The organism is Paenibacillus protaetiae, assembly GCF_004135365.1.
Taxonomy (GTDB): domain Bacteria; phylum Bacillota; class Bacilli; order Paenibacillales; family Paenibacillaceae; genus Paenibacillus_AP; species Paenibacillus_AP protaetiae.
On sequence record NZ_CP035492.1, the window covers coordinates 980,413 to 1,037,948 of the forward strand.

Annotated in this window: 58 protein-coding genes and 1 other annotated feature (2 of these 59 only partly in view); of the genes, 46 read left to right on the forward strand and 12 right to left on the reverse strand. The window is 51.2% G+C overall.

What is annotated here, in order from left to right:
* Together ET464_RS04340 and ET464_RS04345 are read left to right on the forward strand one after the other, a co-directional pair.
* Positions 1-69, forward strand: the end of a protein-coding gene (locus tag ET464_RS04340; RefSeq protein WP_165279892.1) for an HPr family phosphocarrier protein. Its footprint begins 192 nt before the window's first position; only the last 69 of its 261 coding nucleotides appear in the window; its start codon lies off the left edge, out of view; it ends in the stop codon at positions 67-69.
* 196 nt (positions 70-265) lie between these two features.
* Entirely contained in the window at positions 266-904 is a 639-nt protein-coding gene (locus tag ET464_RS04345; RefSeq protein WP_244226659.1) for an SDR family NAD(P)-dependent oxidoreductase, read from the forward strand.
* Positions 905-1,115: 211 nt separating this feature from the next.
* On the opposite strand, the gene ET464_RS04350 is transcribed toward ET464_RS04345, so the two are convergent.
* Positions 1,116-3,434, reverse strand: coding sequence for a heavy metal translocating P-type ATPase (locus tag ET464_RS04350; RefSeq protein WP_129438560.1), 2,319 nt, complete (start codon positions 3,432-3,434; stop codon positions 1,116-1,118).
* Positions 3,435-3,634: 200 nt separating this feature from the next.
* On the opposite strand from ET464_RS04350, the gene ET464_RS04355 reads away from it, so the two are divergent.
* Both ET464_RS04355 and ET464_RS04360 read left to right on the forward strand, forming a co-directional pair.
* The gene (locus tag ET464_RS04355; protein ID WP_129438562.1) at positions 3,635-4,990 is read left to right on the forward strand and encodes an Nramp family divalent metal transporter; all 1,356 of its coding nucleotides are present in this window, start codon (positions 3,635-3,637) and stop codon (positions 4,988-4,990) included.
* Positions 4,991-5,108: 118 nt separating this feature from the next.
* Positions 5,109-5,432: an ArsR/SmtB family transcription factor gene (locus tag ET464_RS04360; RefSeq protein ID WP_129444072.1), complete on the forward strand. Its 324-nt coding sequence runs from the start codon at positions 5,109-5,111 to the stop codon at positions 5,430-5,432.
* A gap of 122 nt (positions 5,433-5,554) precedes the next feature.
* Here the strand turns inward: ET464_RS04360 and ET464_RS04365 are convergent, their stop codons facing one another.
* Positions 5,555-6,163, reverse strand: coding sequence for an acyl-CoA thioesterase (locus ET464_RS04365; protein ID WP_129438564.1), 609 nt, complete (start codon positions 6,161-6,163; stop codon positions 5,555-5,557).
* 158 nt (positions 6,164-6,321) lie between these two features.
* On the opposite strand from ET464_RS04365, the gene ET464_RS04370 reads away from it, so the two are divergent.
* Positions 6,322-7,230, forward strand: a complete 909-nt coding sequence (locus tag ET464_RS04370; RefSeq protein ID WP_129438566.1) for a LysR family transcriptional regulator — start codon at positions 6,322-6,324, stop codon at positions 7,228-7,230.
* A gap of 5 nt (positions 7,231-7,235) precedes the next feature.
* On the opposite strand, the gene ET464_RS04375 is transcribed toward ET464_RS04370, so the two are convergent.
* Complete coding sequence (locus ET464_RS04375) at positions 7,236-7,664, reverse strand: GNAT family N-acetyltransferase (protein ID WP_129438568.1); 429 nt, start codon at positions 7,662-7,664, stop codon at positions 7,236-7,238.
* 207 nt (positions 7,665-7,871) lie between these two features.
* Here ET464_RS04375 and ET464_RS04380 point away from each other — a divergent pair, with 207 nt between their 5' ends.
* From ET464_RS04380 to ET464_RS20815, 7 genes are all read left to right on the forward strand, one after another.
* A complete protein-coding gene (locus tag ET464_RS04380; protein ID WP_129438570.1) occupies positions 7,872-8,849 on the forward strand; it encodes an ABC transporter ATP-binding protein in 978 nt (325 codons plus the stop codon).
* Positions 8,846-9,649, forward strand: a complete 804-nt coding sequence (locus ET464_RS04385; protein ID WP_129438572.1) for an ABC transporter permease — start codon at positions 8,846-8,848, stop codon at positions 9,647-9,649. Before ET464_RS04380 ends, ET464_RS04385 begins: the two co-directional genes overlap by 4 nt.
* 4 nt (positions 9,650-9,653) lie before the next feature.
* Positions 9,654-10,436 (forward strand): ABC transporter permease, encoded by a 783-nt coding sequence (locus ET464_RS04390; RefSeq protein ID WP_208543894.1) that lies wholly within the window; start codon positions 9,654-9,656, stop codon positions 10,434-10,436.
* Between the two features lie 106 nt (positions 10,437-10,542).
* A complete protein-coding gene (locus ET464_RS04395; RefSeq protein WP_129438574.1) occupies positions 10,543-11,565 on the forward strand; it encodes a TIR domain-containing protein in 1,023 nt (340 codons plus the stop codon).
* Positions 11,562-11,732: a hypothetical protein gene (locus tag ET464_RS19730; RefSeq protein ID WP_165279893.1), complete on the forward strand. Its 171-nt coding sequence runs from the start codon at positions 11,562-11,564 to the stop codon at positions 11,730-11,732. The genes ET464_RS04395 and ET464_RS19730 overlap by 4 nt, the downstream gene beginning before the upstream one ends.
* 111 nt (positions 11,733-11,843) lie before the next feature.
* A complete protein-coding gene (locus ET464_RS20810; RefSeq protein WP_425271743.1) occupies positions 11,844-12,791 on the forward strand; it encodes a metallophosphoesterase in 948 nt (315 codons plus the stop codon).
* The gene (locus ET464_RS20815; RefSeq protein WP_425271744.1) at positions 12,751-12,921 is read left to right on the forward strand and encodes a YqkE family protein; all 171 of its coding nucleotides are present in this window, start codon (positions 12,751-12,753) and stop codon (positions 12,919-12,921) included. The genes ET464_RS20810 and ET464_RS20815 overlap by 41 nt, the downstream gene beginning before the upstream one ends.
* A gap of 144 nt (positions 12,922-13,065) precedes the next feature.
* Here the strand turns inward: ET464_RS20815 and uraA are convergent, their stop codons facing one another.
* Complete coding sequence (uraA, locus tag ET464_RS04410) at positions 13,066-14,358, reverse strand: uracil permease (RefSeq protein ID WP_129438578.1); 1,293 nt, start codon at positions 14,356-14,358, stop codon at positions 13,066-13,068.
* Between the two features lie 148 nt (positions 14,359-14,506).
* Here uraA and ET464_RS04415 point away from each other — a divergent pair, with 148 nt between their 5' ends.
* Both ET464_RS04415 and ET464_RS04420 read left to right on the forward strand, forming a co-directional pair.
* A complete protein-coding gene (locus ET464_RS04415) occupies positions 14,507-15,013 on the forward strand; it encodes a metallophosphoesterase family protein (RefSeq protein WP_129444076.1) in 507 nt (168 codons plus the stop codon).
* 87 nt (positions 15,014-15,100) lie between these two features.
* Complete coding sequence (locus ET464_RS04420) at positions 15,101-15,694, forward strand: thiol-disulfide oxidoreductase DCC family protein (protein WP_341869775.1); 594 nt, start codon at positions 15,101-15,103, stop codon at positions 15,692-15,694.
* A gap of 13 nt (positions 15,695-15,707) precedes the next feature.
* Here ET464_RS04420 and ET464_RS04425 read toward each other — a convergent pair whose 3' ends face one another.
* Positions 15,708-16,046, reverse strand: coding sequence for a L,D-transpeptidase (locus tag ET464_RS04425; protein WP_129438582.1), 339 nt, complete (start codon positions 16,044-16,046; stop codon positions 15,708-15,710).
* A 29-nt stretch (positions 16,047-16,075) separates the two neighbouring features.
* Positions 16,076-16,837, reverse strand: coding sequence for a YheC/YheD family protein (locus ET464_RS04430; RefSeq protein WP_129438584.1), 762 nt, complete (start codon positions 16,835-16,837; stop codon positions 16,076-16,078).
* A gap of 168 nt (positions 16,838-17,005) precedes the next feature.
* On the opposite strand from ET464_RS04430, the gene ET464_RS04435 reads away from it, so the two are divergent.
* Positions 17,006-17,755 (forward strand): SDR family NAD(P)-dependent oxidoreductase, encoded by a 750-nt coding sequence (locus ET464_RS04435; protein WP_129438586.1) that lies wholly within the window; start codon positions 17,006-17,008, stop codon positions 17,753-17,755.
* Positions 17,756-17,947: 192 nt separating this feature from the next.
* Here the strand turns inward: ET464_RS04435 and ET464_RS04440 are convergent, their stop codons facing one another.
* Positions 17,948-19,852 carry an LTA synthase family protein gene (locus tag ET464_RS04440; protein WP_129438588.1) on the reverse strand — a complete coding sequence of 635 codons (1,905 nt, stop codon included), beginning with the start codon at positions 19,850-19,852 and terminating at the stop codon, positions 17,948-17,950.
* 271 nt (positions 19,853-20,123) lie between these two features.
* Between ET464_RS04440 and ET464_RS04445 the strand changes: the two genes are divergently transcribed.
* From ET464_RS04445 to ET464_RS04460, 4 genes are all read left to right on the forward strand, one after another.
* The gene (locus tag ET464_RS04445; protein ID WP_129438590.1) at positions 20,124-21,056 is read left to right on the forward strand and encodes a manganese-dependent inorganic pyrophosphatase; all 933 of its coding nucleotides are present in this window, start codon (positions 20,124-20,126) and stop codon (positions 21,054-21,056) included.
* 517 nt (positions 21,057-21,573) lie between these two features.
* Positions 21,574-22,830 (forward strand): MFS transporter, encoded by a 1,257-nt coding sequence (locus tag ET464_RS04450; protein ID WP_244226660.1) that lies wholly within the window; start codon positions 21,574-21,576, stop codon positions 22,828-22,830.
* Between the two features lie 29 nt (positions 22,831-22,859).
* Complete coding sequence (locus ET464_RS04455) at positions 22,860-23,792, forward strand: tyrosine-type recombinase/integrase (RefSeq protein ID WP_244226661.1); 933 nt, start codon at positions 22,860-22,862, stop codon at positions 23,790-23,792.
* A gap of 235 nt (positions 23,793-24,027) precedes the next feature.
* Positions 24,028-24,525: a cysteine hydrolase family protein gene (locus tag ET464_RS04460; RefSeq protein WP_129438592.1), complete on the forward strand. Its 498-nt coding sequence runs from the start codon at positions 24,028-24,030 to the stop codon at positions 24,523-24,525.
* 58 nt (positions 24,526-24,583) lie between these two features.
* On the opposite strand, the gene gntK is transcribed toward ET464_RS04460, so the two are convergent.
* The 3 genes from gntK to ET464_RS04475 all read right to left on the reverse strand — a co-directional run bounded on the left by gntK (position 24,584) and on the right by ET464_RS04475 (position 28,289).
* Positions 24,584-26,134 (reverse strand): gluconokinase, encoded by a 1,551-nt coding sequence (gene gntK, locus ET464_RS04465; protein ID WP_129438594.1) that lies wholly within the window; start codon positions 26,132-26,134, stop codon positions 24,584-24,586.
* 25 nt (positions 26,135-26,159) lie between these two features.
* The gene (locus ET464_RS04470) at positions 26,160-27,521 is read right to left on the reverse strand and encodes a GntP family permease (protein WP_129438596.1); all 1,362 of its coding nucleotides are present in this window, start codon (positions 27,519-27,521) and stop codon (positions 26,160-26,162) included.
* Positions 27,522-27,605: 84 nt separating this feature from the next.
* Positions 27,606-28,289 carry a GntR family transcriptional regulator gene (locus ET464_RS04475; protein ID WP_244226662.1) on the reverse strand — a complete coding sequence of 228 codons (684 nt, stop codon included), beginning with the start codon at positions 28,287-28,289 and terminating at the stop codon, positions 27,606-27,608.
* Between the two features lie 221 nt (positions 28,290-28,510).
* On the opposite strand from ET464_RS04475, the gene ET464_RS04480 reads away from it, so the two are divergent.
* From ET464_RS04480 to asd, 21 genes are all read left to right on the forward strand, one after another.
* On the forward strand, positions 28,511-29,569 hold the full coding sequence (locus tag ET464_RS04480; RefSeq protein WP_129438598.1) for a M42 family metallopeptidase: 1,059 nt from the start codon (positions 28,511-28,513) through the stop codon (positions 29,567-29,569).
* A gap of 51 nt (positions 29,570-29,620) precedes the next feature.
* Complete coding sequence (locus tag ET464_RS04485; RefSeq protein WP_129444084.1) at positions 29,621-31,000, forward strand: aldehyde dehydrogenase; 1,380 nt, start codon at positions 29,621-29,623, stop codon at positions 30,998-31,000.
* A 127-nt stretch (positions 31,001-31,127) separates the two neighbouring features.
* The gene (locus ET464_RS04490) at positions 31,128-31,610 is read left to right on the forward strand and encodes a hypothetical protein (protein WP_129438600.1); all 483 of its coding nucleotides are present in this window, start codon (positions 31,128-31,130) and stop codon (positions 31,608-31,610) included.
* Positions 31,611-31,643: 33 nt separating this feature from the next.
* Positions 31,644-32,300: a hypothetical protein gene (locus ET464_RS04495; protein WP_129438602.1), complete on the forward strand. Its 657-nt coding sequence runs from the start codon at positions 31,644-31,646 to the stop codon at positions 32,298-32,300.
* Positions 32,301-32,401: 101 nt separating this feature from the next.
* On the forward strand, positions 32,402-33,286 hold the full coding sequence (locus ET464_RS04500; RefSeq protein WP_129438604.1) for a radical SAM/SPASM domain-containing protein: 885 nt from the start codon (positions 32,402-32,404) through the stop codon (positions 33,284-33,286).
* 170 nt (positions 33,287-33,456) lie between these two features.
* Positions 33,457-34,665: an MFS transporter gene (locus ET464_RS04505; protein WP_129438605.1), complete on the forward strand. Its 1,209-nt coding sequence runs from the start codon at positions 33,457-33,459 to the stop codon at positions 34,663-34,665.
* Positions 34,662-35,630 (forward strand): 2-hydroxyacid dehydrogenase, encoded by a 969-nt coding sequence (locus ET464_RS04510; protein ID WP_129438607.1) that lies wholly within the window; start codon positions 34,662-34,664, stop codon positions 35,628-35,630. Before ET464_RS04505 ends, ET464_RS04510 begins: the two co-directional genes overlap by 4 nt.
* Before the next feature lie 6 nt (positions 35,631-35,636).
* Positions 35,637-36,623 (forward strand): Gfo/Idh/MocA family protein, encoded by a 987-nt coding sequence (locus ET464_RS04515; protein ID WP_129438609.1) that lies wholly within the window; start codon positions 35,637-35,639, stop codon positions 36,621-36,623.
* Between the two features lie 239 nt (positions 36,624-36,862).
* On the forward strand, positions 36,863-37,036 hold the full coding sequence (locus ET464_RS19735; RefSeq protein ID WP_165279895.1) for a hypothetical protein: 174 nt from the start codon (positions 36,863-36,865) through the stop codon (positions 37,034-37,036).
* 115 nt (positions 37,037-37,151) lie between these two features.
* Complete coding sequence (locus ET464_RS04520; protein ID WP_129438611.1) at positions 37,152-37,331, forward strand: hypothetical protein; 180 nt, start codon at positions 37,152-37,154, stop codon at positions 37,329-37,331.
* Between the two features lie 84 nt (positions 37,332-37,415).
* Positions 37,416-38,231 carry a bifunctional hydroxymethylpyrimidine kinase/phosphomethylpyrimidine kinase gene (gene thiD, locus ET464_RS04525; protein ID WP_129438613.1) on the forward strand — a complete coding sequence of 272 codons (816 nt, stop codon included), beginning with the start codon at positions 37,416-37,418 and terminating at the stop codon, positions 38,229-38,231.
* 123 nt (positions 38,232-38,354) lie between these two features.
* Positions 38,355-38,552, forward strand: coding sequence for a cysteine-rich CWC family protein (locus ET464_RS04530; RefSeq protein ID WP_129438615.1), 198 nt, complete (start codon positions 38,355-38,357; stop codon positions 38,550-38,552).
* Positions 38,553-38,716: 164 nt separating this feature from the next.
* A complete protein-coding gene (locus ET464_RS04535) occupies positions 38,717-39,598 on the forward strand; it encodes a 3-hydroxyacyl-CoA dehydrogenase (RefSeq protein WP_129438617.1) in 882 nt (293 codons plus the stop codon).
* Entirely contained in the window at positions 39,598-40,197 is a 600-nt protein-coding gene (locus ET464_RS04540; protein WP_129438619.1) for a TetR/AcrR family transcriptional regulator, read from the forward strand. The genes ET464_RS04535 and ET464_RS04540 overlap by 1 nt, the downstream gene beginning before the upstream one ends.
* A 290-nt stretch (positions 40,198-40,487) precedes the next feature.
* The gene (locus ET464_RS04545) at positions 40,488-41,969 is read left to right on the forward strand and encodes a DHA2 family efflux MFS transporter permease subunit (RefSeq protein ID WP_129438621.1); all 1,482 of its coding nucleotides are present in this window, start codon (positions 40,488-40,490) and stop codon (positions 41,967-41,969) included.
* 157 nt (positions 41,970-42,126) lie between these two features.
* Positions 42,127-43,089 carry a D-2-hydroxyacid dehydrogenase family protein gene (locus tag ET464_RS04550; protein WP_129438623.1) on the forward strand — a complete coding sequence of 321 codons (963 nt, stop codon included), beginning with the start codon at positions 42,127-42,129 and terminating at the stop codon, positions 43,087-43,089.
* Between the two features lie 270 nt (positions 43,090-43,359).
* Positions 43,360-43,905: an OsmC family protein gene (locus ET464_RS04555; protein ID WP_129438625.1), complete on the forward strand. Its 546-nt coding sequence runs from the start codon at positions 43,360-43,362 to the stop codon at positions 43,903-43,905.
* A 51-nt stretch (positions 43,906-43,956) separates the two neighbouring features.
* Positions 43,957-45,201, forward strand: coding sequence for an MFS transporter (locus tag ET464_RS04560; RefSeq protein ID WP_129438627.1), 1,245 nt, complete (start codon positions 43,957-43,959; stop codon positions 45,199-45,201).
* Between the two features lie 17 nt (positions 45,202-45,218).
* On the forward strand, positions 45,219-46,544 hold the full coding sequence (locus ET464_RS04565) for an LLM class flavin-dependent oxidoreductase (RefSeq protein WP_129438629.1): 1,326 nt from the start codon (positions 45,219-45,221) through the stop codon (positions 46,542-46,544).
* A gap of 145 nt (positions 46,545-46,689) precedes the next feature.
* Positions 46,690-47,649, forward strand: a complete 960-nt coding sequence (locus tag ET464_RS04570; RefSeq protein WP_129438631.1) for an acetylxylan esterase — start codon at positions 46,690-46,692, stop codon at positions 47,647-47,649.
* A gap of 100 nt (positions 47,650-47,749) precedes the next feature.
* Positions 47,750-48,019, forward strand: a binding site (T-box leader).
* A 116-nt stretch (positions 48,020-48,135) separates the two neighbouring features.
* Positions 48,136-49,221, forward strand: coding sequence for an aspartate-semialdehyde dehydrogenase (gene asd / locus ET464_RS04575; protein WP_129438633.1), 1,086 nt, complete (start codon positions 48,136-48,138; stop codon positions 49,219-49,221).
* Positions 49,222-49,282: 61 nt separating this feature from the next.
* Here asd and gap read toward each other — a convergent pair whose 3' ends face one another.
* Positions 49,283-50,287 carry a type I glyceraldehyde-3-phosphate dehydrogenase gene (gene gap, locus ET464_RS04580; protein WP_129438635.1) on the reverse strand — a complete coding sequence of 335 codons (1,005 nt, stop codon included), beginning with the start codon at positions 50,285-50,287 and terminating at the stop codon, positions 49,283-49,285.
* Positions 50,288-50,397: 110 nt separating this feature from the next.
* Between gap and ET464_RS04585 the strand changes: the two genes are divergently transcribed.
* The 4 genes from ET464_RS04585 to ET464_RS04600 all read left to right on the forward strand — a co-directional run bounded on the left by ET464_RS04585 (position 50,398) and on the right by ET464_RS04600 (position 54,359).
* Complete coding sequence (locus tag ET464_RS04585) at positions 50,398-50,832, forward strand: DUF1284 domain-containing protein (protein WP_244226663.1); 435 nt, start codon at positions 50,398-50,400, stop codon at positions 50,830-50,832.
* 156 nt (positions 50,833-50,988) lie between these two features.
* A complete protein-coding gene (locus ET464_RS04590) occupies positions 50,989-51,291 on the forward strand; it encodes a hypothetical protein (protein ID WP_129438637.1) in 303 nt (100 codons plus the stop codon).
* Positions 51,292-51,375: 84 nt separating this feature from the next.
* Complete coding sequence (locus ET464_RS04595) at positions 51,376-52,581, forward strand: winged helix-turn-helix domain-containing protein (RefSeq protein ID WP_129438639.1); 1,206 nt, start codon at positions 51,376-51,378, stop codon at positions 52,579-52,581.
* A gap of 290 nt (positions 52,582-52,871) precedes the next feature.
* Positions 52,872-54,359 (forward strand): Lsa family ABC-F type ribosomal protection protein, encoded by a 1,488-nt coding sequence (locus ET464_RS04600; RefSeq protein WP_129438641.1) that lies wholly within the window; start codon positions 52,872-52,874, stop codon positions 54,357-54,359.
* A gap of 148 nt (positions 54,360-54,507) precedes the next feature.
* Here the strand turns inward: ET464_RS04600 and ET464_RS04605 are convergent, their stop codons facing one another.
* Positions 54,508-55,638 (reverse strand): glycoside hydrolase family 88/105 protein, encoded by a 1,131-nt coding sequence (locus tag ET464_RS04605; RefSeq protein WP_129438643.1) that lies wholly within the window; start codon positions 55,636-55,638, stop codon positions 54,508-54,510.
* 141 nt (positions 55,639-55,779) lie between these two features.
* Here ET464_RS04605 and ET464_RS04610 point away from each other — a divergent pair, with 141 nt between their 5' ends.
* Together ET464_RS04610 and ET464_RS04615 are read left to right on the forward strand one after the other, a co-directional pair.
* Entirely contained in the window at positions 55,780-56,643 is an 864-nt protein-coding gene (locus ET464_RS04610; protein WP_129438645.1) for a helix-turn-helix transcriptional regulator, read from the forward strand.
* A gap of 22 nt (positions 56,644-56,665) precedes the next feature.
* Positions 56,666-57,536 carry the 5' portion of an NAD(P)/FAD-dependent oxidoreductase gene (locus tag ET464_RS04615; RefSeq protein ID WP_129438647.1) on the forward strand. It continues 269 nt past the right edge of the window, so only the first 871 of its 1,140 coding nucleotides appear in the window; the start codon lies at positions 56,666-56,668; the stop codon falls past the right edge of the window.

Here is a 57,536-nt window from a genome sequence, read left to right on the forward strand (position 1 = left end):
CTGGAGACGAAGGGGAAAGATGAGCTGGAAGCATTGGAATTTGTATTGCCTCTTTTGGAGAAACGTTAACGCGGGCAGCCAGATCTGATCGGCGGTGTGGAGCATTCCGGGCAGCCGGCACAATTGCCGGACAGCTGCCGCAGCACGTTCTGGCGCATACACAACGACGAATGTTTACATCATTTATATTATGTAAACAAGAGGGCGATGTATGTATGTTGCACATCCGTTCATTTACAAATGCAAACAGGGAGGGTATGGAATAATGAATATTTTAATTACCGGGGCCGGACGAGGATTAGGCCTGCATTTGGCTGCCGAAGCGCTTAGACGGGGGCATTCTGTGATTGCAGCAGTCCGCAATGCGGCGGCAGACGGCGCATTGGCAAAGCTTGAACAGCAGTATAAAGGGCGGGTTGCCTATGCCGCATTTGATGTGACTGACGAGCAGGCGATCGCGCAGTTTGCCGCCGATGCTTCGGAAGCAGGGATTACAGTAGACGCGGTCATAAACAATGCCGCCATATTAACAGAGCGCAGTGCTTCTATCGAAACGCTGAACATGGATGAGGTGGCGCGTTCATTCGAGATTAATGTGTTTGGCCCGATGAAAGTGGTCAAGCATGTACTGCCGCTTATGAATGGGACATCCGGCGCTATCGTTAATATATCTTCGGAAGCCGGCAGCCTGCACAATGCTTATGGCGGCGACTATCCGTATGCCATGACCAAAACGGCTCTGAACATGTTTACGGAACAGCTAAGGCATGCTGTAAAAGAACGGGGCATTGCGGTTTACAGCGTACATCCCGGATGGATCCGGACCGATATGGGGGCGAGCAAGCACCCGGGGACCCGCAAAACAGCGCGTCAGGCATTCTCGATATTGCAGAGGGGAAAATAAAGCCGGAAAGCCGGTTCGCCTTTATTTCTTACGCCGGAGAGCCGATGCAGATTTGACCGTATTGAAAGCGGGACGGGTATCAATTCATGAGATTAATGGCATTAAATAAAACAAAACCAGCTTGGCTGATCCGTCATACGGTTCGCATGGAGAACGAACGATTCTCATAGCGAAGCTGTACGGGGCAGCCAGGCTGTTTTTATTAATGGCGTTAAATATCAATCTTTGCTTCGCGGCGCGCTTTAGGGGACAGCAATATCGTCAAACTTGCCAAGGTTACAAATACAGTAGCGCCCATGTCGGACAATATGGCGATCCAGAGTGTCAGCCAGCCTGGAATGGTGAGCAGCAGCGCAATAAGCTTAAGCCCCAATGCGACGCTAAGGTTAAAGCGGATCAGCCAGTTCACTCGTTTGGAAAGCGATATGGCCGCCGGCAGCTTGCCTATGTGGTCCTGCATCAATACGATGTCCGCTGTTTCGATCGCGCTGTCGGTGCCTTTCCCCATAGCGATGCCGAGGCTGGCGGATGCCAGAGCGGGAGCGTCATTGATGCCGTCGCCGATCATGGCTACACGCCCTTGTGCGGACAACTCTCTGATTTTGGCCGCTTTTTCATCCGGCAGAAGGCCGGCGTAATATTCGGTTACGCCTACGGCATCCGCTACGTTGGCCGCCGTTACGCCATGGTCGCCGGTCAGCATGACCGTCCGTTTGATGCCGCTGCGGTGCAGGGATGCCATCATCGCACGGCTTTCGCTGCGGATTTCATCGGCAATCCCGAACATGCCGAGCAGTTCCGTTTTGCTTGCCGCCAGGACAAGCGTCAGCCCTTGGCTTTTCCATTCGGCGGCGCAGCTTTGCTGAGGTTCGGGAATGGCGATGCCCAGGCTGCGGATAACCGCTTCATTACCAATCCAATATTCAGCGCCTTCGACGACGGCTTTCATGCCGCTTCCCGGCAAAGCGGTGACTTGCTCCGCAGCGGGATAATCCATTTGCAGCCGGTCCAGCTCCTTCATGACCGCTTTTGCCAGCGGATGAGAGGAGGTTCTTTCGATTGCGCCCGCCACCCGGTAGAAAAGTTCCGCATTGTACATAGTTGTTGCGACGACATGAGGTTCGCCTTTGGTTAAAGTACCGGTTTTGTCAAAAGCCATAATATCGACATGGCCAAGCTGCTCCAAATATACGCCGCCTTTGACCAATATACCGTTTCTTGCGTTCCGGGCAATGCCGGAAACGATCGCAATCGGCGAAGACAATATCAAGGCGCAAGGGCAGCCGACGATCAGAACCGACAGCCCCTGATAAAGCCAGTCATGCCATGGCTTGCCGATAAACAGCGGGGGGATAACCATGACAAGCGCGGCGACCAGCATAATAAAAGGGGTGTAATATTGGGCAAAACGGTTAATAAACAGCTCGGTTGGCGTTTTGGTATCTTGCGCTTCCTCGACGAGATGAAGAATACGGGCGAGAGAAGAATCCTCGTATGCTTTTTCAATTCGCACCCGCAGTGCGCCTTCATTGTTGACACTCCCGCCAAATACGCGATCTCCCGCCTGCTTGTCGACAGGCAAAGACTCTCCTGTAATAGCGGCTTCGTTCACAGAACTTGCCCCTTGCTCGATGACGCCGTCGGAAGGGATCTTCGATCCCGGCTTAATGATTACGATATCCCCGATTTGCAGCTGGCGGACAGGTATGACAGCTTCGCGGCCGTCCTGAAGCCGTATCGCGGTGCTCGGCGCCGTATTCAGCAGCGATTCCATCGAACGGCGCGTCGTTTCCATGCCGTAGCCTTCCAGAAGCTCATTCAGCCCGAATAAAATGGCAACAAGCGATGCTTCTTTCCATTCGCCGATTGCAGCCGCGCCAACAAGCGCAATCGTCATCAGCGTATCAATATTAAAACGGAAGCGGAGCAGGTTTTTGACGCCGCGCGCGAAGGTTGAATAACCGCTAAGTCCGGCAGCAACAATATAAATAGCGATGAGAGCGGGCTTCGGCAGCGTACCATCCAACAACAGGGCTGTCCCGTATAATATGGCAGACACAATGAGCAGCGTTAAAACAGTGCGGCCATGCCCATCGGCATGGGAATGGCCTTGCGCATCATCGGCTCCATAGGCGTGACCGTGCGCATCGTGCGTATCAGCCCCGCCATAGGCGATGGAGCCGTGCCTGTCATCGCCCTGGGCATGGCGATGCGCGTCTGCGCCGCTATGCAAGCGCACGCGGCTTTGCATGCCGCCGTCAGGCGCTGCAGCAGCTGCGCTGCCCTTGTGGCGCTGTTCCGCCGGCGGCGGGGAAGTGTGGCTCTCCGCTGCTTCCGGACGCGCCAGAGAGGCGCCGTCGCTTCTTAAAATACGTTCTACCGCTTCCAGCGATATTTGCGGATCCAATTTAAGCTTTCCCGAATTGTAGCTAAGTACGGCGCTGCCGCCATGCTCCAGCTTTTTGATTTGGCGTTCGAGTTCTGCTGCGCAGTTGCTGCAGGACAGCCCTTTAACGCGATATTCGTTCATAGCGGAGACCTCATTTCATCGTTTGAACAATATATGAATACTTGCTCATATAATATTCAGTGCGAGTAGCAATTGTCAAACTATTTTCATAATATGATTTACATTTTTGCGGTTTAGGCATATAGTAGTTCCATAAAGAAAAGTTGCACTAGGGCAAAACATTCCCCTATGCACAACTTATTTGGGAGAGGTGAAAAACTATGGCTGATGAATCCATGACCGTAGAGAGCGGCTGGAAAACATCCGAGAAACCTGCAAGCCTGCCAGAAGTTCATCGATCAATGAAAGTGCCCAAAACCGGTTCGGTTTTTCGTAAATTTCTTGCATTTGCAGGACCAGGCTACCTTGTAGCGGTAGGCTACATGGACCCGGGCAACTGGGCGACGGACATTGCCGGCGGTTCGATGTTCGGCTATTCGCTGCTTTCCGTTATTTTGCTGTCCAATCTGATGGCCATCGTGCTGCAGGCGTTAGCCGGCAAGCTTGGCATTGCGACAGGGCGCGATCTCGCTCAAGCGTGCCGTGAGCATTATAGCAAACCGGTATCCATTGTATTATGGGTACTATGCGAACTGGCGATTGCAGCGTGCGATCTCGCTGAAGTCATCGGGACCGCCATTGCTTTGAATTTGCTGTTTGGCATACCGGTTCTCTATGGTGTTATTATTACAGTCGTGGACGTTTTTATTATATTGCTGCTTCAGCACAAAGGGTTTCGGTACATTGAGGCGTTTGTCATCACACTGATCGGGACGATTGCGGTTTGCTTCGGCTTGGAGCTGTTCTGGTCAAAACCAGAATTCGCAGCCGTCATGAATGGATTTATTCCGCGTACGGAATCGGTGACGAATCCGGCAAGCTTGTATCTCGCTATTGGCATTTTGGGCGCGACTGTGATGCCGCATAACCTGTATTTGCATTCCTCCATCGTACAAACGAGGCAGTTCGACCGTACGCCGCAAGGAAAAAGGCAGGCTATCCGTTATTCAACATGGGATTCGACCATTGCGCTCTTTTTCGCTTTGCTGATTAATGCTGCGATTCTTATCATTGCAGCCGCGACATTCCATAAAGCCGGCATGACCGAGGTGGCGGAAATCGGGGATGCTTACCATCTGCTGGCGCCGATGCTGGGCACTACGCTCGCATCCATTATGTTTGGGGTTGCTTTGTTAGCTTCGGGGCAAAATTCTACACTGACCGGCACTCTGGCCGGCCAGATCGTCATGGAGGGCTTCCTGAACATCAGGCTGCCGCAATGGCTCCGACGCCTTGTTACCCGGCTCATTGCCGTTATACCGGCCGTTATCGTAACCGCGATGTACGGGGAGAAGGGCACCAATGATTTGCTTATTTTGAGCCAGGTAATATTGTCCTTCCAGCTTTCCTTTGCAGTTGTGCCGCTTATTACCTTTACAAGCAGCCGCAAAATGATGGGCGAATTCGCCAACCGGCTGTGGCTAAAGGTGACGGCTTGGGCAATTGCCGTTATTATTATCGTATTAAACGTGATTTTGCTGCTGCAAACTTTCTTCGGCCAATCCTTGTTCGGCTAATGCGAATGATGCCGCCGAAGGATTGGCGCGCAGGCAGCAGGTCCAATGAAGTGGGTGGTTTCGTTTGACGGAGAAAATAATCGAAGAGCAATGTGAAACTTCCTGTGACGGGGTGCAAATGACGGCGGATTCCGCATCGTCTTTCCGGGCTGATGAACGGACTGCAGCCGAGCTGGCTGAACTGTTTAAGGCGCTGGGCGATCCGACAAGGGTCAAAATCATTTATGCGCTTATGAAGCAGGAACTGTGTGTCCATGAGTTGTGCATTGTGCTCGAGATGGCGCAGTCCGCCGTATCGCATCAGCTGAGGTATTTGCGCAATGTACGGATTGTAAAAAGAAGAAAAGCCGGCAAAACCGTCTATTACTCGCTGGACGATGAACATGTCAGCGAAATATTCCGGCTCACCTTGCAGCATCTTGAGCATTTGCAAGAAGACTAAAAGCAAAAAAAAACCGCCGCCCGGCCGTTTGAAGGCATTAACCCTTTCCGTAAATTTAGGAAAGGAATAATGCCGATTCGGCAAAAGGGAGGCGGTTTTTGCTTCAAGCGCCGGACAGCCGGTTACCAAGGCACGTCCCAAGCGTTAGCGAAAGCATCGGATGTTTGTGCATCCAGATCCGCTGTTTTTCTTTCATTGCGGCTGAGCTTGTAGTCTACGCCGAGATATTGGGCAAACATTTTGCTTTCCTGGCGTCTGATTTTACGGGCTTCCTTCCGCTCATGCGCCGTTTCGAACAGCTTGATTTCTTCCGGCGTTCCCGGAATGACAGCCGGCACTTCTGTCGGACGGTCGTCTTCGCCAAGCGCAACGAACGTCAGGAAGGAAGTGGCGCATACTTTGCGTTCTCCGGTCAGCAGGTCTTCTGTAATAACGCGGACAAATACTTCCATTGAAGTTTTGTGCGTCCATGTGACAAAAGCGGATAAGCAAATGGCGTCGCCTTTGCGCACAGGGTGCAGGAAGTCAACCGAGTCGGTCGAAGCGGTAACGACCGGACGGCGCGCATGGCGCGTAGCTGCGATAGTTGCCACATCGTCAATATAAGACATGAGCTTGCCGCCAAAAATCGTGCCGTGATGGTTCGTATCCGGAGGCAATACAATCGAAGCCTTTATCGTATAAGATTCACTTGCCGGTTTGGCAGTGCGTTTAAAGTTTAAACTATCCATAACAAATCCTTCTCTCATTAAAACGTCAGCAGTATTGTAGTTTGTTTTGTTTTTCATAATGGCTAATTTACACCTAATCGAACGATAGGTAAAATACATATATTGAATAGTTTACATTCCTTTTCTCTATATACGATATGTAAGGGGTTGCATCAAAAATGGACATCCGCCATCTCAAATATTTTACCGCCGTTGCGCAAAACGGCAGCTTTACGCGAGCCGCCGAAGAGCTCCATATTTCCCAGCCTACCTTGTCCAAAATGGTCCGCTTGCTCGAGCAGGAGCTGGAGGTGGAGCTGTTCGACCGTTCAGCGAAACAAATTGAATTAACCGACGCCGGAAAAACGATATTGCGTTCATCGCTTCATATTATGAACGCGATGGAAAACATGCAGCTGGAGCTTCAGGATGTTGTCCATCTTGAACGGGGCACACTTCGGCTTGGCATGCCGCCGATGATCGGGGGCAAATTTTTTGCCACTATTATCGAGAAATTCCATCTCCGTTATCCGAAGGTCGACATCAAGGTGGAGGAAAAGGGCGGCAAATCCATTGAAACCCATGTGGAAAGCGGGGAACTGGACGCCGGGATCGTCATATTGCCGGTCGAGACGGCCAGCTTGTTCTACATGCAGCCTTTGCTGGAGGAACGCCTGATGGTAGTAACAGACCGCGACCATCGCTTGGCCGGAGAGAAGCGGGTGACGTTAACCGAATTGGAGGAAGAGCCTTTTATCTTGTTTGTCCAGGATTTCCGGCTGCATCATTTGGTCAAGGAGGCCTGCCTGAAAACCGGCTACACGCCTAAAATCGTATTTGAAAGCTCGCAGTGGGATTTTATGACGGAGATGGTAGCCGCCCGTTTGGGCATTACGCTGCTGCCGGAGACGGTATGCCATTCGCTCGATACGAAACGGTTTGCCGTCATCGAACTGGATCATACCGATCTGCGCTGGCGCCTTGCCATGATCTGGAACAAAGAGAAGTACATGTCTTTTGTCGGCAGGGAATGGGTAAAATTTGTGCAGGAGCATTTTGATCGTCAGGAGGAGAGGGCAGAGGGATAAGCCGCTTAAAGCCGGCCAATCCCTTTGTCCAGCACATGCTGCGACTTGTTCAGCTCAAATCCGACCCGCGTATAAAACTTCAGGGCATCCGTCCGGATTTGGTTCGTGCGGACCCTTATCTTCGTATAACCGGATTCCGCCGCCCATTGCTCGCATGCTTGCACAAGCTGCCTGCCGATCCCGCTTCCGCGCCGGGTCTGATCAACGACCAGCCCGCAAATTTCAACAAAAGGGGCGGATTCGATTAAAAACCTCGTATTGGCATGAACCCAGCCAAGCAGATGATCCCCTTCGTCCATGACGTAAACGGCATGGTCAGCACCTTTTGTTTGAATAAGCCTTTCTTCGATTTGTGAGGAGGATACCGGATATCCAAGCTGCCCGGAGAGCCGGGCGATTTCGGCAGCATCGTTTAAAACGGCGGGTCTGATCATCAGTATTCACCTTCTATGCAGGATGTGGAATAAAGCCGCCTTGCCATTCATCCGATTGTACAATACTGAAACCATTCTAGATAGAGCGGCTTGAATATCCCTTTTGCAGCTCCCGCCTGCCCCCTCCAAAATAATGGTTGCCACTACAATAGATGGCTGATATAATATCCTTCCCTGTCTAATTTCCAATAGGAGGAAAAATAGAACATGATCGTTGTGGAAGGTTTATCAAAGTCGTTCAAAGTGGCGAAGCGCCCGCCCGGGCTTAAGCACGCTTTGAAAGCGCTGCTCCGGCCCGAATATACGATGGTACAGGCGCTGAAGGATGTCAGCTTTACGATTCAGCCGGGCGAAATTGTCGGCTACATCGGCCCGAATGGGGCAGGCAAATCGACCTCAATCAAAATGATGAGCGGCATTCTCGTTCCGGACAGCGGAACCTGTACCATTATGGGCTATACGCCATGGAAGGAGCGGACTGCCTTCGTGAAACATATCGGGGTCGTCTTCGGCCAGCGGTCGCAGCTGTGGTGGGATGTTCCCGTTATCGACTCGTTTGAGCTCCTCAAAGATATTTACAAAATTTCACCCGAGACATACAAAGCCAACGTAACGCTTCTCACCGAAACGCTTGATTTGCAAGCCATTCTGAACACGCCTGTCCGCCAGCTCAGCCTCGGCCAGCGCATGCGCTGCGAAATTGCCGCCTCTTTATTGCATGACCCGCAAGTTTTATTTTTGGATGAACCGACCATCGGTCTAGATGCCGTCTCCAAAATAGCCGTCCGCAATTTCATTCAGACCATTAACCGCGAAAAAGGCGTCACCGTCATTCTGACGACGCATGATATGAGCGATATCGAAGCGCTTGCCGACCGGCTGCTTCTGATCGGCAACGGCACCTTGCTTTATGACGGCACGGTACAGAAACTGCGCGCCCGGTTCGGCCAGCGCAAAACGATTACGGCCGATTATGCGCCATGTGCGCAGCCGTTTAACGTGCCGGGAGCCAAGCTTGTGTCGTGGACGCCGGAGCGGGCCGTTCTGCAGGTAAATACGGCCGAGACGCCGGTATCGGGCATTATTGCGCAGCTGTCTTCGATGGTGGAGCTTGCCGATGTGGCGGTGGAAGCGCAGCCGGTGGAGGAAATGATTGTGGAGCTGTACAAGGAGTACCGCATATGAGAGCTTATTATGCCGTATGCAAGCTCCGCCTCTTGAATGGCCTGCAATACCGCGCAGCTGCGCTAGCCGGCCTTGCCACCCAGTTTTTCTGGGGATTCATGTACATCATGATTTATCAGGCGTTTTATTCCAATGCGGTGCACAGCCAGCCGATGTCGCTGCAGGAGCTGGTCGCTTACTTGTGGCTGCAGCAGTCTTTTCTGGCGTTCGTCATGTTGTGGTTCCGTGATCCGGAGCTGTTCCAGCTCATTACAACCGGCAATATCGCTTATGAGCTATGCCGGCCGACCGGGCTGTACGGCTTCTGGTACGCCAAGCTGCTAGCGCAGCGGATTGCTAGCGCCTTGCTCCGCTGTTTCCCGATCATGCTCGCCGCGATGTGCCTGCCGAAGCCGTACCGGCTGCCGCTGCCGCCGGATTTCGCCTCATTAATGCTGTTTATCATCGCGCTGCTTCTCGGTTTGCTGGTCGTCGTAGCGGTATCCATGTTCATTTACATATCCGTCTTCATCACGATGTCGCCAACCGGCTCAATTCTGCTTATCGGGGTATTCGGCGAGTTTTTCGCCGGAGTTATTGTGCCTGTACCGCTCATGCCGGAGTGGCTGCAGCATATCGTCTATGCGCTTCCTTTCCGCTGGACGGCCGATTTCCCGTTCCGGGTTTATTCCGGCAATATCGGGGTGCATGAAGCGGCGGTCGGCATCGGCGTCCAGCTTGGCTGGCTGGTGCTGCTGACGGTGCTTGGCAAGCTTGCGCTGGATAAAGCGCTGCAAAAAGTGGTTGTGCAGGGAGGGTAATAAGGTGAAATTATACTGGAAATATATTGGCATCCTGTTCAAGTCGCAGATGCAGTACCGGACCAGCTTCCTGCTGCTCTCGTTCGGGCAGTTTTTTGTGCCGTTTACCGTATTTGCCGGATTGTATATGCTGTTTGACCGCTTTGGCGAGCTGAAAGGATGGAGCTTCTACGAGGTTGCGTTGTGCTTTGGCGTCATTCATATGGCTTTTTCGATCAGTGAATGTTTTGCGCGCGGCTTCGACAGCTTCTCGTCGCTTGTATCCGCCGGAGAATTCGACCGGCTGCTCGTCCGGCCGCGCAGCACGGTCGTACAGGTGCTTGGCTCGAAGTTCGAGTTCACCCGTGCGGGCAGGCTGGCGCAAAGCGCAGCTGTGCTCATATGGGCGCTTATTGCGCTGCCGGTAGACTGGACGATTGCCAAGGCGGTAACACTGGCGCTGATGATTATTAGCGGCATCTTTATTTTTGCAGGCATTTATATTTTGGCGGCTACGATGTGCTTCTGGACGATCCAGACGATGGAGCTGGCGAATATCTTTACCGACGGCGGCCGGGAAATGTCCCAATATCCGCTCGATATATACAAAAAAGCCGTCACCCGCTTCTTTACGTTTATTATCCCGTTTGGCTGCGTCAATTACTTGCCGCTGCAATATATTACAGGAAGAGCGGATGGTTCGGCATTGGGGTATATGCTGCTGCCGGCTGCCGGCGCGTTATTTATCGTGCCCTGCCTGTTTATATGGCATTTTGGCGTCCGGCACTACCGCTCAACCGGCTCCTAACTTGGACGATTCTCCCTGTATAAGCCGTCTTGACTATTCTCCCGGCAGGAAGAGGCTGGTATACTGATAGAGAACATACAATCGCATTTAAAGGGGAAGCCGGACATTGCAAAAGCCGAAATTGTTTATCGGTTCCGCCAGCGAGTCCATCCGTTATGTGAATGCCGTCCACCAGGCGCTGTCGAGAGTGGCTGAAGTTACGCCTTGGCACGCCGGCGCCTTCCGTGCGGGCGACTATACGATGGAGGCGCTTGAGCGCCAGCTGGAGCGAAGCGATTTTGCCGTATTTATTTTATCGGCGGACGATATGGCCGTGATGCGCGGCAGCACGGTCCTTGTGCCAAGGGACAATACGGTATTTGAACTTGGCTTGTTCTGGGGCAAGCTGCGCAAGGAACGCGTGTTTTTCCTTGTGCCTGACCGGATTGAGGATGGGAATAAAGAGCGGGAGGGGCTGACCGCACAAACGTTCCATCTGCCGTCCGATTTGCTTGGCCTCACAGTACTTACGCTGGAGAGCCGCACCGACGGCAATATGGAAGCGGCGGTTAACATCGCTTGCGCCGAGATTGCGGGGCAGATCGCAAAGCTGGGCATCCATCCGGATAACCGGCAAAGCAAGGAACAGCTGCAGGCGGCGCTCCGCCAAAGTCAAAATTTGCTTCATTTTTTTATGGAGTTTACGCGTAAAGCGTTCCGCGACGATTTCGAGCCGTATGAGCGGCTGTACGAGGCGATCCGGAACGGATACGACCCGTCGGTACTTGGCAGCTTCCGGGTCACGGGAGCGGCCGTCTGGCGGGCGAAAGAAAGCGGACTTGCGCAAATGGCCGGCAACGTGGGGCAACATCGCTTTTTCCCTTTTAACGTTAACGAAGGGAAGCGGGAAGGCGAATCGAGGGTGCTGGTGGTGGATGCGTATCTGAACAGCACGATGCGTATTTTACGCCTCGACAAGCCTGTTGCGGCCAGTTATTTGCTATGTTATCCTGTTGGTAAGGAATTTGTTGTCACCATTCATTTGTCCGGCTCGTCGGACGCGGACGATTTGCCGCTGCGCGAGCTTGTGGAACAAAATGAAGAATTAATGGGCACCGTCCATTATTTGCTTGGAGGGGATTCGATATGAGCAGACTTCGCCCCGGAAAGCTAGGAACAGCGTCCGGCAAAAGAAACAGCCTGGCGGCATTAAAGCCCGGCGCGGTATTTACGTCTCCGTCTACAGACGGCAGAGACCGGGAATACGTCGTTGTATTTGAACGTAAAGCGACTTATAAAAAGCCCTCATTCCTTTAATGTGGTTAGCTTGCAGCGGTCCGCGCCAGCGGGCCAATCCGGATTCAGCCGCTCTCTTGCAGGGCGGCTGTTTTGTTCACCGGCTGAATGAGGACGGAAGGAGATGTGCGATTGGTTTATTTGCTCGTCGTGGCGGCACTGGCCATTATTTTTTATGTCTTTCTTATTTTTCCCACGCAATGGCTGAAAGTCGTACGGGTAAAAGCGCCGACGGGGCTGGGCATTAAAGCGGTGCAGCTGAGTGACATTCACATCGAGCATTTGCGCATTGGCGCCAGCCGTTTCCGCAAGCTGATCGAGCGGGAGCAGCCCGATTACATTTTGATAACGGGCGATTTTACGCAGATCGAAAGCAAGCTGCCGGATGTGGAGCGTTTTTTGCAGCAGGTGCTCGTGCCGGGCATTCCCGCTTACGCCGTATTTGGCAATCACGATTACCGGCTGGATTCGGAAGGCCGGAAGAAGATGATTGCAAGCATAGAAGGCGCGGGCGTTAAGCTGCTGCTGAACCGTTCTGTTAAGCTGGACCGGTTCCAGCTGGTAGGCATCGACGACTTTGGCACCAGACACAGCGACGTACAGAAGGCGTTTCGGGAAGTAGACGGTTCGCTTCCGGTAGTTGTTATTACGCATGACCCGAATGTGATTGATGCGATCCCGCACCATTACGATTATTTGATGGCGGGGCATTTTCACGGGATGCAGTTCTATATCCCGTTCCTGTTCCGGTTTATCGACAAAGGTCCGGTCGCGAAGCGGGGCATCATTCAGGGGCTTCATCACGAGAATGGCCGTGTTCTCTACATATCGGCCGGCATGGGGCAAACCTCCCCAATGCGCGGGTGTTTATCCGCAGCGAGGTTACGGTACATGAGCTATAACGCAATATTTACAGCATTAGAGAAGGAGTATGATGGATATGGCAGCCAAAAAACGCCAGCAGCAGCCGCAGCGTCAGCAAGCGCAAGCGGCACAAGACAAACCGGCGACACTCAAAGATTTGCTAAGTCCAGAAGTGATGGACAAATTAAAAAAACAGTCCGAGCAGCTGAAAGCTGAAGAGGCGGATCGTGTGGAAAAGCAGCGGCAGGAGAAGGAGGCCGCCCGCAAAGCGGAGGAAAAGCGGCGGAACAACGACTTCGAATACTTGCTGAATAACACCAAGCAGAACTGGCGCGAGTTCAAATAAGCGCGGCGAGCAAGCGCAAACGCATATAGCTTAGACCAACAAAAAAACTCTCGATCCCGGCGGACTTATGGACAAAGCCCGCTCGCTGGTTCGAGAGTTTTTTAATTGTGCTCGGATCGTTAGCCGCGGCAAGCCGCCAGCCGGTTAATCCGGCGTTTTCTCCGTCAGCTCTTCATCGTCGTTGGAGAGGCGAAGCACTTCAAACAGCTTGAACAGCAGGCTGAGCAAGATGCCGACGATGGTTGCCAGCGCCATTCCTTTCAGCTCCACGTTGCCGAACGTAAGTTTTACGCCGCTGATGCCCGTTACAAGAACGAGCGTTGCGAGCAGCATGTTTTTCGGGCGGGCGAAATCCACCTTCTGCTCCACGAATATACGCAGCCCGGAGGATGCGATGACGCCAAACAACAGCAGCGATACGCCGCCCATGACAGCGGGAGGGATATTCGCAACTACAGCCGAGAACGTGCCGAAGAACGACAGCAGAATTGCGATTACAGCCGCACCGCCGATTACAAAAATAGAGTAGACCTTCGTTAACGCCATAACCCCGATATTTTCACCGTAAGTCGTATTTGGCGTCGAGCCGACAAAGCCGGATAATACGGTAGAGATGCCGTTGCTCAGTAGCGAGCGGTGCAGGCCGGGATCTTTGGACAAATCTTTGCCTACGATGCTGCTTGTTACAAGCAGATGGCCGATATGTTCCACGATCACGACGAGTGCAACTGGCAAAATCGTAAATACGATGGACCAGTCCAGGCTTGGCGTAGTTACAACGGGATGCGACAACAGCTTTGCGTCATGTATCGCGTCTGTATTGACCATACCCATGAAATAAGCAACGATATAGCCTACCACGATGCCGAACAGGATATGGATAATTTTCATAAAACCGCGGAACAAAACAGCCCCAAGCACGGTTACGCCAAGCGTAATCATGGAGAGCGTGACGGTCTTCCATACCGGAAACGCAGTGTCCGGGTTAATTAAGCCGGCCATTTGTGCGGCAACCGGCACCAGCTCGAGACCGATCAGGGCGACGACGGAACCCATAACCGCCGGCGGGAAAACAACGGAGATCCAGCTCGTTCCGGCCAGTTTGACAATCAGGCCAACAAGCGCAAATAGAATCCCGGCGACAATAAATGCGCCAAGCGCCGCCGAGTAGCCGTTATCCGGATATTTCTCCAGTACAAGCGTGACCGGAGCGATAAACGCAAAGCTGGAGCCGAGATAAGCAGGGATTTTTCCTTTACAGATGAAAATATAAAGCAGTGTGCCGATGCCGTTCATCAGCAGAATCATGCCTGGATCGACATGAAACAGGTTAGGTACAAGCACCGTACTGCCAAACATGGCAAACAGATGCTGGATGCTGAGCAAGACTCCTTGTCCTAACGGTACTTTTTCATGGACTTGAATTTCTCGTTGCAAATGCTATTCACTCCCGGCGTATAATGTAAAGATAGTCCAATCCTGATGAAATCTTGACGGGCTTTGGCTCGATTAATCCTATTGTTTCCTGTAGTACACTTCTATAAACCGGAGCAAAGGGAACCCGATGATGAAGGGAGAGGAAGCGATGAAGATCGTTATCGTGTCTGACACCCATATGCCTCGTATGGCGAAATCATTGCCCGCAGCGCTTGTACAACAGCTGGAAGGGGCGGACCTGATTCTTCATGCAGGCGATTGGACAACTTTACTAGTATATCACGAACTAGCCCGGTATGCGCCAGTAAAAGGAGTAGCCGGGAATAATGACGGTGAAGCGCTTGTTGCGAAATTCGGTTTGAAACGGATTGTGAATGCGGGAGGCAAGCGGTTCGGCCTGGTGCATGGCCATGGACCTGTCCGGAGCCGGACAGCCTTGCAGACCGCCTTGGCCGCATTTGACGGGGAACAGGTGGATGCCGTTATATTCGGGCATTCCCATGTGCCGTATATGAAACGGCATGAAGGCGTATTGCTGTTTAATCCGGGTTCGCCGACCGCCAAGCGGAAGCAGCCGCTTTATTCATTTGGCGTATGGCAGCTGAATGGCGGGGAGCTGCGCGCCCGGCATGTTTTTTTCGCGGACAAAAGCTGAAGCGGAAACTAAAAGCAGACAAAACCTAAACGCGCAGAACGGTTGGGCGAGTTGATGTGATAAGGGAGGGGAGCTGCTGTGGAGCAGATGCAACAACGGCCGGAGCGGCCGCGGTCGGGAGATCAACGGGGAGAAGGGGAGCTGCACGTGCAGATACCGGCTGAACGACAACCAATGAAACAAGAACAGAACGGCCCGTCACAGACGGAGCCGCTGTTGGCAGGACAACAACAAGCGCCAGTGTCAGCAGGAGCAGTCTTGCTAATAGACGGGGAATGCAACCTTTGCAACGGAATCGTTCAATTTATTATTAAACGCGACCATAAGCGCTGCTTCCGGTTTGCTTCCCTGCAATCGCCGGCGGGACAACGGCTTCTTCAAGAAGCGGGTTTGCCGGCAGGCGAGATAGACACGGTTGTCCTGCTGGAGCAGGGGGCTGTTTATACAAGATCAACGGCAGCGCTGCGCATACTGTTGCGGCTTGGCCGCGGCTGGAAGCTTATGTACGTGCTGGCGGCATGCCCTCCTGCCTGGCGGGACTGGCTGTACAATCAGGTTGCACGCAACCGGTACCGGCTATTCGGCAGGAGAGATACATGCCTTGTTCCAACGGCGTCCATCCAGGAGCGATTTTTGCCAGACGAGGAAACGCACGCCGGGGCACAAGGGACTTCGGGGTAGCGCCTGGCATAGGCTACGGTCTTATGGTCACTCGTGTACCGACCGGGACAAGACGCGACAATGCCACCACATCTTCATTGTACATCCGAATACAGCCATGCGACACTTCATGACCGATGGATGAAGGGTCATTCGTCCCGTGAATGCCGTAATGCGGCTTCGACAACCCCATCCATAACACGCCGAAAGGCCCTCCGGGATTTAACTGTTTATTAATAATGGTAAACTCGCCTTGCGGCGTCTGAGTGAGCATTTTGCCGATTCCTACGGGATAACCCCGGACGACGACATTACCATCCAGCAGATACAGCATCCGATCGGATAAATCAACGATAATACGGTAAGCAGGCATAGGCTTCTACCTCTCCTTCTTGGCAGCGTTTAATCGTCATAACGCCCGTAGCTCCGGGCAAAACGAGCCATCCGCTTATATTCCGAGGGATTAATGCGCTTTAAAGGATGAAATTGCGGATGGTTGGAGTTTACTTCAAGAACCCACAGCTTTTTGTTCTGGTCAATTGCAAAATCGATCCCCATCTCCTGCATGCCTGAACGTTTGGAGCTGAGCACGCGCGCGATATTCAAAGAGGCATGCTTTAACCGCTCAATTTCCCCGCTGCGCTCCTCTTCGGGAATATTCAATTTGCGCAGCAGCTTGTCGATAGACCAGATCCGGCCGCCTTGATGATAATTGGTTACGATTTTGTTGGGAGAGCCTACTTTGACCAAAAAGCCGGTACACGTCCATTTGCCTTTTGGTTTGCGCTGTACCATGCTGCGTATGTCATAAGGCTTGTTAAGAACGCGGCCGAGGTCAATCGGGGCTTGAATAATCATCCGGTAAGGCGTCAGCGACTTCAAATATCGAAGCAAGCTTTTGGACGTGCGAAAATGTTTGCGGATCTGCCGCTTTTTCCGGGTGGTATCCAGTGTGAACCCTTCTTCGTCTTTTTGAACCTTGCAGACGCCAATGCCTTGTGAACCAATATTAGGTTTGACATATGCAGCTCCGTAATCGGCCAGCATACGCAGAAGGCGGGATGGGGTAAGAAAAGCGGTATGGGGGATATACGCTTTCGTCCGCTGGTCGGCCTGCAGATAGCGGTAGACCTTCAGTTTGCCCGTATGTTGCGGCTGGCGTATGTTTTTTTATAGTTAAGTTTCAGCAATGGAGATTTCACCTCGCCTTACTGTATGTGGTTATTTGTACATTGACTTGTACCCTCGTCTACCGGGCTATAAAATGGGTGCAAATATCCGCAGGACATCCGTTTGGGGTAAAATGGTTATGTATTCATAAGAAAGAAGGGGATAAAGGTGTACAAAGGCAAAGTTGTGGTCATAACGGGAGCTGGCGGCGGAATCGGGCGGGAGCTGGCCATCGCCTACGCTGCACAGGACGCTTATGTTGTCCCGCTCGATATAAATGGGGAGGGGCTTCGGGAGACGGAGGCTTTGATTGCCCGGCAAGGAGGTTTAGCGGCGGGGTATGTGCTGGATGTGAAGCAGCCGGAAGCAATTGTCGAAGTGTTTAATGACGTTAAAGAAAAGTTCGGGCGGGTAGATGTTCTCCTCAATAACGCGGGTATCGGAAAGTGGAAATCGCCGTATGAGCTGACGGTTGAGGAATGGGATACGGTGATCCATACGAACCTGCGGGGCACTTTTCTTTGCGCAAGGGAAGCAGCTGCCCTAATGCGCCGGAACGGAGGAGGGGCTATCGTTAATATTGCTTCGACACGCGCTTTAATGTCCGAGCCTCATTCAGAAGCGTATGCCGCAACCAAAGGCGGCATTGTGGCGCTGACCCATGCGCTTGCCGTATCTTTTGCGCCGGACCGCATTACGGTTAATGCAATCAGCCCTGGCTGGATTGAAACGGGCGATTATAGCGCTCTGAAGCCGTCTGATCATGAGCAGCATCCAGCAGGGAGAGTGGGGACTCCGGCGGATATCGCCAGAGCATGCCTCTATTTGACGAACCCGGATAATGATTTTGTGACCGGAATTAATTTGGTTGTGGATGGCGGCATGACCCGGAAAATGATTTACGAGGAATAAGTTTACTTCAATATAATTATGTAAACTTTCACGTGAGCTAACAGGATTACCTGCCTAATGATTGGGTAGGATGAGTTCGCAAGTTTACGTTAATAATATTATGTAAACTTGTAGCGGAGCAGAAGATACATAGATGCAAAAGGCCATACAAAAGCCGTTTCTGATGGATGATCAGAAACGGCTTTTGTACACTTATTTACTTTCGTCCGGAACCGGTACGGCAGATTGCGTTTTGTTTTCCGTACGGTCCGGCAGCTGGCCTACATAGCTATGTGACAGCAGGCGCAGCTCATTGACGCGGTTGAACTCATCTTCGGTCGTTACCGGCGTGGTAGACGGCAATTCCGTGGAGTACGAATATTGAGTACCGTCATCGTATTTCGTCCCCGGAATAAACCATCCGTTGTTGTTGAAGAACGAACCGGTAGGGAGGTAGTAGCTGATTGGCACAAGATTATATTTATCCTGGTTCAGCAAATCCTGCCCGAAATGAATATGATCTTTCATCGATACGCCCAGCAGGTTGGCCACTGTAGGGAAAATATCGGTTTGTCCGCCAAGCTGTTTCATCACTGCAGGGTGGGTAACACCCGGGGAAGAAATGATCAGCGGAATGTTCAGCATTTTTTTATCCGAATAATTGCCCATGCCCAGTTCATTCAGGAGATCCATATCTTTATCCTGCAAAGAGAACAGCGGCATGCCGCGATGATCGCCGTACACTACAAGCAGGCTGTCATCCCATAAGCCTTTGGCTTTCAATTCGTCAATCAGCTGACCGAAGCAGTAGTCGGCATAGTTTTGCGCCGTCAAATAGTTGCCTACATACGTATCTTTATAACGGTCCGGCAGCTTGATGGTTTGCCAATCTTCCGGAATCGTGAACGGATGGTGGCCGCTCATCGAGATCAGCTGCGCATAAAATGGCTTGTCGGATTGATCCATTTTTTGCAGCTCGTCGGTCGTTTTCGCATACAAAATATCGTCGGTAGAGCCAAAGTACAGCGAATGGTCTTCGCCAAAGAAGTTTTTGTCGTAATAACGGTTAAAGCCAAGCGCCTGATAAAGATCGTCGCGGTTCCAGAAATGAACTTCGTTCGTATGGAACGTAGCCGTGTCGTAGCCGTTCGCTTCCAGCAGCTTCGGCATGCTCGGCAAATCTTTGTTCGCATACACTTGCGAAGCCGTTCCTACCGCCGGCACATAAAACGAAGTGTTTACAGCGTACTCGGCGTCGGAAGTGTTGCCTTGCCCTGCCGCTTGATAAAAGTTCGTAAAATGGAAGCCTTCGTTAGCCAAGCGGTTCAGGTTTGGCGTAATTTCCTGGCCGTCTACCTTTAAGTTGATCAAAAAGTCCTGGAATGATTCCATTTGCACGATAATCAGGTTTTTGCCTTTGGCAGCGCCGAACATAACCGGGTTGGCTGTTTCGGTAATGCCTTTCAGCTTGTCGATGCCTTCCTGCGTAATAATATCGAAAGGAACCGGATCCGGCTGCTTGTCAGCGAGCAGGGTATACGCTTCATAGCTGAGCAAGCCCATTTGCTCGGCTTTGACCGTTTCGTTCATGCTTGCCGAGTTCGGAAAAATGTTGAGCGCGCACAAAATGATCGAAACGCTGAACACGCCCAAGATAAGCTTGCGGCTTGAAGGCGCGTTGAACACCTGCAGCCATTTTTTCGCCGTTTGCTTCCGGATGAACATAAAAGCAAGAACGATAAAGTCAATGAACAAAATGAAGTAAACCGGATGAATGAGCGAGAATATGCTCTTTTGCACGGCATGAGCCTGATCCATCTGGCCAAGGACATGGAATGTCGCGATAATGCCGTAATGCTCGTAGTACATAATAAGCGACAGGTACAAGATCGAGATGACCAAGTTGACGATTAAATAATAAAGCAGCTTTCTGCGGGTAGCAAACCATTCGATAGCACAGAAGATTACGAGAATAATCGGAATCTCTCTAATAATTGTTTCTAGCGAAGGGCCATCCTCAAACAATACGTGCCACGCGAAGTAGCATTTCAGCAGCATACTGACCGAAAAAAACAAAATGGTGCCTGCACTGAATTTGGATTGTCTTGAGCCAAACATAGCTTACGAAGCCTTCTTTCTGTCGGTTAATGTGAAAAAAAGTACAAAGTTTTGAAAACGAGCATTCCAAACTACTAAAACACAATAGAAACATTTTAATCCATAGAGTAGAAGAAAAGCAATAAGAAAAGAATGACCATAATCCCATTAATGTAATGGGAAAAATGAATCTTTTCCGCTTTATTGTATTGATTGTACCTTTCTAATTAAGGTATACTTTTCTCGGTATTACGGATAGAACCTTCTAATTTTGCAAATAAGGAGCATGAAGATGGAAAAAGTACTTATTTTCGGCCATAAAAACCCTGATACGGACACCATTTGTTCGGCTATCGCCTATGCCGACCTGAAGACAAAGCTGGGACAAAATGTTGAAGCGGTTCGTCTTGGTGCTATTAATGGAGAAACGCAATATGCGCTCGATACGTTTAAAGCGGCGGCGCCTCGTCTCGTTGAGACGGTTGCGAACGAAACGAAAACAGTTATTCTTGTGGACCATAATGAACGCCAGCAAAGCGTTTCCGATATCGGCGAGGTTCGCGTTGCGGAAGTTATCGACCATCACCGCATTGCGAATTTTGAGACAAGCGGTCCTTTATATTACCGCGCTGAGCCGGTTGGCTGCACCGCCACGATCCTGAACAAGCTGTACAAGGAAAACGGCGTTGCGATCTCGCCTGAAATTGCCGGCCTGATGCTGTCGGCGATCATCTCCGACTCGCTGCTGTTCAAATCGCCTACCTGCACGGAGCAGGACGTGGCTGCTGCACGCGAGCTTGCTGAAATCGCAGGCGTTAATGCGGAATCCTACGGCCTTGAAATGCTGAAAGCCGGTGCTGACTTGAGCGACAAAACGATCAGCCAGCTCATTTCGCTCGACTCCAAAGAATTCCAAATGGGCAGCGCGAAAGTGGAAATTGCACAAGTGAACGCGGTTGACGTGAACGATGTGCTCTCCCGTCAATCCGAGCTGGAAGATGCCCTTTCCGCAATTGTAGCGGACAAAGGCCTTGATCTGTTCCTGTTTGTCGTAACGGACATCCTGAACAACGATTCCGTTGGCCTGGCGCTCGGCAAAGCCGCCGATGCAGTAGAAGCGGCATACAACGTGAAGCTTGAGAACAACACGGCTCCGCTGAAAGGCGTTGTATCGCGCAAATCGCAAATCGTACCTGTACTGACTGAAATCTTTAACAAACGCTAATATAATTAACAGTTAACGTTATTAAATAGCTTCCTATTATATAGGAACACAACAACCGCTCCATTTGGGATGCTACGGAAACGTATCATTTCGGATGGGGCGGTTGTTGTGTTATTTTAAGCCCGAAGAGAGAAGTGACGCAAATGAAACTTTGCTCATAATCCACGATGAGGCGGAAGGGCGGAAAGCGGCGGCTCTCTAATTAACCATACAACGATTATTTCCGTTTTATTCGCATTACCTGTCAAATGACCGGGCAGTTACACAAGTGAATATCCAAAATGGGACTTATATCGCCAATTTCAGCCTAAAAACACGCCGAAAAAATGGCGTGAAATACATATTTCACGCAGTTTACGATATAAGCTGTCGAATCTGTGCGGGACGAACAGAAATACATTCAATGGCTTGTCTGTTTGCCCCAATATTTGAGGGTCTGCCCTGAGGAATGAACATGAAACGGAGGCTCATACTATAAAAGTTGTTCACCATCCGTAAACGAAAAGAGGGTTCTTGCTTGAGCCAGCAAAATAACAAAGCAGCATTATGGGCGCTAAGCTCGATTCCGCTTATTATGACGCTTGGGAATTCAATGCTCATACCGGTGTTGCCTGCAATACGCAAACAGCTGTCCATTACCTCATTCCAGAGCAGCTTGCTTATAACCGTCTATTCGGTTATGGCCATTATTCTCATTCCGCTTGCCGGTTACTTGTCCGACCGGTTTGGCCGTAAAAAAATTATAATTCCGGCTCTGATTGTTACGGCGGTTGGCGGCGCAATCTGCGGCGCCGCATCAATGCTGATGGCACACCCGTATGGCTTGCTGGTCGGCGGAAGGATCGTTCAAGGTATCGGTGCAGCCGGAGCGATGCCGATTGTCATTCCGCTGGTCGGCGACTTGTTTAAAAGCGAGGAGCAGGTCAGCGGCGGTCTCGGCCTTATTGAAACGTCTAATACATTTGGCAAAGTGCTCAGCCCGATTTTAGGCTCGCTTATTGCATGGCTGTCCTGGTATGCGCCTTTTTTGTCGATTCCGGTCTTTTGCGCGATTTCGATTTTGTTAGTGGCTGTTCAGGTAAAGCCGCCGCGCAAGGAAGAGACGCCGGTTCCGTTTCACGAATTCGTCCATACATTAGGCAAGCTGTTCCGCAAGCAGGGCAGATGGCTGTATGTCGTTTTTGCTTCCGGCGGCCTTGCGATGTTTATGTTATTTGCATTTCTTATCTATTTGTCGGATACGCTGGAGGAGCAGTTCCATCTGAAAGGGATCGGTAAAGGGTTTGTATTGGCTGTTCCATTGGCTTTATTGTGCACAGCGTCTTATTTGACAGGTAAAATAATCGGTGAAAGCAAAGCCCGGATGAAGTGGATGATAACGGGCGGTTTCGTATTGTCTGCTATTGCGCTTTTCTTTACGATGACTGCACAGGGGCTGGTGTTCCGTATCGCGCTGTTAAGCGTATCAGGCGTCGGCATTGGCGCTGCGTTGCCTGCTCTCGATGCGCTTATTACGGAAGGCGTGGAGAAGGAGGAGCGCGGCACTGTCACTTCGCTCTACAGCAGCTTGCGCTTTGTAGGCGTTGCGCTTGGACCGCCTGTTGCTTCTTTGCTGGCTGCACGCGGGAGCGAACAATTGTTCTGGACGCTTGCAGGCGCTTCTTTACTGTCGGCTGTGCTTGTTTTATTCGGCATACAGTCAGGGGCGAAGCCTGCGCCGCGCAATCGGAGAAACAGACAGGTTGTGCAACGCGCCGGCAAAGCTTTACAATAGAAGCATCCTATTCATGGGAGGCTTAACCATTGCCTGTAACACAACATGATTTAACCGAACAATACGGAATCGAACTTGAAATCTTTAGCATATGGCTTAAAAACAACGGGATGACAGCGGAAACCCAGCGCGCTTATTTGAATGATACGAAGCGCTATCTGGAACTGGTATACCCGGAATCGATCGAGCGCACCGGCAAGATGCATATTATGCGTTATCTTTCGGCGGCGCGTGAACGGGGAGCTGGAGATGAAGCCCGGAACCGGAAGCTGTCGGCTCTCCGCGCCTTTTATAAAGCGCTGATCGAGATGGAAAGGGTGAGCAATAATCCTGCAGCATTAACGGCTAAATCCAAGATGCAAAAAAACAAGCTGCCGGTTTATTTGGAGGAGGAGCAGCTGGAAGAGCTGCTGTCTTGCGTAAAAGGCAAATACAGGCACCGCAATCTGGCGATCCTGCTTCTTATGTCGTACGCCGGGCTCCGAGTTGGAGAAGTACACCGTCTCAATATCGAAGACTTGCACCGGGACGGTTCTATACATATTTTAGGAAAAGGGCGCAAGTGGCGTGTAATCCCGCTGCCCGAGCCGATACATAAGGTGCTTGCTGGCGCGCTTGATCAGCGCATGACGGCAAAGCAGGGCAGGGAACAGCCGTTTTTTGTATCGCAATTTGGAAGAAGGTTGTCCATCCGGATGATTCAGACGATTGCGGATGAAACATTCGCCCGCTTGAAAGAGAAGCAGCCGGAGCTCGCACGGCAGCGCTTGTCCAGCCATAAGCTGCGGCATTCCTTTGCCACGATGCAAATTCGCAGCGGAACGGATATACGGACGCTGCAGGAACTGTTGGGACATGCAAGCATCGAAACAACTCAAATTTATACGCATGTAGACAACAAGCAGCTGAAGCTTGCAATGGGCAATATTGCAGGCAAAATTCCGGATTTGGACATAGACTAGGGTTTTGATTAACATAAACAAAATTATGTAAACATAATTATAAAAATGGAGTTTTGTTGAACATATTTTAAAATGATCGACCTGAAAAGGAATATTGTGGTAAATTAGTATAGTAGAGCTTGTCCGCCAGGAGTGGTGATTGCAGCGTTGATTGTGCTTACTGGCCGTATATAGCCAACATCATGACATTCTTCCATCATTGTAAGAATTATGATTTGAAGGAGAGATCGTTGTTATGAGGATTGCGCTGCTAATTGTAGATATGCAAAAAAAGTTTATCTGCAATGAAGACATAGACCGGGCTGCTTTAATTCAAACTTCGGAGTACATCAATCAAATCGCAGATTCGCTGCGCGCTAACGGCCATTATGTCGTTCATATTCGTGATGTGGAGGATTGGACGGAGGAAACGGCCGATTCTTATGAAATGATAGCTGAAGTCAAAACAGAAGAGTCCGATCTTCATATCAGCAAGCTTTATTCCAATGCTTTTTGGCATACGGAACTGGAGCTTACGCTGAGAGAGCGCAATGTTCAATTTGTAATTGTTGCGGGATATGCTTCGGAATACAGCGTTTTATTTACGTATAACGGAGCAAGGGAACAAGGGTTCAAATCCGTTATTTTGCAGGATGGAATCATATGCAGGAAGGACAATCGCCCGCATTATACGGTACGGGAACAACCTGTCATTTATTCGGCCAAACCTTTCTTAGCCGAGGCTATCGGCTGAACAGCGGAATAAATAATTAAAAAACGACAGCCGGCATTCGCCGGCTGTCGTTTTTTAATTATTTATGCTCCAGCAGCTGCGCTTGGAATTTGGCGATACTTTCGTATTCGTCCTCCAGCTTCCTAGCCAGGCTGATATAGATGCCCATCAGTTGATGATAGACGGATGCATTTGCTTTGTTTGGCTGATGCTCATGCGTAGAACCAACCATTCCGGACACGATGTTCAAGTTGTCCGTGCGGCCGGTTGCATAAAGACCAAGCACAACGGCGCCGAGGGAGGAGCTTTCAAAGCTTTCCGGCACGACGACGTTTTGGTCGAAAATATCCGCCATCATTTGCCGCCAAAGCTGGGAACGGGCAAAGCCGCCGGTCGCTTTAATTTGTTTCGGCCGGCCAATTGCCTCTTCGAGTGCGAGCAGAACCGAATACAAGTTAAATATAATGCCTTCCATCACCGCGCGGATCATATGTTCTTTTTTATGATGCAGCGACAACCCGAAAAACGAGCCTCTGGCGTTCGGATTCCAAAGCGGCGCCCGTTCACCCGTAAAATAAGGGTGGAACAGCAAGCCTTCTGCTCCAGGCTGTACCTGTTCGGCCAGCTTGGACATTAAATCATAAGAGCTCATGCCGATCCGTTTTGCCGTTTCCGTCTCGGCAGCGGCAAATTCATCACGGGCCCAGCGGAATATAACCCCGCCGTTATTTACAGCCCCGCCAATCACCCACAGCTTGTCAGTTAAGGCGTAGCAGAAGTAACGGCCCTTCGGATCGGTAACGGGCTTGTCAACGACAGCGCGGATAGCTCCGCTTGTACCGATCGTAACCGCAACGACCCCCGGTGCGATGGCGTCAACGCCCAGATTGGATAATACGCCGTCACTGGCGCCGACAATAAACGGCGTGAAAGGGGACAAGCCCATGTCAGCTGCATATTTGGCATCCAAGCCTTCCATCAGGTGTGTCGTTGGGACAAGAGCGGACAAGCGGTCCGGGGTAATGCCGGCGATTTGCAGCGCTTTTTCGTCCCAATCCAGCTTCTCCAGGTTAAACATGCCGGTAGCCGAGGCAATCGAATAGTCAATCACGTACTGGTTAAACAGCTTGTAAAACACATATTCCTTCATCGAAATAAACTTATATGTCCGGCTGAACAAATCAGCCTGCTCCTGTTTCATCCACATCAGCTTTGTGAGCGGAGACATCGGATGGATCGGCGTACCCGTCCGGCGGTATATCTCTTGCCCGCCAAGTTGCTTGCGGAGCAGCTCCGACATTTCTGCGCTCCGGTTGTCCGCCCAGGTGATGCAGCGCATAAGCGGCACTCCGGCCCGGTCAACCGGAATAACGCTGTGCATCGCAGAGCTGAACGATACAAACAGCACTCGCTCGGGCGCGATTCCGCTTTGGCTCATCAGCGATTTTATCGTGTGCAGAACCGCCCCGAACAGCTGATCGGGGTCTTGCTCGGCGATAGACGGGGTAGGCGTATAAAGCGGATATTCTTCGCTGGCTGTCGCAACGATCGTACCGTTCTCCTCAAACAGGACCGCTTTGGTGCTTGTCGTCCCCATATCGACCCCGATCATATAATTTACATTGCTCATTTCGAATCTTCCCCTTTGGGCTGGTTTAAACGATTGCGCTCAGTATGAGAATGAACACAAGACCCAGCACGGATAATAACGTCTCCATGGCTGTCCAAGATTTTAGCGTCTGAGGGACGGACATATTAAAGAACTCTTTGACCATCCAGAAGCCAGCATCATTGACATGCGATAAAATAAGCGAACCTGCGCCGGTTGCCAGAACAACAAGTTCAATATTTGCACCTGGCGAAAGCGCGAGTACAGGTGCTACGATACCTGCCGCTGTTGTCATAGCGACCGTAGCCGAGCCGGTAGCAACACGGATCAGGGCGGCAACCAGCCATGCAAACAGAATCAGGTTGACGTTGGCATTCGTTGCAATCGTAGCGATGGCATTGCCGACGCCGCTGTCGATCAGCACCTGCTTGAACGCGCCGCCGCCGCCGATAATGAGCACAATGCCGGCAATTGGCGGCAAGCTTTCTGTCGCGAACCGGTTAATGTCTTCCTTCTTGAAGCCGCGAGCAAATCCAAGGGAAAAGAAGGAGAACACAACCGAGATCAGCAGCGCGATAATTTCGTTGCCGATAAACTCGCAGAAGACGGTAAACGGCTGCGAAGCATCCGTGTCGATAATGCTTGCGATAGCGCCGATCAGCATCAATAGGACCGGCATCAGGATGGTGAGCAGCGTAATCCAGAAGCCCGGAAGCTTGCGGTCTTCTTTCAGCGAGAACTGCTCTGTCAAATTGGGTGCGGGTGTAGCCTTAATCCGGTTGCCGATCCATTTGCCGAACAGCGGTCCGGAAATAATGGCGGTCGGAATCGCTACAATCAGCGCATACAAAATCGTGCGGCCGAGATTCGCCTGGTAAGCGTCGATGGCAATCATCGGCGCCGGATGGGGAGGAACAAGCCCGTGTACAATGGATAAGCCGGCAAGCATCGGAATCCCGATTTGAAGCAGCGACATTTTAGTTTTGCGCGCTACCGTAAACAATATCGGAAGGAGCAAAATAACTCCGACTTCAAAAAAGACCGGAATGCCGACCAAAAAGCCGACAAGCACCATCGCCCAGTGGACGCGCTTCTCGCCAAACTTGTCGATCAGCGTTGTAGCGATCTGTTCGGCACCGCCGGATTCGGCCATCATTTTGCCAAGCATGGTGCCTAGGCCAATAACAATTGCAATGGTGCCAAGCGTACCGCCAAGCCCTTTCGTAATGGAATTCACGACGTCAAGCGCTTTCATGCCCGCCATAAGGCCAAGGAACAATGCAGCGATAAGCAGCGTAACGAACGGATGCCATTTGAGGGTGGAAATGAACACGATTAGAAATACGATCGCAACTGCGGTCCATACCAGCAGCGTAGCGTCGTGGCTCATTCCAAGAAACGTACTCATGTAGATCTGCCTCCATGTCATGTAATCTGTAGTTGTAATACGGCATGTTGATATTTAAACAAAAGACCTTGGTTGTAATCGGTATTACCGGATACTGCGGTGGAGCGTGCTTCGGGAATCGGCAAAATAAACCCGCACAGATTCTTCAATAGCTGACTCATCGCCGCTTTCCAGGTTTTCGAGCAGCCTGCGGTGCTTGTCAATAACCTGGACAATACGCTCGGTGCCTTGATTGAAAACGTTCTCGGTAGTAATCAGCATAACGGTCAACACGAGCTGGCGGATGCTTTTCCATAAATGCATAATGCGGTTATGCTTCAGTTCTGAAATGATCGCCTCATGGAAATTCAAGTCCTGCAGCGTAAACTCTTCACTGTCCATGTGCTGTGCCGCGAGCTCCATGCGGTCGATGACATGCTTTAGCCGGACAAACAGCTCGCTGTTTGATTTGCCGGCAAGCTGCACCTGCACGAAGCTTTCAATGAGGTAACGGACGTCATACAGTTCCTGAATATCCCGGGCATCCATTCCCCGTACAACGGCGCCCATCCTTTCAAGCTCCAGCAATCCTTCGCCTGCAAGCGTACGCAGCGCTTCTCTGACGGGAGAACGGCTAATGCCGAAATCGGAAGCAATGCGGTTTTCCGATAAAACTTCCCCATGGGGCAGCGTTCCCCGCAAGATTTGAAACCGGAGCTCACTGGATACTGCTTCGCCAAGAGAAGCGCCGGTCAGCCAAGAAGAGGGGTATTGCTTTATCATCGTCATCCCAATTTCCTCCTATTCTGAAAACCCCAGTCGCTTATGTTTTTACATATCAAAATACATGTATACTTGTATACAACTTATACGTTTTATCATAATAGTATCCGTAATGAATGTAAATCACTTTTTGTTAGCTTCCAAATCCGTACAGCGGCTGCAAGAGGACAACAGGGCTTGACAGCGTGTATAATGATTGTATTAAGAAGAAATGGAGATGTATGAACATGAAAGAAGCTTTGCAACCGTCCATGAACCGCGATTACATACTGCAGTTGCTAGAATTGCTGCTGAATACGCCAAGCCCAACCGGCTATTGCATGAATATTATGAAGCTTGCTGCTGAAGAAGCGGCAAAGCTTGGTTACGAAATGGAAATAACCCCTAAAGGGAACGGCATCATTACCATTCCCGGAAATAACCAAAATGATGTGCTTGCCTTATCCGGGCATGTCGATACGCTGGGCGCCATGGTCCGTTCCATCAAATCCAGCGGCATGCTGCGCATTACACCGGTTGGCGGATACGCCATGCAAACCATAGAAGGGGAATATTGCCGCATCCATACGAGAGACGGACGGGAATACGAAGGCACCGTCTTGTCGACAAAGCCGTCGGTCCATGTATACCCTGACGCGCGTGACTGGAAGCGGGAAGAAGCCAATATGGAAATCCGGATCGACGAAAACACTTCATCTAAAGCCGAAACCGAACAGCTTGGCATTCGTGTAGGCGATTTTGTATCCTGGGATGCGCGCGCCCGGATCTTGCCGAATGGCTGGGTCAAATCGCGCCATCTGGACGATAAGGCGAGTGTTGCGGCGCTTTTTGGGCTGCTCGAATGGCTGAAACGCGAAGGAAAAACGCCTGCCAGAACGATCAAAATCATTTTGTCTACTTATGAAGAGGTTGGCCACGGGACGGCCTATATCCCGCCGGACATTACCGAAATGATTGCGGTTGATATGGGGGCTTTAGGCGATGATTTATCGGCGACGGAGAAGGATGTGTCCATCTGCGCCAAAGATTCGTCCGGCCCTTACGATTATGGCATGACGTCCAAGCTGATTGAACTGGCCGAAAGAGAGCAGCTGCCGCATGCTGTAGATATTTACCCCCAATACGGATCGGACGCATCGGCTGCGCTGCGCGGCGGAAGCAATATCCGTGCGGCGCTGATCGGTCCCGGCGTTCATGCTTCGCATGGCATGGAACGGACGCACGCGGACGCGATTGTAAATACAGCCGCTTTGCTGCTTGCTTATATCATGGAGCCGACGGCGTAAGCGCAATTCGGTTCATGAAAGCATTTCAGGAGAGGGGAAACATGGATGAGTATGGTTACCGGCAGCAAGTGGGAAGATGCGGTCGCCCGGCAAAAGGCGCATGCGCTCACCGTTATGGACAAATCCGTCCCAGCCAGGCTGCAAAGGCTGTCGAAGCTGAAAGAAGCGATCAAACGGAGCGAACCGGAACTGCTGCAAGCATTGCGGCTAGATTTGAATAAATCCGAGACGGAAGCGTATATGACGGAGATTGGGATTGTTTATTCCGAAATCAGCCATACGATGCGCCATTTGAAGCGCTGGGCTAAACCGAAAAAAGTAAAAACCGCGCTGACGCATGCCGGCTCGCGGGGCGTTATTATCCGTGAGCCGTACGGAACGGTGCTCATTATTGCCCCTTGGAACTACCCGTTTCAGCTTGTAATGTCACCGCTTGTCGGCGCGATTGCCGGCGGAAATACGGCTGTCATTAAACCTTCGGAGCTGTCGCCGCATGTCTCGGCCGTCATTGCCGGCATAGTGTCCGGCTTGTTTCCGCCGGAAGAGGTCATGACCGCCGAAGGCGGCGTTGAAGTGAGCACCGCGCTGCTGGAGCAGCCGTTTGATTATATTTTTTTTACCGGCAGCACAGCGGTTGGTAAAGCGGTTATGGAGGCGGCGGCCAAGCGGTTGATCCCGGTTACGCTGGAGCTTGGCGGCAAAAGCCCGTGTGTCGTCCACCGCGATGCGGACTTAAAGCTGGCTGCGAAACGCATTTTGTTCGGGAAGCTTACGAATGCCGGCCAGACCTGTATCGCACCGGACTACTTGCTTGTCCACCAGGAAGTGAAGGGAAGGCTGCTGGATGAATTGAAGGCTGCAGCGGTCCGTTTTTACGGCGATCAGCCGCTTAGCAATCCGGATTACGGCCGGATCATAAACAAGCGGCATTTTGACCGGCTTGTGCGGTTGTTGCAGGATGGGACGATTGTGCATGGCGGGCAATATGATGAGGACGCCTTAAAGATAGCGCCAACCTTCATCGAAATTGCGGATTGGGAATCGCCGGTTATGCAGGAGGAAATATTCGGGCCGATTATGCCGATCTTGGCTTACAGCTCGGCAGACGAAGTTGTGGATGCAGTTACCGCCCGGCCGAAGCCGCTTGCTTTTTATTTGTTTACCGGCGACCGGGACGTAGAGAAAGAGCTGCTGCATCGCATTCCGTTTGGAGGGGGCTGCGTAAACGACACACTTATGCATATCGCAACGCCTTATTTGCCGTTCGGCGGCGTCGGAGAAAGCGGGATGGGCGGTTATCACGGCGAAAGCAGCTTTCAGACGTTTACACATGCCAAAAGCGTGCTGAAGCAAACGACTGCGTTTGATTTTGCTTTCCGGTACCCTTCTGCAAGGAACGGATTGCGCTGGCTCAAAAAAGTAATGAAATAAACCTTTTTCACATAAAACCGATACAAACCAGCTCTATTTCACGAATGCGTGAAACAGAACCGATACAAACCAGCTCTATTTCACGAATGCTGTAGTGCGTGTCATGGCAAGAGCGAAAGGAGAGCTTATGACTGACCATCAACATGAGAATGAAGAAACGATTATTTCCGAAGAAGAATTGAACCAAGCAGTTCAATTGTTTAACCAAGCGTATCCTTATTTTATTGAAGAAATCGACCGGGTTGAAGCAGAACGCGGCAAGCTGAACGATTTTCAGCTGATGATCGCCGTGTCGCATGCCAAACAAAAATTGGAGATTATTAGCTGGAATTGCCGCAAGACGGTAAATGCCATCTTTCAAACATTCGTAGAAATATACCGGCGCACATCGAAAGAAGAAGCGGAGGATTGGGCGGAAGAAACGTTCGGGACAAGCCGGATCCGGTTTGTGCCTGAATCCGATGCGGGACAGATCGCGCCGGAAGGCGTCAATCCGCGAATCCATGAACTGAAGCTGCAAATTCAGGCGAAGGAAGCGGAGTTGCTGCTGCTGTACCAAGAACTGGTGCAGCTGCAGGAACAGGAACAAGCCAGTCAGCGGGAGGAGTAACGCTTCGCTTTTGGGACAAAGGAGATTAGATCATTGGTCAAAATCGGCTGCTTGCATGCGCATTATTCAAATATACCGTACCTCGAGGCAGCGGCTGAAGGCATGGATCTGATTCATTTTGTAGATCCCGGCCTAATAAACCGCGTTGCCGCTGGCATGGATCTGGACAAAGCCAAAAGAAAAGTGCATGAACAATTGCATTGGATAGCGGGCACCGGCGTAGAAGCGATAGTCATCACTTGCACCCAATATATTGCGCTGCTTGATAATGAAGAAGAGCCGGTATCAAGCAATCTTCCCGTTATTGCTATAGATGAGCCGCTGTTTGCTTCCATTTGCGGCAATGATGGTCCACAGCTATTCGTATTTACTAATCCGGCAACGGTGAAAGGCACCATGGACAGGCTGGCCGCATATGCGAGAAGGCATGGACGATCCGGCAGCCTTATTCAAGCCCATCTCATTGAAAATGTTTTTGAGCTTATTATGCAAGGCAAAAAGGAGCAATATGATCAAGCGGTAGCACAAGAGCTTAAGCAGCTGCTCGCCGGAGGAGCGTACAAGAGCATCTCCGTAGCACAGTTATCTATGGTTGATGCGGCCGTCTTGGCGGAATGTGAGCTGGCGGTGACAATCGGCAACCCGCTGCAGCCGTTAAAGGAAAAGCTCTTTAGTTTATATCATAAATAATTAAGGATATTAATTATAAGAATGATGCGTACCGTAAGCTCTCTTATGCTGACTCATGATATAATGAATCGCAGAGCGATGACAGAATGGAGTAAGCCGGCATGAAAAAATTCAAAAAGTTTTATATGGAAATTACAAGCGTATGCAACTTGGCATGCAGCTTTTGTCCGCAAACGCAGCGGGCTAAAGGATTTATCAACGTTGAAGACTTTACGCAACGGCTGGATCAAATCCGGCCTCACACCGACTATATTTACTTTCATCTGAAGGGCGAGCCGCTGATGCATCCCAAGATCGGCCAACTGCTTGATCTGAGCCATGAGCGGGGCTTCCAGGTGAATATTACGACAAACGGCACGCTGCTTCATAAGGTTAAACCGATTCTTCTGACGAAGCCGGCCATCCGGCAAATGAATTTTTCGCTGCACAGCTTCGACGGTCATGCCGGTTCCAAAGACAAAGACGGTTACATCGGCAGTATTTTATCGTTCGTTAGAGAAGCGCTGGAGCATACGAATATGATTATTTCGCTTCGGCTTTGGAATTTGGACGAAAATAACGCGACCAATGCGGAAAGACAGCGGAACCGCGAAATTTTAGGCGCGATTGAACAAGCGTTCGAGCTGGACTACCGCATCGAGGAGCGGGTATCGCCGGGCAAAGGCATCAAGCTGGCGGACCGGGTTTATTTGAATCAGGATTATGAGTTTGATTGGCCGGATTTGAAAGCCGAAGAGGATGACGGCAAAGGATTTTGCCATGGGCTTCGCAATCAGGCAGGCATTCTGGTGGACGGCACGGTTGTGCCATGCTGCCTGGACGGCGAAGGCGTTATAAATTTGGGCAATATTAACGAGACGCCTTTCTCGGAAATTGTGGAAGGCGAACGGGCTAACCGGCTGTATGAAGGCTTCTCCCGCCGTGAAGCAGTGGAGGAGTTATGCCGCAAATGCGGATACCGCAAACGGTTTGGCGCCGGAGCGTAACAACCTAATTGATATGCACAAAAGAAGCTGGTTCCATTGCGAATCGGCTTCTTTTGTGCGATGTTGACAACGATTTCCGCAATCTTGACCAAATTGCCCGTGAATGCTAGTTATCCGGCAAGGGGTAGCTTATAATCGGGTTGAATCTTGCATCTGAGAAAGGACTTCAAATGAAAAAAATAATATGGATCGGTTCGCTTTCTTATTTTCTGATCGGGCTTGCGCATGTCGTATTGGGGGCTGTGCTTCCGGTTTTGCTGGATCATTACGGCAAAGCTTACGGATTGGGCGGCACGCTGATATTTGCGCAGTTCGCCGGTTTTCTCGGCGGCGTGTTATTGTCGCCGCTTATTAACCGCAGCATTGGCAAACGGAACGGGCTGCTTCTTGCCGTAGGTTTGCTGCTTGCAGCAGAGGTGCTGTACTCGCTGCTGCTGCCATGGGGGTTGTTGTACGTCGTTGCGCCTATCGCCGGATTTGGCTTCGGAATGATTGAAGCTGTCATCGGGACGATTGTAATAGCTGCCGTTACGAGTAATGCGGCAGTGGCGATGAGCCGCCTGGAAGTGCTGTTTGGCGTCGGGGCGATGGTCATGCCGCTTGCTGCAAGCGGTTTAATTTCCTTAGGCTATTGGCGGCTGGCTTTTCTCGTTATTGCCTTGTTCGCAGCCATTACGTTTATTTTCTGGTGGAAAAGCGCTTTCGGAGAAATCGACCGGGTGCTGGATGAACGGGTTAAGCCTTCTGCCGCAAGCAAAGCGCAATCGAAGGCCAAATTCGCCTACAGGGGCAAAAACCGTGTTATGCTTGTTCTGTTTATATTATTTTTCTTTTTGTATGTAGGGACAGAGATGAGCCTTGCCAACTTTTTGCCGGCGTTTCTGATCCGCAAATTGCAAATGTCGGAGGCCGGCTCTGCATTAAGTGTCACCTGCTTCTGGATTGCGATGTCATTTGCCCGGCTGTTTGCAGGATATGTGGCAGAGAAAGTCCAATATAAAGTATATCTGCTGTTCAGCTGCGCCGCCGCCGCCGTTCTTCTTATGCTGCTGCCTTTGGCGGGACAGGTATGGTCGGCTTTTGCCGTGGTAGCGCTGCTTGGCCTGGCGTTCTCCGGCGTATTCTCCATCGCGCTCGTATTCGTCAGCAAGATGATTGTTGGCGCTGAAGAGAAGACGCCCAGCCTGATGATCGCATCCGGCGGCGTAGGGGGAGCGGTTCTGCCGCTGTTTACCGGATGGAGCATGGACCATATGGAGGTCAACCAATCCATATGGATACTCGCGCTCTTCAGCATCGGCCTGTTTCTAATCATTGCGGCGGTTTACCGTTCGCACAAACAAACCTCTCAAGTAAAGGAAGGTGTACAAACAACATGATGCCGAAGGTTGTTGCTGCAAAACCTCTGCGTGACGAAGTAAAAACCTATCTGAAGGAACATGTACAGCTGCTGGAATGGGAAGAAGGAAACAAAGAGGACTATTATGCGAAGCTTGCTGAAGCGGACGGGCTGCTGACGACAGGGGGAGAGCCGATTACGCCGGAACTGCTGGACCGGGCACCGGCCCTGAAGGTGGTTAGCAACATCAGCGTCGGCTATAACAATTTTGATATCGCAGCCATGAAGGCGAGAAACATTATTGGCACGAATACGCCGGGTGTGCTGGACGATACGGTGGCGGATCTGATCTTTGCGCTTATGCTGTCGGCAGCGCGCCGGGTGCCGGAGCTTGACCGTTATGTCCGGGATGGCCGCTGGCATGCAGGCGATGGCTTGAACCTGTTTGGGCTGGATGTCCATCACCGGAAGCTTGGCATTATCGGCATGGGCAGAATCGGCGAGGCGGTTGCAAGGCGCGGCAAGCTTGGATTCGGCATGGACGTGATTTACCATAACCGTTCCCGCAGCGGGCTGGCAGAAGAACAGCTTGGCGCAGTTTACAAACCGTTAAACGAGCTGCTCCAGGAGGCGGATTTTATTGTGCTGATGACGCCGCTGACGCCGGAGACACGCGGAATGCTTGGTGCAGCCGAGTTTGCGCTTATGAAGCAGACGGCAGTTTTTGTGAATGCGTCACGCGGGCAAACCATTGATGAACAAGCATTGGTGGATGCGCTGGAACAACGTAAACTTTATGCGGCCGGCCTTGATGTATTTGAACTGGAGCCTCTTCCTGCGGGCCATCCGCTTACGAAGCTCGACAATGTGGTTTTGCTTCCGCATATCGGTTCCGCAACTGAAGCGACGCGGCTGGACATGGCGATGCTGGCCGCCGGCAATTTGATTGACGCCTTGTATGGGAAAGAACCTCGCAATATCGTAAACGAATTGAAGAGAGGATGACTGGCGATGACAAAGGTGTTGAAATGGGGCATTTTAGGAACAGGCAGCATTGCTTCAAAATTTACGGGTGATCTTCCTTTTTCCAGCAGCGGACAAGCGTATGCGGTTGGGTCGAGAACGAAAGAAAGTGCGGAAAAGTTTGCCGCTAAATTCGGCATTCCTAAAGCTTATGGCAGCTATGAAGAGCTTGCAAATGATCCGGAAGTTGACGCGATCTATGTGGCGACCCCTCATCCGTACCATAAAGATAATACGCTGGCATGCCTTCGCGCAGGTAAAGCGGTATTATGCGAAAAGCCGTTTACTATTAACGCAGGCGAACTGGAAGAGGTTATTTCCTACGCAAGAGAAAACAAGCTGTTTTTGATGGAAGGCATGTGGACCCGCCTGCTGCCGGCAGTTGTGCAAGTAAAGCAATGGCTGAAAGAAGGGCGTATCGGCGACGTACTCCATGTCGATGCGGATTTTGGCTTCCGGACGGGGTTTAACCCGGCAAGCCGTTTGTTTGATCCGAACCTGGGCGGCGGCGCACTGCTGGACGTAGGCATCTATCCGGTTTCCTTTGCCTCCATGATCTTCGGCAGCAAGCCGCAATCGTTAGCGAGCACGGCTTTTTTGGGCGAAACCGGCGTTGACGAACAGTTTACGCTTCTGCTTTCATATGAGGGCGGCAAAACGGCATCCTTAAGCGGCGCCGTTCGCCTCGGGCTTCGCAATGATGCCTATATCTATGGAACGGAAGGCTCCATCCATGTTCCTTCATTCTTTAATGCCCATTCCGCGGCGCTTTATCAAAACGGCGAGGCGGTGGAGACGTTTACGGATGACCGTACAAGCCTGGGGTACCATTACGAAGCGGATGAAGTAGCGCGTTGTCTGGAGGAAGGCCTGCTGGAAAGCGACGCAATTACGCTGGATGAATCGCTCGCCATTATGAAGCTGCTGGACGAAGCGCGTCAACAATGGGGTTTGCAATACCCGATGGAATCATAACCTAATCCTTTACTTTCCGCTTGCCTGGACAGGCAAGCGGTTTTTTGCGTGCATGCATTTCCTTCGAACTAATAAATTAGGTAAAAAGAAGGATATGAAGCGAACATATCGAATGATTGATGTAAGCGCTATTGTTTGCGGATTGGCACCCGCATAATGTGCCGCCAATCAGCCGCTCAGGCAGCGTGAAGAAACGCAAGGGTTGCTTTTTTTTAAAACTAGTGGAGGTGTTACGGTTTATGAGTTCATCGAATAAGCCCGTGTATTATGACGGAAGCGGCCAGTTCCAATTACATGCTAGTAACCCGCAGCCTGTGCCTGAAGTGACTGTTCCCCGTGAGACGGCAATCGACAATAAGCCCGTGTATTATGACGGAAGCGGCCATTTGCAATTTTTAAACAACAAGCAATAGTATGGACGAAGAGCCTGCGGTGAAAACCGCGGGCTTTTTATTTGGGCTATCGGGTACAGGTTGTAACGGCCACAACGGGCGATTGGCATCTATCTGCCCGGAGTGACTGCTGCTGGTGAAACTGGCAACTCCGGGCGGCGATGAGCTGGATTACGGCTCTATTGGCTATGAGCAGCCGCAGCCAGCGGCTTTTTTTGATGGGCGGCAGCAAGTATTAGCATCTTGGCATTCTTCTCGATTTTCTTTCCCGAATTTGCGGCGAATCGAACAGCCGGGTGCTTGCCGCATTGGGTGATGACATTAAACAGAACGATTTGACAACCTTATTTATTCGCTGTAGGATGTATCCAACTGTATAACAAAAGGAGATTCTGCCAGCATGACGATTCCTAAAACATTAACGATTGCAGGCTCGGATACAAGCGGCGGCGCAGGTATTCAAGCTGACCTGAAAACATTCCAGGAGCTGGGCGTATACGGTATGACCGTCCTGACGACGATTGTCGCAATGGAGCCGAATACTTGGGATCACCTCGTATTTCCGATTGATTTGAACATCGTAGAGACCCAGCTTTCCACCGTATTGGACGGCATCGGTTTTGATGCGATGAAGACCGGTATGTTAGGTTCGGTTGATATTATTGAACTGGTTGCATCCCGTTTGAAAAAGGCGAACCTGAGCCGGATTGTTATCGACCCGGTAATGGTTTGCAAAGGCACTGACGAGGTGCTGCAGCCGGAAAATACTGACGCGATGCTGGATGTGCTGATTCCGGGCGCGGATCTCGTTACGCCTAACCTGTTCGAAGCGTCTCAACTTGCCAAAACAGGCCCGATCCGCTCACGCGAGATGATGCAGCAAGCTGCGGCTGTTATTCATGAGCATGGCGCCAAGCATGTGCTGATTAAAGACCGCGGTGTGATCGAAGAGGGCAAAGCAATTGATTTGCTGTACGACGGAAAAAACTTCGTATGGAACGAAGCACCTGTCGTAAAAACGACATTTACGCATGGAGCGGGCTGCACGACTTCCGCTGCAATTACAGCCGGCCTTGCTAAAGGCTTGTCCATGCACGAGGCGGTGCAAGAAGGCAAAGCTTTTATTACAAAAGCCATTGCCGGCGGTTTTCCTCTGAATCAGTTTGTTGGTCCAACCCTCCATGCCGCACACCGGCTTGAAGGCGCAAAACGGTAATTTTGTAACATGCAGCGCCCCGATTGTTAGATTTCACTAACTGTTGGGGCGCTGTTTTTTTACGGCAGCGAATGAATTTACGTATTGGTACAGCCAGATAGATGGGAAGGAGGCTTAGTAATAATGAATTGCCCTTTTTGCGGCAAGTCCGGCTATTGCGGCAATTTGAATAGCCATCCGGACGTTCCTTGCTGGTGTTACAAGGCTGTTTTTCCTAAAGATGTGCTTGCCCTTATACCAAAAGAACTGCAGGGCAAAGCCTGCATTTGTCCCGATTGTCTTAGAACGCTCACATTATCTTTGCATCCCCCGCATGATTAACCTCATAAATTATGATGCAAGGCGGCATGCAGTTTTGCAGATCATGTTCCCATCGGTTTGACAAGCGCTTGTAATCGTTTTATGATTGATTTGAACAGTCGTTCAAAACGAACGTTCAAATTATAAGCGGACAAGAAGAACAAGCCCGCAAAAGGAGAACAGCTATGAACTACAAACACATTACAGTAGCAGGCAGCGGCGTTCTGGGCAGCCAAATCGCCTTTCAAACCGCATTCAAAGGATTTCAGGTTTCGATTTATGACATTAATGATACTGTATTAGAAACGGCCAAAGAGAGGCTTCAAGGATTAAAGAAACGTTATCAAGAGGACTTGGCTGCAACGCAAGAGGATGTAAACGAGGCTTATGGCCGGATTTCGTTCTACAGCGATCTGGCAGCGGCGACGGCCGATGCGGATCTCGTAATTGAAGCGATTCCCGAAGTTGTTGACATTAAAGTGAAATTTTATAACGAGCTTGGTAAAACGGCACCGCAAAAAACGGTATTTGCAACGAACTCGTCAACGCTGCTTCCGAGCCAATTCGCAGAAGCGACCGGCCGGCCGGCTCAGTTTTTGGCACTTCATTTTGCCAACGAAATATGGAAAAACAATACTGCAGAAGTGATGAAGCATCCCGGCACGGACATGAATGTTTTTCAGGATGTCCTTCAATTCGCGGAAGCGATCGGCATGGTGGCCTTGCCGCTCCATAAGGAGCAGCCGGGGTATATTCTGAACTCGCTGCTGGTTCCGCTCCTTGAATCCGCGCAGCTATTGCTGTCGAGAGGCATATCCGACGTGGAAACAATCGACAAAACGTGGAAAATCGCTACGGGAGCCCCGCTTGGTCCGTTCGCGATTTTGGACGTTGTTGGCATAAACACCGCATATCATATTTCGCTCGCGAAAGCTAAAGCTACCGGCAATGCGGAATTCCAAAAAATCGCCGACATGCTGAAAACGGACTACATTGATAAAGGCAAACTCGGCAAGGCGGCCGGTGAAGGCTTCTATTCTTATACAGACGGGGGCAAGTCCAATTAATGGCTAAGCCCCAAACGCCTCCTGAACCGGATAAAAATAAAGAAGTAAAAGAGCAAATATTGCGCGCAGCCAAAACGTTATTTACAACAAGAGGATACGACGGGACCTCGGTAAGGCAGATTTGCGAGGAAGCAGATGTCTCCTTAGCGCTTGTCTCATATCATTTTGGCGGCAAAGAAAAGCTGTTTTATGAGCTGTTTAATCCGATTCGCGAAATATTCCGGAACCAGCAGTTCGATCTCGCCGATCCGGAGAAGGCGCTCAAACAGTTTTGCATGGAATTTGTGCGGAACCGTTACAGCGAGAACGAGCTCATTAATATATTGCAGCAGGAGCTGTTGATGAACAGCCCGAGGCTGGATATGCTGACCGATGTTTTCCTGCCTTCCTGGGATCATTTGCGCCAAATACTGCAAGCCTGCAAACAGTGCGATATCATTGAATGCCCATCCGTGGATACAGCCGTACGATTTGTAATGGGGACGCTGATGTATTCCATACAATTGCCGTTCTTGAATCAGAGCGGTCCGGCACAGACTCCGGAAGAGACAGCCCGGTTTGCAGCGGATTACGTGCTGAAAGGGCTAAGCCGGCGATAAGCAAGATCCGCTTCATGCAGCTATAAATCTTTAAGCTAGAACTGCACCTCTTACGGCTACTGCTAACCGGCCGGAGGTGCAGTTTTTTTTTCGCACAAGCATTCAGAAGCCAGTTTGTATGCCGGCTGTCGGAAATCGGGACGGCTGTGTAAATGTTTTATAAAACAGGCTTATCTGCCTTTAAAAGGGGGGGATCCATATCTGATAATCATTTACAATAGTGGGCTTCTGTTCTAATATAAGGAGCGTGCAACAGATCAATATAAAGTGGAGAGGAGAGCAAACCAATCGTGAATGTTTCCAGTGAAGCAACCGCCGCTGTCGATTTGACCCAAATCAAGCGCGGGCCAATTGTCGCTGCACTCATTATTGGCGCATTCGTAGCTATTTTGAACGAAACGCTGCTTAACATCGCTTTTCCGGACCTGATGACAGAATTCAGCATCTCGCCGGCAACGATTCAATGGCTGTCTACCGCTTATATGCTTGTTATCGGTATTCTTGTTCCGGTAACGGCGCTGCTCCAGCAGTGGTTTACGACAAGGCAGATGTTTTTATCTGCAATGATTTTGTTTCTGGCCGGCACAATTGTATGCGGAACCGCCCCGGCGTTCAGTCTGCTACTGATCGGCCGGATCATTCAAGCTCTCGGCACAGGTCTTATGCTCCCTGTTATGATGAACACAATCCTCGTTATTTTTCCTCCGGACAAACGGGGCGGAGCGATGGGGATGATCGGTCTCGTCATTATGTTCGCTCCGGCGATCGGCCCGACACTGGCCGGCTTAATCATTGATCAGCTGGACTGGCGCTGGCTGTTTTATCTGGTCATCCCGCTGGCCGCATTCTCTATTGTATTCGCAGCAGCTTTTTTGAAAAACGTATCCGATCTGACTAGGCCAAAGGTTGATGTATGGTCCATCATTTTATCTACGATCGGTTTTGGCGGGGTCGTATACGGCTTCAGCAAAGCCGGGGAAGGCTCATGGTCAGATCCTGAAGTCGTATGGACTATCGTGATCGGCGGCGTCGGAATCCTATTGTTTGTCATCCGCCAGCTGCTGGTGAAAAATCCGATGCTTGAGCTGCGGACGTTCCGGTTTCCGATGTTTACGCTCGTGACCATCTTGATGCTCGTGTTAATGATGACGTTGTTCTCGACGATGATTTTGCTGCCGCTGTTCCTCCAAACCGCCTTGCTGATGACGGCGTTCAAGGCTGGCTTAACTTTAATGCCCGGCGGCATTATTAACGGGATTATGGCGCCGATATCCGGCAAGCTGTTCGACAAATACGGGCCTCGCCTTCTGGTTGTGCCGGGTATTGTGCTGGTATTGCTTGCGGTGTGGCTGTTCACCGGCATTTCGGTAAGTACATCAGCGGGATACGTCATTACGCTTCATATTATATTGCTGGTCGGCATTTCTCTCGTTATGATGCCAGCCCAAACGACCGGGCTCAATCAGCTGCCCCGCCACCTGTACCCTCATGGTACAGCGATTCTGAACACGCTGCAGCAGGTGTCAGGCGCAATCGGCACGGCATTGTTTATTAGCATTATGTCCTCCGGCACCAAAGATTTCTTGAAATCCAAACCTGACGGCAGTCCTGCTGAAGCATTGGTAGCCGGTTTGCATGATGCATTTTTTATTGCCTTCCTAGTTGGGATATTGGCGCTTATTCTGGGCTTTTTCATTAAAAAAGTACATCCCCCTAAAGAAGACCAGCAGAACGGAGCTGAAGCTTCCGCTCAGCAGGTCCAGCATGAATAACATAGCATAAAACTAATGCCCGGCCGGCCGGCTGTCTCCTGTTCGCAGGAGGCAGCCGGCCTTTATTTACTGGACAGGCAGCGAATGGAAGCTTGGCAAATTGCAGCCAATATGCCAAGATAAATAATATACAGGTGTTTGAAAGGAGAAAAACAGCATGAAATGTGCCGTATTGGATGATTATCAGCAGGTTGCCGAAACCATGGCCGATTGGCAGCCGGTATCCGAACGTGTGGAGGTAAAAGTATTTCATAATCATTTTGAGAGCGAAGATGAGCTGGTGCAGGCCGTCCAAGATTGCGAGATTATAGCTATAATGCGGGAGAGAACGCCGTTCCGCCGGCAGCTGCTTGAACGGCTGCCACAGCTGAAGCTGCTGGTGACAACCGGCATGCGCAACGCTTCGGTTGATATGGATGCCGCTTCCGAGCAAGGCATCACCGTTTGCGGCACACGCGGCGGAGGCGAAGGGACAACGGAGCTGACATGGGCGCTAATATTAGGGCTTGCCCGCAAGCTGGTGCAGGAGAATGCATCGCTTCGCGCAGGAGGACCATGGCAAAGTACAGTTGGCGCCGATCTGTATGGCAAACGGCTTGGATTGCTTGGTCTTGGCAACATTGGAGGCAAAGTAGCCCGCATTGGACAAGCGTTCGGAATGGAGGTTACGGCCTGGAGCCCCAATCTGACGGAAGAAAGGGCGGCATCGGCAGGCGTTAAGCGGGCTTCCTCCAAGGAGGAAGTTCTGGAAACCGGCGATTTTGTCTCCATTCATCTCGTGCTTGGCGAACGCACAAGAGGGTTGATTGGCGCAGAAGAGCTTAAGCGGATGAAACCAACCGCTTATTTGATTAATACATCGCGCGGCCCGATCGTGGATCGGGAGGCGCTGCTAGAAGCGCTGCGCAGCGGCACGCTTGCAGGCGCCGGATTAGACGTATACGAGCAGGAGCCGCTGCCGTCCGATGATCCGTTCCGCACGCTGCCGAATGTGCTGGCAACGCCGCATATCGGTTATGTAACGGAGGCCTCATACCGTCAGTTTTATACCGGCATCGTCGAGGATATTCAAGCATACCTGGACGGATCGCCGATTCGCATTTTAAACGCAAAGCAGTAAGAAGGGTGTTATGCAGCCCGCGGCTGTAGCCGCAGCCTTATATAAAACATGGAGCAGCCTGAATGAAGCAAAGAGAACTTCTTTGCCATTCAGGCTGCTGCCGTTATAGGCCGGGCTGCAAATCCGGCATGCAGAACACGTACTTATCGTTTATATCGAAATATTATATATCCAACATTATATTTTTCTATTATACATCCTGTTCCGCCTCCCCTATAGTGGTTATATCCAAGTAATCATATCGAATTATTGAACAGGGAGTGATCTCCAATGGCAGACTTAAACGAATATTTGCAGCACAAAAGAGAAGCGCTGATTGCCCGACGCAAACGGTCGGAGCAGCAGCCGGAAAAAGCGGTGTCGAAACTTAATGCGAAAGTAAAAGCGCTTGGCCGCAGCGGTGTCCGCGAAATTCGCATTCGCGACTACCGGGTAATCAGCGATAGTCCTCCGGATTTTGCCGGTTATGATCTCGGACCTTCCTCGCCGGAGCTTCAGCTTGGCGTGCTTGGCAGCTGTCTGACGCATATTGCGCTTATTCAAGCTGCGGAGCGTAAAGTGTCGCTTCGCTCACTGGAAGTCGAGGTGGAGGGTGAAATGCATGCGTTGGCCGGAAGATCGGGGTATGAGCATATTCCCGTATATCCGCATAACATCCGTTACAAGCTGCTGATCGAGTCGGACGAATCCGAAGAAACGATTCGTGCGCTGCATGAGGAAATCGAGCGGGTATGCCCGATTTTTAATCTGCTTCAAAATCCGCAGCAGATCGAAGGCCAGCTTGTCCTGCACCGCCCCGAGGCGCATCATGCCTGATTTGGCGGCTGCCAGTGCAGGGCAGCCGGTCAAAGAACGGAGGCGCTAGCCGTGGAGCACTGGAAGCGCAATTTGTACATTTTATGGATCGGCTTGTTTCTGAATCATATGGCTTATACGCTTTCAGTGCCTTTCTTTCCGCTGTTCCTGCAAAATAATTTGGGCATTCACAGCGGCGTGGAAGCGTGGGCCGGCGTGTCCATTTCAATCAGTTTTCTGATCAGCGGCTTATGCGCGCCATTCTGGGGTTCGCTGGCTGATAAATACGGCAGCAAGCTGATGCTGTTCCGTTCCGGCGTCGGGCTTGCTTTGGCGCATCTGGCCAATTTTTTTGTCCAAGACCCGCTTACGTTTATTCTTGTGCGGGTGTTTCAAGGCTTGATGGCGGGCTTTAGCCCCGCTTCCGTTGCGCTAGTCGGCACCAACACGCCTGAAAAGCATGTTGGCTATGCGCTTGGCGTTATTTCCACCTCGACTGCAGCTGGCGGCATATTAGGACCGCTGGCCGGAGGGGTGCTCAGCCATTGGATCGGGCTGCGCGGCTGCTTTATTGCTTCTTTTGCAATAACGCTTATCTCCGCTTTTATTATTTTGGCGGTCAAAGAAGTGCATAAGCGCAGCACCGGAAGACGTCCAAGTGTATGGCAGGATTTAAAGCAGGCGGGTTCTACGCCGGGTCTGCTGCGCATTTACGGCCTTATTTTGCTAGTATCCACTTCGGTGCTCATTTTGGAACCGCTGCTGACGATTTATGTCGTACAAATCGGCGGAAGCGCGGATAACGCTACGCTTAGCTCGGGGATTGTTTTTTCTGCGGTAGGCGTTGCCACTGTTCTGATGGGGCCGCGCTGGGGGAAGATCGGCGGGCGGATCGGGTACGAGAAGACGCTGCTGGTCGGCTTGATCGGCGGAGGTATCGGCAACATACTCCAGCTTGCTGTTCATCAGCTCGCCGGCTTTGGCATTTTGCGCTTTGTATACGGGTTGTTTTTTGCTGCGGTCTATCCGGCGCTGAATGCTTTAATCATTCAATACGCGGATAAAGATTTCCGCGGGCGGGCGGTCAGCTTAAGTCAATCCTCCAATCAATTCGGCATCGTTGCCGGTCCGCTGCTGGGCGGATTTCTGGGCGGATGGATCGGCATTCCTTACGTGTTTTTACTGACGGGAATCGTGTTGCTCCTTGCCGCTTGGCGGGTATGGGCGGCTTACGTATCCCGGTCCCGCAAGCCGGAGGCGGCGGAAGGATCGGCGCTGGCCGGTACAAGCTCTGCCGGCAGTCAAGAACAAATTTAAAGAGGAGGTACGTGTTTATGGCCAAACGCCAACTGAAGCTTGGCGCCAATTTGAACGGCGTCGGCAACAGCATTTCATTTTGGAGGCATCCTTCGGTACCGATCAATGCCAGTGTCAGCCTCGATTTTTACAAGGAACAGGCGAAAATTGCAGAGAAGGGGAAGTTTGATCTTCTCTTTATTGCGGACGGTTTGTATATTAACGAGAAGTCGAACCCGCATTTTTTGAACCGGTTTGAGCCGCTCACCCTTCTGTCCGCGCTTGCTTCGGTTACAAGCCATATCGGGCTTGTCGGCACTTTGTCGACCTCGTACAGTGAACCTTTTACGGTGGCGCGCCAATTTGCTTCCATTGATCAGCTGAGCGGCGGGCGGGCAGGATGGAACGTCGTCACTTCGCCGCTCGAAGGCTCCGCGCTTAATTTCGGGAAAGGCGAACATCCGGACCACGCGCTGCGATATGAAATTGCCGAAGAGCATCTGTCCGTTGTGAAGGGACTGTGGGATTCTTGGGAGGATGACGCTTTTGTAGGCGATAAAGCCGGCGGCGTCTTCTTTGATCCGTCGAAGATGCATCCGTTAAATCATAAAGGAGCTTTTTTTGCCGTACAGGGGCCGCTGAATGTTGCCCGCTCCAGACAGGGATACCCGGTTGTATTTCAGGCCGGCTCCTCCGAACCCGGCAAGCAACTCGCAGCGAAGTCCGCGGATGCCGTCTACACGGCTCCCGAGACAATAGAAGAAGCGAAGGCGTTCTATCAGGATGTGAAAGTGCGGGCGGCAGCTTATGGGCGGAACCCTGATCATATCGTCATTATGCCGAGCCTTGGACCGATTGTAGGCAGGACGCAGGAAGAGGCGGAGCGAAAATATGAGGAGATTGCGGAACTCGTAGCGATTGACCAGGCGCTGCTTTATTTGGGGCGTTATTTCGAACATTATGACTTCTCGCAATTCCCGCTGGATGAACCGTTCCCTGATCTGGGCGATTTAGGCCAAAATTCGTTCCGGAGCACAACGGATAAAATCAAGCGGGAAGCGAAGGAACAAGGCTTGACCTTACGGCAAGTTGCGCTTCGCGCCTCGACGCCGCGAACGGGCTTTATCGGAACGCCGGAAGCTGTAGCCGATCAAATCCAGCAATGGTTTGAAGAAGGCGCCGCAGACGGCTTTAATGTCAGAACAGTTGTGCCAAACGGCCTTGCCGATTTTGTTGAACTGGTCGTTCCTATTTTGCAGGAGCGCGGGATATTCCGCAAAGACTATGAAGGCGGCACATTAAGAAGCCACCTGGGGCTTCCTGTCCCTCAAAACCGTTACGCGAAAACAGCGGAACAAGTGTAAGCTGCTGCATACTTAACCACCGCCCCTGGCTTTACGAAGCCGATAAGGGGCGGTTTTTGTGTGGAACGGATACGGAAGGAGATTGAACGTGCGCGGCTAATACATATAAGATGACGTATACCATTACACAAAAAGGGATGAGTTTATGCCGTTAATCGACAAACCGTTATCCGAGCTGTATCTTTATGAAGGACGCAATCCGAAGCCGTCGGATCATGCAGCATACTGGGAGCGTGCCCTTGCAGAAATGAAAGCGGTTGATCCGCAGGTAGAGCTGGTGCCAAGCGAATTCCAGGTGCCTTTTGCCGATTGCTTTGATCTCTATTTCACAGGTGTTCGGGGCGCGCGGATATATGCCAAATATATTCGCCCGAAAAATGTGCCCGGACCACATCCGGCCGTCGTGCAATTTCACGGCTATTCGGGCAGTTCCGGCGACTGGCAGGACAAGCTTGGTTATGCTGCGCTTGGTTTTTCGCTGTTTTCGATGGACTGCCGCGGACAAGGCGGCAGATCGGAGGACACGGGCGGCGTAAAAGGGACGACGTTAAACGGCCACTTTATACGCGGATTGAATGACGATCCGGACAATCTGCTGTTCCGTCATATCTTTTTGGATGCGGCGCAGCTGGCCGGTATTGCGATGAGCATGCCGGAAGTCGATCCGACGCGCGTAGGCGCGTTTGGCGGTTCGCAGGGCGGGGCGCTTACAATCGCCTGCGCCGCGCTGGAGCCGCGCATTAAACGACTGGCGCCGGTGTTCCCGTTCCTGAGCGACTATTTGCGCGTATGGGAGATGGATTTAGCGAAAGATGCCTATTCCGAGCTGAAGACGTTTTTCCGCCACTTTGATCCGCAGCATAAACGCGAGAATGATATTTTTACAAAGCTGGGCTATATTGATATTCAGCATCTGGCGGACCGCATTCAAGGGGAAGTGCTGATGGCTGTCGGGTTAAGCGATACCGTCTGCCCGCCGTCTACGCAGTTTGCCGCTTACAATAAAATTCAAGCGCCAAAGCAGGTTGAAATATTCCCGGATTTCGGCCACGAGCATCTGCCGGGCTTTCATGATAAAACGATGCAGTTTTTCATAAAGCTGTAGCAACGATTCAACCGGCACAAAAGTCAGGCGGAAAGTTATCGTTTTTTCGAAAAATTTATATTTACCTGAAGGCTGTTTTTTTGTTATTATAGTCGCAATAACAAATGCGATGACGAGACGAGTAAATAAATGCATTCTTTTACAGAGAGCTCCGCCAGCTGAAAAGGGGCAAAGAAACGTTTATTGAAAAAAAGACTCCGAGCAGCCCGTTGGATCCGTGCTTCAGGCAGAGGGGATGGCGGGACAGGAGCTCCTGTTACAGAGCTAGAGTATATGTACCGCATAGCGGTATCGTACTCGAAGAGGCTGGCATGGCGACTTGCCGGTGAATCTGGGGTGGTACCACGAGTATTCCAATCTCGTCCCTAAGACTACGGTCTTGGGGGTGGGATTTTTTATTTGTTTCATACACCATTTCGACAAGTTTGAATAGTAAACTAAAAGACGCATAACCTATGATGCCAACTCGAAAGGAATGGATTCGGAATGTCTCAAAAATTGAAAGCGGGTATTGTGGGCGGAACGGGCATGGTTGGCCAGCGTTTCGTTCAATTGCTGGATCAGCATCCGTGGTTTGAAGTTACGGCTATTGCAGCAAGCGCGGGTTCAGCAGGCAAAACATACGAGGAATCGGTTCAGCATAGATGGAAAATGTCCGGTCCTATTCCGGAAAGCGTTAAATCAATCGTCGTACAGGACGCTTCCAAAGTGGAGGCGTTCGCCTCCCAGGTCGACTTCATCTTTTGCGCTGTTGATATGAAGAAAAACGAGATTGTTGCGCTGGAAGAGGCGTATGCCCAAACAGGTACGCCTGTTATTTCCAACAACTCGGCACACCGCTGGACGCCCGACGTTCCGATGGTCATTCCGGAAATTAATCCGGGCCATATCGAGGTAATCGAAGCGCAGCGGAAACGTCTGGGCACTTCTACCGGATTTATTGCGGTAAAGCCGAACTGCTCCATTCAAAGCTATGTGCCGGCGCTCCATGCGCTGCTGGATTTCAAACCGACGAAAGTGGTCGCTTCCACGTATCAGGCGATTTCCGGCGCCGGCAAAAACTTTACCGACTGGCCGGAAATGATTGATAATGTCATTCCGTACATTGGCGGGGAAGAGGAAAAAAGCGAGCAGGAGCCGCTCCGCATCTGGGGCAGCGTTGTAAACGGCGAGATTGTAAAAGCAAGCTCCCCGATCATTACGACGCAATGTATCCGCGTGCCGGTTGCGGACGGACATTTGGCTACCGTATTTGCTTCGTTCGAGCAAACGCCTTCCAAGGAAGAAATTATCGAACGCTGGAGACAATACAAAGGACGCCCGCAGGAGCTGGGCTTGCCAAGCGCGCCTAAACAATTTATTACGTATTTCGAGGAAGAAAACCGTCCGCAAACGAAGCTGGATCGCGATATCGAACATGGTATGGGCGTTTCGGTCGGCCGTCTGCGCGAGGATTCGCTGTACGATTTCAAATTCGTAGGCTTGTCGCATAACACGCTGCGCGGCGCGGCAGGCGGCGCTGTACTGATTGCAGAGCTGCTGAAAGCGGAAGGTTACATTCAGCCTAAATAAACGCTGCAAAATGATAAGCAGCAAGCTTCCCGTTGACGGGGGCTTGCTGCTTTTTTTAGCTTTACAGATTGGCGTATTTTTCAAGCGTTCGGACCAGCTGCGTTGTAAAGCCGTATTCGTTATCGTACCAGGCTACAACCTTCACCAGCTGATCGTCGCCGAAGGAAGTCACTTCCGTCTGGGTAGCGTCAAACAATGAACCGAAGTGAATGCCGATTACGTCGGTGGACACAATTGGCAGGTCGGTGTAGCCAAATGATTCATTGTTTTCGGTTGCTTTTTTGACGGCGGCATTCACTTCGTCAGCAGTGACCTTCTGATTAAGCAAGCAGACCAGCTCGGTAACGGAACCAGTAATAACGGGAACCCGCTGGGCATGTCCCTGCAGCTTGCCGTTCAGCTCCGGAATGACCAGGCCAATCGCTTTAGCAGCGCCTGTCGTGTGCGGGATGACGTTAATTGCTGCCGCTCTTGCCGCTCTAAGATCATCGCCTCTTGGGCCGTCCACCAAAGATTGCGTTCCGGTATAGGCATGGACGGTAGTCATCGTGCCAACCCGAATGCCAAAGGCGTCGTTAACAGCTTTGGCCAGCGGCGCGAGACAGTTGGTTGTGCAGGAAGCGACCGAAACAATCGTATCGCCGCTGTCCAATATGTCGTCGTTTACGTTGTATACGATTGTTTTCATATTGCCCGCCGGGGCGGAGATCAGCACTTTTTTGGCGCCGGCAGCCAGATGGGCTTTCGACTTTTCTTCCGATGTATAGAAGCCGGTGGATTCCACCACAACATCTACCTTCTCTTGCGCCCAAGGGATGTTGTGTGCGTCCCGCTCGGCATACACTTTAATTTCTTTGCCGTTTACAATGATTGAATTTTCCGTTGCTTCAACGGTGCCGCTGAATTTGTGATAAGAGGAATCAAATTGAAGCAGATGAGCAAGCACTTTGGGCTTGGTCAAGTCATTGATTGCGACAACCTCAAGATCATCCGATACTTCCAGTATGCGGCGCAGCACAAGCCTGCCGATTCTCCCGAAACCGTTAATCCCTATCCGTTTTGACATTTATACAAACCTCCTATACAGTTAGGTGCAACCACATTATAGTATGAACCAAGAAAAAATTGTATATTGCATTTATTTTTAACATATATTTGCTGCAGGGAGGGGTTCTTGTGGACAAGCCAATCCGTTTGAGAGGGCATCATTTGCTTTGTTTGCTTGGCTATCGGGGAAAAGGGTATTCGGAGTCGTTTTGCGTCAATATGTCGGCGATCTATGAAACGTTAAGGCAGGAGCCGTACACCGCGATCAAGCTGATCGAGGGGCCGGATGATGTATGCGCAGCCTTTCCGTCCGATCAGCCGTCCCATTGCGAGAATGCAAGCGTATACCGGAAAGACCGGGAAATTTTGCAGCAGGTCGGCTTGAAGCCGGGTTTGCAGCTAAGCTGGCAAGCCATATGCGACCAAGTCGCCCGGCAAGTGAAACCGCATGATATCGCCACATTATGCAGCGACTGCATATGGCAGCCGTTTGGGTTATGCGAGGAGGGGGTCGCGCATATTCGCGAAAGCGGGTCGCTGCGCGAGCTTCCCGAAGCCCGGTAAAATGAAAGGAAAGCCCTCCCGTTCCGATTGCAGGAATGGGAGGGCTTTCCTTCCGTTTTAGAGCTGCCGGTTCTGTCTCCTCGTATACTTTCACAACATGATATGTTAATATATGTTGAATTATGGTAAGGCACAAGCATGGAGGGTTATGGAAAGATGAGTCAACGTTACCGCATTACGAGACAGTTTCAAGAGCCGGCGGGGGAGATCAGCCTGGAGGAATGCCACGCTTATTTTGAAGCCAGAACCGGATTTACGTATACATCCGTTTTCACCGTTAAGAACGAATCGAGCACGATGTCGATCGAGGGGCATTTTTTTATGTGGGACAGCGGCAGCGCCCTTATTCCGTTCCGGTATTATGCCGGAGATGTTTATGTATCCGGCACGAATGAAGCGGTCATTCCCGTTATGCTGGAGGCGGCAAGCGCGCTTCGAGCGGATGTGGCTGAAGGTTAATCCGTATGCAAAATCCCGGTTGCCCTGCAAGGTGATCGGGATTTTGTGTCATTCGTTCCTTTAAACCGAGAGGGGCAGGCATGTATGAATACGATTCAAACTACGAAACGGGCGCTCAGGCGTTTTTTGCTGGAGAAGCAGCTGCTTCTTCAACCCCGGACGGTAATGAAGCTGGATCATGAGAACAGGCGGCAGCTGGTGCTGGACGTTATTCGCCGGCTGGAATGCATCCAGATTGATCCGGTATCGGCGGTGCGGCCGAACCAGCATCTGGTTTTGTCGGCCAGAATAGCCGGCTATGAGCCGGAGATCGTTCATGAACTGCTGCGCGGCAATGCGTTGTTTGAGTATTATGCCAACGCAGCTTGTCTCATTCCGATGGAGCATTTTCCGATGCTGGAGCCTGTGCGAAGCCGGATGCGGGCGCATACAAAAGAGGCGATTGATGCGCTTCAGCCTGTAGCCGCACATGTGTTGGACAAGCTGAAGGAGGATGGTCCGCTGCCGTCCAAAGCTTTTGAATCCGATCAGCGGGTGCATGGCTATTGGGATAATACGGCTGCGAAGACCAAAGCAACCTCACATGCGCTCAACCTCCTGACCGACGCCGCTTATATCCGGATTGTCGGGCGGGAAGGGAATCAGCGGCTTTTTCATTTGACGGAGCAAAGCGTTCCCGGAAAATTGCTGGAGCAAGCCGGGAAGCTGAAGCCGGAGGAAGCAAGCCGGCAGCTGCTGTTGAAATATTTCCGGGCCTATCGCGTATTCGAGCCAAGCGACTCCCGGTTTGGCTGGCAGCGGTTCAGCGCTGCGGAGAGGCGCGGCATCATCGGACAGTGCGGGAAGGACGGCCTTATTACAGCTGTTGAGGCGGATGGGGTCAAACAGCCTTATTATATATTATCTTCCGACCGCGACGAGCTGCTTCGTCAGGAAGAGGCCATCTCCGCCGGCGATGAAGAAACGATTACATTTTTGCCGCCGCTCGATAATGTCTGCTGGAGCCGTAAACGTCTTGAAGACTTGTTTGATTTTGAATACAGGTGGGAAATTTATACACCGGCAGTCAAACGGAAGTACGGTTATTACGCGATGCCGATTCTAGCCGGGGACCGGCTTATCGGCCGGATGGACCCGCGGCTGGACCGAAAGCAGGGGGTGCTGAGGGTGCAGCTGCTGCAATTGGACGCATCGGGAGATGGCCCGGCACAAGCAGACAGCAGCATGATGAGGGCGCTGGAGGCATTTGCGCAAGCGCATGGAGCAACGGACGTTATTTGGGAATCGTGACGGCTTGCAGTTGAAATTCATTTTGGACCATGATATGATGGGTTCACTTTTAACGATTGGGGCTGAAAGATTAATGTAGAACTTCTTGCCGGACGAAATAAAACGAGAATGCGGGTTGCCGCATGTTTTATTTGTACTGCAAGAAAGTTGCGTTATCTTTCGGCCCATACGATACGATATCCGATTCCAGCGCCCCCAGAGCGGGCTGGTTTTGTTGTATTCAATTGGAGCCGCAGAAAGGTAACTTTCTTGCGGCTCTTCTTATTTTTTGGAATACAGGAGGATATTTTATGTCATTAATTAATGTGGCGAATTTGACCTTTGCTTATGACGGCAGTTACGATACGATCTTTGACAATGTCAGTTTTCAAGTCGATACGGATTGGAAACTTGGATTTACAGGCCGAAACGGCAGAGGAAAGACGACTTTTCTAAACTTGCTGACGGGCAAATACGAGTACCGTGGAACGATCTCCTCGCAGGTGGAGTTTGAATATTTCCCTTTCCAGGTGGACAATGACGAGCTGAACACGATTGAAGTGGTCGAAAGCATCTATCCCGATTATGTGCATTGGGAGCTGCTGCGCGAGTTATCCTTGCTGCAGGTGGAAGATGATGTCCTGTACCGGCCGTTCCGCTCCTTGTCGAATGGGGAGCAGACCAAGATCATGCTGGCGGCATTGTTTTTGAAAGAAAACAGCTTCCTGCTTATTGACGAGCCGACAAACCATCTGGATATGGAAGCAAGAAAGATAGTTAGCCGTTATCTGAACAGTAAAAAAGGGTTTATTCTCGTCTCGCATGACCGCGCCTTCCTGGACCGCTGCGTGGATCACATTCTGTCGATCAACAAAACGAATATTGAAATCCAGCGGGGCAATTTCTCGGACTGGTGGGAAAACAAGCAGCGGCAGGACCATTATGAGCTTGCGGAAAATGAGAAGCTTAAGAAAGATATTAAACGGCTGAACGAATCCGCCAAGCAAAAAAGCGACTGGTCGCATGAAGTGGAGAAAACTAAAAACGGCACCAGAAATTCCGGTTCCAAAGTAGACAAAGGGTACATTGGCCATAAAGCAGCCAAAATGATGAAGCGTTCCAAAGCGATCGAAGGCCGGCAGCAAGCTGCTGCCGAAGACAAATCGAAGCTGCTGAAAAACGTGGAAAGCGCTGAAACCTTAAAGCTGACGCAGCTGCCATATCCTAAAAATCAGCTTGCGGAACTGGATCATGTGACTTTATATTACGGCGGCAAAGCTGTTTGCCGTGATGTCAGCTTTACGATCGAGAAGGGCGACCGGATTGCGGTAACGGGACGGAACGGCTCCGGCAAATCCAGCATTCTGAAGCTGATTTGCGGGGACAACATCGACCATGACGGGAACTTCCGGAAGGGCAGCCAGCTGCAAATATCGTATGTGTCACAGGATACGTCGTTTCTGCATGGCAATCTGACCCACTTCGCGAGAAATCACAATATTGATGAAAGCTTGTTTAAAGCGATATTGCGCAAACTGGATTTCTCCAGGCAGCAATTTGAGAAAGATATCGCTTCATTTAGCGGCGGCCAGAAAAAAAAGGTGCTTATCGCCAAAAGCCTGAGCGAGCAAGCCCATCTCCATATTTGGGATGAGCCGCTTAACTTTATTGACGTCATCTCACGGATGCAGATCGAAGATTTGCTGCTTGAATACGAGCCGACGATTGTATTCGTTGAGCATGACAGCGAGTTTTGCAGCCATATCGCAACGAAGGTTGTTGAACTGCAGAAGGATTAAGTCATCCGTCCGTGCGATTAACTATCAGCCGGCTATGCTTGGCGCAAGCTGCTGCGGGAAGCGATGCCCCGCATGGAAAAACAAGAACCGCGCATGAAACGGCAATCCCGATTCCCAGGAACCGATTCATGCGCGGTTCTTGTTTTATTCAGCTTGCCGAGACGGAAGCTTTGCTCATTTCCACGCACATAAGTACAAAAGCGCCTGCGCCATGCAGATCGTTTTCGCTTGTCGGGCGGTGGATGTAATGCGAATAATCCCCGATGCCGGTGCCGATGCAAATATGCCCGATGACAACATGCCCGCTCTCATCGAACCGCAGCGTGTCCAAGACGCCGTAATAGCCTTTCCATGCATTGTCCATGCAGCTGGCGTCCAAATAACCTAGCCGCATCGCTTTCGCAATGGCTTGAACGTACAAGGAGGTACAGGAATTTTCCGGCCAATTGCCAGGCTGTTCAGCCTTGTCGACCACCTGGTACCATAATCCGGTCTCGGGATGCTGATATTTCGTCAATGCGGCAAGCAGCTCGCGGACAATACGGATTAACCGGTCCCTGTCTTTATGGTCTTTAGGAAGATGATCGAGCATCTCCAATATCGCAACCGGATACCAGCCGATTGCCCGTCCCCAGAACTCAGGCGCAAGCCCGGTTACCGGATCGGCCCATTCGGCGGATTTGCTTTCGTCCCAGCCGTGATACATCAATCCGGTAACCGGATCTTTAATATGATCGTCCATCAGAATCGCCTGTTTGGCCATCATGTCAAAATAAACATCCTCGCCAAAGGTTTGGCCAAATTGAACGGCAATCGGGCCGGCCATATACAAACCGTCCAGCCACATTTGATCGCGGCTGCGGCCGTTATGCCAGAACCCGCCTGACGGATTGGACGGCCATGTCTTCAGCTTCGGCACGAGATGGTACAGCGCTTTCCGGTAGCGCTCGTCTCCTGTCTGTTCATACAGATTATACAGCAGGATGCCGGGTTGAATATCATCCAGCTCATCCGCTTCATGCTTCCGGATGCTTCCGTCAGCGAGGACTTGGCTGTCCGCCCAGCGTTTAATATAGTCCAGATAACGGCTGTTCCCGTTCTCCCGCCAGCACTTCTCCATGCCGGACAAGAATACGCCTTGATGATAATGGAACCGGTCCGGCGGCAGCTGCTCCGGCTCATACTTCAACATTAACGCTTCGCATGCTTTTTCCGCCCATTCGAGGGGAGAAGCCGGCTGCACATATCGCTTCGCCGCATAAGTTTCCGCATTATTCATTGTCATTCCTCCTTTGGTTACCAACAGGTTAACACGAAGAAATGTACATTTTTTGCGCAAACAGCTCCTTTTTTCTTATATTTTGCGTGAATGGGACAGATACGTATAATAAAGGAGAATGCTTTAGGGAGGGCAAACCGGATGGATGAGCTGCAATATGAAAGTGATGATGGAACCTTCTCTGTGTCCCATCGGAAGGCGCTTCGGCACCATATGCCGGCCAGCCATTGGCATAGCACTTATGAAATTTTTTATTTGATCTCCGGGAAAAGAGAGTTTTTCATTAAAGACCGGACGATTGTAGTGAGTGAAGGCGATGTCGTCGTTATTGCTCCGCATATATTGCACCGGACAACGAATACCGAAATGCCTGCTCATGAACGGCTTATTATTAATATGGACGAAGGCATGTTAAGTTCGGTTTATGGCAGCGGAAATGATATCGTCACCCCTTTGTTCCAGCCCTTACTGGACAAGGAATACATGATTATAACTAGTTCTGTTCAGGACCGGATTGTATTGGATGAACTCACGAAACGCATGCTGCATGAAATGGAAGACCATCAACCCGGCTTTGACCTGTACGCCCGCACATTGGCGCTGCAGCTGCTCTTAATTTGCTGCCGGCGTGTATGGCGAAGCGGCCTGGATCCGCTTCCGGCGCCAAGCCCGATGCACGAAACGATTCTGGAGATCGTCCGATATATCAATGGGCATTATGCAGAGGAATTGACGCTTCATGTGCTGGCGGAGAAATTTTTTGTCAGTCCCTATTACTTAAGCCGTTTCTTTAAAGAAGTAACCGGTTATACGTTCGTGGAATATGTAAACAGCGTCAGAGTAAAGGAAGCGATAAAGCTGCTGCAGGCTTCTTCACTGAAAGTCGGCTTGATCGCCAAAAAAGCGGGCTTCAGCAGTGTTACGCATTTCGGCAGAGTGTTCAAATCGGTTACCGGTCATGTGCCGTTATATTATCGGAAAACAAATCTGCTTAAGCGGCCTTGACAACAAGAAAGGAAATGAAACGATGAGTAAATTGATCGTGATCGGCGCCGGCATTGCCGGCGCATCAACCGCGTACCAGCTGGCCAAGCTTGGGGCGGACGTGCTTCTTGTAGACCGGAAAGATGCCGGGCAAGCAACGGATGCTGCCGCAGGCATCATCTGCCCCTGGATATCCCAGCGGCGCAACCAAGCCTGGTACCGGCTGGCAAAGGCGGGAGCAAAGTTTTATCCGAAGCTGATCGCAGCACTTGAGAGCGAAGGCGAGACGGAAACCGGATATTCGCAAGTTGGCGCACTCAGCATTCATACCGATGCCGCCAAAATCGGCCAGATCGAAGATCGCGCCTGCAAGCGGCAGGCGGATGCGCCGGAAATCGGCGAAATTACGCGGCTGGATGAGCAGCAAACCCAGAAGCAGTTTCCGCTGCTTGCAGACGGCTACGCGTCCGTGAGAATAAGCGGAGCTGCCCGTGTCGACGGCCGGGCGCTGCGGGATGCGCTCATCCGTTCGGCGCAGCGAAACGGCGCCAAGCTGCTGCAAGGGGATGCTGCGCTGTATGCCAAATCCGGACGGACGGCAGGCGTAACAATTGACGGCGAGTTGTACGAGGCGGACAAAGTGTTAATTTGTGCGGGCGCATGGGCGGGGCAGCTGCTGCAGCCGTTAGGCCTTCATTTTCGGGTAAGCTACCAAAAAGCGCAAATCATGCATTTACAAGTTCATCGTGCCGCAGGGAATACCGGGGAATGGCCGGTCGTAATGCCGCCTGCGGACCAGTATTTGCTTGCATTCGAGAATCAAAAAATCGTCATCGGCGCTACCCACGAGAATGATGTGGAGGGCTATGACACCCGCGTAACTGCAGGCGGCATGCAGGAAGTGCTGGAGAAGG

Bases quoted from the DNA above. Each gene is read 5' to 3' on its own strand.
- ET464_RS04355 (WP_129438562.1), top strand. From the start codon at position 3,635: ATGGCTGATGAATCCATGACCGTAGAGAGCGGCTGGAAAACATCCGAG.
- ET464_RS04365 (WP_129438564.1), bottom strand. From the start codon at position 6,163: ATGGATAGTTTAAACTTTAAACGCACTGCCAAACCGGCAAGTGAATCT.
- ET464_RS04485 (WP_129444084.1), top strand. From the start codon at position 29,621: ATGGTTACCGGCAGCAAGTGGGAAGATGCGGTCGCCCGGCAAAAGGCG.
- ET464_RS04480 (WP_129438598.1), top strand. From the start codon at position 28,511: ATGAAAGAAGCTTTGCAACCGTCCATGAACCGCGATTACATACTGCAG.
- ET464_RS04565 (WP_129438629.1), top strand. From the start codon at position 45,219: ATGGCCAAACGCCAACTGAAGCTTGGCGCCAATTTGAACGGCGTCGGC.
- ET464_RS04475 (WP_244226662.1), bottom strand. From the start codon at position 28,289: ATGACGATGATAAAGCAATACCCCTCTTCTTGGCTGACCGGCGCTTCT.
- ET464_RS04385 (WP_129438572.1), top strand. From the start codon at position 8,846: ATGAGAGCTTATTATGCCGTATGCAAGCTCCGCCTCTTGAATGGCCTG.
- ET464_RS04610 (WP_129438645.1), top strand. From the start codon at position 55,780: ATGGATGAGCTGCAATATGAAAGTGATGATGGAACCTTCTCTGTGTCC.
- gntK (WP_129438594.1), bottom strand. From the start codon at position 26,134: ATGAGCAATGTAAATTATATGATCGGGGTCGATATGGGGACGACAAGC.
- gap (WP_129438635.1), bottom strand. From the start codon at position 50,287: ATGTCAAAACGGATAGGGATTAACGGTTTCGGGAGAATCGGCAGGCTT.
- ET464_RS04445 (WP_129438590.1), top strand. From the start codon at position 20,124: ATGGAAAAAGTACTTATTTTCGGCCATAAAAACCCTGATACGGACACC.
- ET464_RS04535 (WP_129438617.1), top strand. From the start codon at position 38,717: ATGAACTACAAACACATTACAGTAGCAGGCAGCGGCGTTCTGGGCAGC.
- ET464_RS04415 (WP_129444076.1), top strand. From the start codon at position 14,507: ATGAAGATCGTTATCGTGTCTGACACCCATATGCCTCGTATGGCGAAA.
- asd (WP_129438633.1), top strand. From the start codon at position 48,136: ATGTCTCAAAAATTGAAAGCGGGTATTGTGGGCGGAACGGGCATGGTT.
- ET464_RS04540 (WP_129438619.1), top strand. From the start codon at position 39,598: ATGGCTAAGCCCCAAACGCCTCCTGAACCGGATAAAAATAAAGAAGTA.
- ET464_RS04425 (WP_129438582.1), bottom strand. From the start codon at position 16,046: ATGCCTGCTTACCGTATTATCGTTGATTTATCCGATCGGATGCTGTAT.
- ET464_RS04490 (WP_129438600.1), top strand. From the start codon at position 31,128: ATGACTGACCATCAACATGAGAATGAAGAAACGATTATTTCCGAAGAA.
- ET464_RS04595 (WP_129438639.1), top strand. From the start codon at position 51,376: ATGAATACGATTCAAACTACGAAACGGGCGCTCAGGCGTTTTTTGCTG.
- ET464_RS19730 (WP_165279893.1), top strand. From the start codon at position 11,562: ATGAGCAGACTTCGCCCCGGAAAGCTAGGAACAGCGTCCGGCAAAAGA.
- ET464_RS04605 (WP_129438643.1), bottom strand. From the start codon at position 55,638: ATGAATAATGCGGAAACTTATGCGGCGAAGCGATATGTGCAGCCGGCT.
- ET464_RS04570 (WP_129438631.1), top strand. From the start codon at position 46,690: ATGCCGTTAATCGACAAACCGTTATCCGAGCTGTATCTTTATGAAGGA.
- ET464_RS20815 (WP_425271744.1), top strand. From the start codon at position 12,751: ATGGACAAATTAAAAAAACAGTCCGAGCAGCTGAAAGCTGAAGAGGCG.
- ET464_RS04470 (WP_129438596.1), bottom strand. From the start codon at position 27,521: ATGAGTACGTTTCTTGGAATGAGCCACGACGCTACGCTGCTGGTATGG.
- ET464_RS04345 (WP_244226659.1), top strand. From the start codon at position 266: ATGAATATTTTAATTACCGGGGCCGGACGAGGATTAGGCCTGCATTTG.
- ET464_RS04550 (WP_129438623.1), top strand. From the start codon at position 42,127: ATGAAATGTGCCGTATTGGATGATTATCAGCAGGTTGCCGAAACCATG.
- ET464_RS04600 (WP_129438641.1), top strand. From the start codon at position 52,872: ATGTCATTAATTAATGTGGCGAATTTGACCTTTGCTTATGACGGCAGT.
- ET464_RS04380 (WP_129438570.1), top strand. From the start codon at position 7,872: ATGATCGTTGTGGAAGGTTTATCAAAGTCGTTCAAAGTGGCGAAGCGC.
- ET464_RS04505 (WP_129438605.1), top strand. From the start codon at position 33,457: ATGAAAAAAATAATATGGATCGGTTCGCTTTCTTATTTTCTGATCGGG.
- ET464_RS04350 (WP_129438560.1), bottom strand. From the start codon at position 3,434: ATGAACGAATATCGCGTTAAAGGGCTGTCCTGCAGCAACTGCGCAGCA.
- ET464_RS04375 (WP_129438568.1), bottom strand. From the start codon at position 7,664: ATGATCAGACCCGCCGTTTTAAACGATGCTGCCGAAATCGCCCGGCTC.
- ET464_RS04590 (WP_129438637.1), top strand. From the start codon at position 50,989: ATGAGTCAACGTTACCGCATTACGAGACAGTTTCAAGAGCCGGCGGGG.
- ET464_RS04370 (WP_129438566.1), top strand. From the start codon at position 6,322: ATGGACATCCGCCATCTCAAATATTTTACCGCCGTTGCGCAAAACGGC.
- ET464_RS04555 (WP_129438625.1), top strand. From the start codon at position 43,360: ATGGCAGACTTAAACGAATATTTGCAGCACAAAAGAGAAGCGCTGATT.
- ET464_RS04460 (WP_129438592.1), top strand. From the start codon at position 24,028: ATGAGGATTGCGCTGCTAATTGTAGATATGCAAAAAAAGTTTATCTGC.
- ET464_RS04530 (WP_129438615.1), top strand. From the start codon at position 38,355: ATGAATTGCCCTTTTTGCGGCAAGTCCGGCTATTGCGGCAATTTGAAT.
- thiD (WP_129438613.1), top strand. From the start codon at position 37,416: ATGACGATTCCTAAAACATTAACGATTGCAGGCTCGGATACAAGCGGC.
- ET464_RS04360 (WP_129444072.1), top strand. From the start codon at position 5,109: ATGACGGCGGATTCCGCATCGTCTTTCCGGGCTGATGAACGGACTGCA.
- ET464_RS19735 (WP_165279895.1), top strand. From the start codon at position 36,863: ATGAGTTCATCGAATAAGCCCGTGTATTATGACGGAAGCGGCCAGTTC.
- ET464_RS04420 (WP_341869775.1), top strand. From the start codon at position 15,101: ATGCAACAACGGCCGGAGCGGCCGCGGTCGGGAGATCAACGGGGAGAA.
- ET464_RS04510 (WP_129438607.1), top strand. From the start codon at position 34,662: ATGATGCCGAAGGTTGTTGCTGCAAAACCTCTGCGTGACGAAGTAAAA.
- ET464_RS04500 (WP_129438604.1), top strand. From the start codon at position 32,402: ATGAAAAAATTCAAAAAGTTTTATATGGAAATTACAAGCGTATGCAAC.
- ET464_RS04515 (WP_129438609.1), top strand. From the start codon at position 35,637: ATGACAAAGGTGTTGAAATGGGGCATTTTAGGAACAGGCAGCATTGCT.
- ET464_RS04440 (WP_129438588.1), bottom strand. From the start codon at position 19,852: ATGTTTGGCTCAAGACAATCCAAATTCAGTGCAGGCACCATTTTGTTT.